The organism is Nocardioides sp. Root1257, from assembly GCF_001425175.1.
GTDB lineage: Bacteria > Actinomycetota > Actinomycetes > Propionibacteriales > Nocardioidaceae > Nocardioides.
Genome location: NZ_LMDV01000013.1, coordinates 57672 through 112655, shown reverse-complemented (window position 1 = coordinate 112655; position 54984 = coordinate 57672). Strand labels below are relative to the sequence as shown.

General features: G+C 71.8%; 63 protein-coding genes (1 of these 63 cut by a window edge). 31 read left to right on the top strand and 32 right to left on the bottom strand.

The window, feature by feature from the left end; translation table 11 throughout:
- Positions 1–193 precede the first annotated feature (193 nt).
- Positions 194–907, bottom strand: a complete 714-nt coding sequence (locus ASC77_RS23595; protein WP_056158942.1) for a response regulator transcription factor — start codon at positions 905–907, stop codon at positions 194–196.
- Positions 908–1151: 244 nt separating this feature from the next.
- Between ASC77_RS23595 and ASC77_RS23590 the strand changes: the two genes are divergently transcribed.
- A complete protein-coding gene (locus ASC77_RS23590) occupies positions 1152–3329 on the top strand; it encodes a glutamine synthetase III (RefSeq protein WP_056158939.1) in 2178 nt (725 codons plus the stop codon).
- Positions 3330–3395: 66 nt separating this feature from the next.
- Here the strand turns inward: ASC77_RS23590 and ASC77_RS23585 are convergent, their stop codons facing one another.
- Positions 3396–4667: a hypothetical protein gene (locus ASC77_RS23585; RefSeq protein ID WP_056158935.1), complete on the bottom strand. Its 1272-nt coding sequence runs from the start codon at positions 4665–4667 to the stop codon at positions 3396–3398.
- A gap of 99 nt (positions 4668–4766) precedes the next feature.
- On the opposite strand from ASC77_RS23585, the gene ASC77_RS23580 reads away from it, so the two are divergent.
- The gene (locus tag ASC77_RS23580; RefSeq protein ID WP_056158932.1) at positions 4767–5132 is read left to right on the top strand and encodes a hypothetical protein; all 366 of its coding nucleotides are present in this window, start codon (positions 4767–4769) and stop codon (positions 5130–5132) included.
- Between the two features lie 10 nt (positions 5133–5142).
- Here ASC77_RS23580 and ASC77_RS23575 read toward each other — a convergent pair whose 3' ends face one another.
- Genes ASC77_RS23575 through ASC77_RS23545 form a run of 7 tightly spaced genes read right to left on the bottom strand, consistent with a single transcriptional unit; the run spans position 5143 to position 12599 of the window.
- Positions 5143–6612, bottom strand: a complete 1470-nt coding sequence (locus ASC77_RS23575; protein WP_056158929.1) for a glycosyltransferase family 39 protein — start codon at positions 6610–6612, stop codon at positions 5143–5145.
- Complete coding sequence (locus tag ASC77_RS23570) at positions 6609–7301, bottom strand: polysaccharide deacetylase family protein (RefSeq protein WP_056158928.1); 693 nt, start codon at positions 7299–7301, stop codon at positions 6609–6611. Before ASC77_RS23570 ends, ASC77_RS23575 begins: the two co-directional genes overlap by 4 nt.
- Positions 7298–8863, bottom strand: coding sequence for a GtrA family protein (locus tag ASC77_RS23565; RefSeq protein WP_082575275.1), 1566 nt, complete (start codon positions 8861–8863; stop codon positions 7298–7300). The genes ASC77_RS23570 and ASC77_RS23565 overlap by 4 nt, the downstream gene beginning before the upstream one ends.
- Positions 8853–9626 (bottom strand): polyprenol monophosphomannose synthase, encoded by a 774-nt coding sequence (locus ASC77_RS23560; protein ID WP_056158925.1) that lies wholly within the window; start codon positions 9624–9626, stop codon positions 8853–8855. Before ASC77_RS23560 ends, ASC77_RS23565 begins: the two co-directional genes overlap by 11 nt.
- On the bottom strand, positions 9623–10438 hold the full coding sequence (locus ASC77_RS23555; RefSeq protein ID WP_056158921.1) for a PIG-L deacetylase family protein: 816 nt from the start codon (positions 10436–10438) through the stop codon (positions 9623–9625). Before ASC77_RS23555 ends, ASC77_RS23560 begins: the two co-directional genes overlap by 4 nt.
- Positions 10435–11574, bottom strand: coding sequence for a glycosyltransferase family 4 protein (locus ASC77_RS23550; protein WP_056158919.1), 1140 nt, complete (start codon positions 11572–11574; stop codon positions 10435–10437). Before ASC77_RS23550 ends, ASC77_RS23555 begins: the two co-directional genes overlap by 4 nt.
- Complete coding sequence (locus tag ASC77_RS23545; protein WP_235547933.1) at positions 11574–12599, bottom strand: lysylphosphatidylglycerol synthase domain-containing protein; 1026 nt, start codon at positions 12597–12599, stop codon at positions 11574–11576. The genes ASC77_RS23550 and ASC77_RS23545 overlap by 1 nt, the downstream gene beginning before the upstream one ends.
- A 100-nt stretch (positions 12600–12699) precedes the next feature.
- On the opposite strand from ASC77_RS23545, the gene ASC77_RS23540 reads away from it, so the two are divergent.
- From ASC77_RS23540 to ASC77_RS23530, 3 genes are read left to right on the top strand one after another with little or no spacing between them, the layout of a single operon-like run.
- Positions 12700–13737, top strand: coding sequence for a phosphatase PAP2 family protein (locus tag ASC77_RS23540; RefSeq protein ID WP_056158912.1), 1038 nt, complete (start codon positions 12700–12702; stop codon positions 13735–13737).
- On the top strand, positions 13734–14393 hold the full coding sequence (locus tag ASC77_RS23535; RefSeq protein ID WP_235547921.1) for a response regulator transcription factor: 660 nt from the start codon (positions 13734–13736) through the stop codon (positions 14391–14393). The genes ASC77_RS23540 and ASC77_RS23535 overlap by 4 nt, the downstream gene beginning before the upstream one ends.
- On the top strand, positions 14390–15703 hold the full coding sequence (locus ASC77_RS23530; RefSeq protein ID WP_056158907.1) for a sensor histidine kinase: 1314 nt from the start codon (positions 14390–14392) through the stop codon (positions 15701–15703). Before ASC77_RS23535 ends, ASC77_RS23530 begins: the two co-directional genes overlap by 4 nt.
- Here ASC77_RS23530 and ASC77_RS23525 read toward each other — a convergent pair.
- Genes ASC77_RS23525 through ASC77_RS23515 form a run of 3 tightly spaced genes read right to left on the bottom strand, consistent with a single transcriptional unit; the run spans position 15666 to position 18415 of the window.
- Positions 15666–16334 carry a DedA family protein gene (locus ASC77_RS23525; RefSeq protein WP_156391259.1) on the bottom strand — a complete coding sequence of 223 codons (669 nt, stop codon included), beginning with the start codon at positions 16332–16334 and terminating at the stop codon, positions 15666–15668. The two genes, ASC77_RS23530 and ASC77_RS23525, sit on opposite strands and share 38 nt — an antisense overlap.
- 48 nt (positions 16335–16382) lie before the next feature.
- The gene (locus ASC77_RS23520; RefSeq protein ID WP_056793522.1) at positions 16383–17732 is read right to left on the bottom strand and encodes a sensor histidine kinase; all 1350 of its coding nucleotides are present in this window, start codon (positions 17730–17732) and stop codon (positions 16383–16385) included.
- A gap of 5 nt (positions 17733–17737) precedes the next feature.
- On the bottom strand, positions 17738–18415 hold the full coding sequence (locus ASC77_RS23515; protein ID WP_056158900.1) for a response regulator transcription factor: 678 nt from the start codon (positions 18413–18415) through the stop codon (positions 17738–17740).
- Between the two features lie 109 nt (positions 18416–18524).
- Between ASC77_RS23515 and ASC77_RS23510 the strand changes: the two genes are divergently transcribed.
- The 3 genes from ASC77_RS23510 (at position 18525) to ASC77_RS23500 (ending at position 20561) form a co-directional block, all read left to right on the top strand.
- Positions 18525–18827 carry a hypothetical protein gene (locus ASC77_RS23510; protein ID WP_056158897.1) on the top strand — a complete coding sequence of 101 codons (303 nt, stop codon included), beginning with the start codon at positions 18525–18527 and terminating at the stop codon, positions 18825–18827.
- An 85-nt stretch (positions 18828–18912) separates the two neighbouring features.
- Complete coding sequence (locus tag ASC77_RS23505) at positions 18913–19734, top strand: hypothetical protein (protein ID WP_056158894.1); 822 nt, start codon at positions 18913–18915, stop codon at positions 19732–19734.
- Entirely contained in the window at positions 19734–20561 is an 828-nt protein-coding gene (locus ASC77_RS23500) for an undecaprenyl-diphosphate phosphatase (RefSeq protein WP_200945128.1), read from the top strand. The genes ASC77_RS23505 and ASC77_RS23500 overlap by 1 nt, the downstream gene beginning before the upstream one ends.
- On the opposite strand, the gene ASC77_RS23495 is transcribed toward ASC77_RS23500, so the two are convergent.
- Positions 20539–21915, bottom strand: coding sequence for an ATP-binding protein (locus tag ASC77_RS23495; RefSeq protein WP_056158888.1), 1377 nt, complete (start codon positions 21913–21915; stop codon positions 20539–20541). The genes ASC77_RS23500 and ASC77_RS23495 overlap by 23 nt on opposite strands.
- Positions 21912–22601: a response regulator transcription factor gene (locus ASC77_RS23490; RefSeq protein WP_056158887.1), complete on the bottom strand. Its 690-nt coding sequence runs from the start codon at positions 22599–22601 to the stop codon at positions 21912–21914. The genes ASC77_RS23495 and ASC77_RS23490 overlap by 4 nt, the downstream gene beginning before the upstream one ends.
- Before the next feature lie 141 nt (positions 22602–22742).
- On the opposite strand from ASC77_RS23490, the gene ASC77_RS23485 reads away from it, so the two are divergent.
- On the top strand, positions 22743–23057 hold the full coding sequence (locus tag ASC77_RS23485; RefSeq protein ID WP_056158884.1) for a PepSY domain-containing protein: 315 nt from the start codon (positions 22743–22745) through the stop codon (positions 23055–23057).
- Positions 23058–23084: 27 nt separating this feature from the next.
- Here the strand turns inward: ASC77_RS23485 and ASC77_RS23480 are convergent, their stop codons facing one another.
- Both ASC77_RS23480 and ASC77_RS23475 read right to left on the bottom strand, forming a co-directional pair.
- Positions 23085–23510, bottom strand: a complete 426-nt coding sequence (locus ASC77_RS23480) for a pyridoxamine 5'-phosphate oxidase family protein (RefSeq protein ID WP_056158881.1) — start codon at positions 23508–23510, stop codon at positions 23085–23087.
- An 81-nt stretch (positions 23511–23591) separates the two neighbouring features.
- Positions 23592–24062 carry a heme-degrading domain-containing protein gene (locus ASC77_RS23475; RefSeq protein WP_056158878.1) on the bottom strand — a complete coding sequence of 157 codons (471 nt, stop codon included), beginning with the start codon at positions 24060–24062 and terminating at the stop codon, positions 23592–23594.
- A gap of 54 nt (positions 24063–24116) precedes the next feature.
- On the opposite strand from ASC77_RS23475, the gene ASC77_RS23470 reads away from it, so the two are divergent.
- The 6 genes from ASC77_RS23470 to ASC77_RS23445 all read left to right on the top strand — a co-directional run bounded on the left by ASC77_RS23470 (position 24117) and on the right by ASC77_RS23445 (position 30068).
- A complete protein-coding gene (locus tag ASC77_RS23470; RefSeq protein WP_056158873.1) occupies positions 24117–24389 on the top strand; it encodes a Rho termination factor N-terminal domain-containing protein in 273 nt (90 codons plus the stop codon).
- Positions 24390–24392: 3 nt separating this feature from the next.
- A complete protein-coding gene (locus ASC77_RS23465; RefSeq protein WP_056158870.1) occupies positions 24393–24860 on the top strand; it encodes a DUF6328 family protein in 468 nt (155 codons plus the stop codon).
- Positions 24857–25540 (top strand): hypothetical protein, encoded by a 684-nt coding sequence (locus tag ASC77_RS23460; protein WP_056158866.1) that lies wholly within the window; start codon positions 24857–24859, stop codon positions 25538–25540. The genes ASC77_RS23465 and ASC77_RS23460 overlap by 4 nt, the downstream gene beginning before the upstream one ends.
- Positions 25541–25616: 76 nt before the next feature.
- Positions 25617–27209 (top strand): catalase, encoded by a 1593-nt coding sequence (locus tag ASC77_RS23455; RefSeq protein ID WP_082575274.1) that lies wholly within the window; start codon positions 25617–25619, stop codon positions 27207–27209.
- Positions 27210–27213: 4 nt separating this feature from the next.
- A complete protein-coding gene (locus tag ASC77_RS23450) occupies positions 27214–28347 on the top strand; it encodes a glutamate--cysteine ligase (protein ID WP_056159190.1) in 1134 nt (377 codons plus the stop codon).
- A complete protein-coding gene (locus ASC77_RS23445; protein ID WP_056158865.1) occupies positions 28344–30068 on the top strand; it encodes a thiamine pyrophosphate-dependent enzyme in 1725 nt (574 codons plus the stop codon). The genes ASC77_RS23450 and ASC77_RS23445 overlap by 4 nt, the downstream gene beginning before the upstream one ends.
- 12 nt (positions 30069–30080) lie before the next feature.
- Here the strand turns inward: ASC77_RS23445 and ASC77_RS23440 are convergent, their stop codons facing one another.
- Genes ASC77_RS23440 through ASC77_RS23430 form a run of 3 tightly spaced genes read right to left on the bottom strand, consistent with a single transcriptional unit; the run spans position 30081 to position 30987 of the window.
- On the bottom strand, positions 30081–30386 hold the full coding sequence (locus ASC77_RS23440) for a DUF4235 domain-containing protein (protein WP_056158862.1): 306 nt from the start codon (positions 30384–30386) through the stop codon (positions 30081–30083).
- Positions 30383–30628 (bottom strand): DUF3618 domain-containing protein, encoded by a 246-nt coding sequence (locus ASC77_RS23435; RefSeq protein ID WP_056158858.1) that lies wholly within the window; start codon positions 30626–30628, stop codon positions 30383–30385. Before ASC77_RS23435 ends, ASC77_RS23440 begins: the two co-directional genes overlap by 4 nt.
- On the bottom strand, positions 30625–30987 hold the full coding sequence (locus tag ASC77_RS23430) for a phage holin family protein (protein WP_235547920.1): 363 nt from the start codon (positions 30985–30987) through the stop codon (positions 30625–30627). Before ASC77_RS23430 ends, ASC77_RS23435 begins: the two co-directional genes overlap by 4 nt.
- Positions 30988–31115: 128 nt before the next feature.
- On the opposite strand from ASC77_RS23430, the gene ASC77_RS23425 reads away from it, so the two are divergent.
- Positions 31116–31739, top strand: coding sequence for a methyltransferase (locus ASC77_RS23425; RefSeq protein ID WP_056158853.1), 624 nt, complete (start codon positions 31116–31118; stop codon positions 31737–31739).
- A gap of 5 nt (positions 31740–31744) precedes the next feature.
- Here ASC77_RS23425 and ASC77_RS23420 read toward each other — a convergent pair whose 3' ends face one another.
- The 9 genes from ASC77_RS23420 to ASC77_RS23380 all read right to left on the bottom strand — a co-directional run bounded on the left by ASC77_RS23420 (position 31745) and on the right by ASC77_RS23380 (position 37816).
- A complete protein-coding gene (locus ASC77_RS23420) occupies positions 31745–31954 on the bottom strand; it encodes a CDGSH iron-sulfur domain-containing protein (protein ID WP_056158850.1) in 210 nt (69 codons plus the stop codon).
- Positions 31951–32913 carry an iron-containing redox enzyme family protein gene (locus ASC77_RS23415; protein ID WP_056158846.1) on the bottom strand — a complete coding sequence of 321 codons (963 nt, stop codon included), beginning with the start codon at positions 32911–32913 and terminating at the stop codon, positions 31951–31953. Before ASC77_RS23415 ends, ASC77_RS23420 begins: the two co-directional genes overlap by 4 nt.
- Before the next feature lie 61 nt (positions 32914–32974).
- Positions 32975–33631, bottom strand: coding sequence for an HAD family hydrolase (locus tag ASC77_RS23410; protein WP_056158843.1), 657 nt, complete (start codon positions 33629–33631; stop codon positions 32975–32977).
- Complete coding sequence (locus tag ASC77_RS23405) at positions 33628–34623, bottom strand: LLM class F420-dependent oxidoreductase (RefSeq protein ID WP_056158839.1); 996 nt, start codon at positions 34621–34623, stop codon at positions 33628–33630. The genes ASC77_RS23410 and ASC77_RS23405 overlap by 4 nt, the downstream gene beginning before the upstream one ends.
- 47 nt (positions 34624–34670) lie before the next feature.
- Positions 34671–34937 carry a hypothetical protein gene (locus tag ASC77_RS23400; protein ID WP_156391258.1) on the bottom strand — a complete coding sequence of 89 codons (267 nt, stop codon included), beginning with the start codon at positions 34935–34937 and terminating at the stop codon, positions 34671–34673.
- 96 nt (positions 34938–35033) lie between these two features.
- Complete coding sequence (locus tag ASC77_RS23395; RefSeq protein WP_056158833.1) at positions 35034–35312, bottom strand: STAS domain-containing protein; 279 nt, start codon at positions 35310–35312, stop codon at positions 35034–35036.
- Positions 35313–35349: 37 nt separating this feature from the next.
- On the bottom strand, positions 35350–36630 hold the full coding sequence (locus ASC77_RS23390; RefSeq protein ID WP_056158831.1) for a cation:proton antiporter: 1281 nt from the start codon (positions 36628–36630) through the stop codon (positions 35350–35352).
- Positions 36627–37079 carry an SRPBCC family protein gene (locus tag ASC77_RS23385; protein WP_056158829.1) on the bottom strand — a complete coding sequence of 151 codons (453 nt, stop codon included), beginning with the start codon at positions 37077–37079 and terminating at the stop codon, positions 36627–36629. The genes ASC77_RS23390 and ASC77_RS23385 overlap by 4 nt, the downstream gene beginning before the upstream one ends.
- Positions 37080–37129: 50 nt before the next feature.
- Entirely contained in the window at positions 37130–37816 is a 687-nt protein-coding gene (locus tag ASC77_RS23380) for a response regulator transcription factor (protein WP_056158826.1), read from the bottom strand.
- Between the two features lie 107 nt (positions 37817–37923).
- Between ASC77_RS23380 and ASC77_RS23375 the strand changes: the two genes are divergently transcribed.
- Genes ASC77_RS23375 through ASC77_RS23365 form a run of 3 tightly spaced genes read left to right on the top strand, consistent with a single transcriptional unit; the run spans position 37924 to position 41151 of the window.
- On the top strand, positions 37924–38682 hold the full coding sequence (locus ASC77_RS23375; RefSeq protein WP_056158823.1) for a sigma-70 family RNA polymerase sigma factor: 759 nt from the start codon (positions 37924–37926) through the stop codon (positions 38680–38682).
- Positions 38683–38736: 54 nt separating this feature from the next.
- Positions 38737–38958: a DUF2188 domain-containing protein gene (locus ASC77_RS23370; protein ID WP_056158820.1), complete on the top strand. Its 222-nt coding sequence runs from the start codon at positions 38737–38739 to the stop codon at positions 38956–38958.
- Positions 38959–38997: 39 nt separating this feature from the next.
- Positions 38998–41151, top strand: coding sequence for a DUF4394 domain-containing protein (locus ASC77_RS23365; protein ID WP_056158817.1), 2154 nt, complete (start codon positions 38998–39000; stop codon positions 41149–41151).
- 27 nt (positions 41152–41178) lie between these two features.
- Here ASC77_RS23365 and ASC77_RS23360 read toward each other — a convergent pair whose 3' ends face one another.
- Positions 41179–41997 (bottom strand): SDR family NAD(P)-dependent oxidoreductase, encoded by an 819-nt coding sequence (locus tag ASC77_RS23360; protein WP_056158815.1) that lies wholly within the window; start codon positions 41995–41997, stop codon positions 41179–41181.
- Positions 41998–42139: 142 nt separating this feature from the next.
- Between ASC77_RS23360 and ASC77_RS23355 the strand changes: the two genes are divergently transcribed.
- From ASC77_RS23355 to ASC77_RS23310, 10 genes are all read left to right on the top strand, one after another.
- Entirely contained in the window at positions 42140–42715 is a 576-nt protein-coding gene (locus ASC77_RS23355; protein ID WP_056158813.1) for a TetR/AcrR family transcriptional regulator, read from the top strand.
- Positions 42716–42718: 3 nt separating this feature from the next.
- Positions 42719–43939 (top strand): cytochrome P450, encoded by a 1221-nt coding sequence (locus ASC77_RS23350; protein WP_056158810.1) that lies wholly within the window; start codon positions 42719–42721, stop codon positions 43937–43939.
- On the top strand, positions 43939–44715 hold the full coding sequence (locus tag ASC77_RS23345; RefSeq protein ID WP_056158806.1) for an SDR family oxidoreductase: 777 nt from the start codon (positions 43939–43941) through the stop codon (positions 44713–44715). Before ASC77_RS23350 ends, ASC77_RS23345 begins: the two co-directional genes overlap by 1 nt.
- A complete protein-coding gene (locus ASC77_RS23340) occupies positions 44712–46046 on the top strand; it encodes a cytochrome P450 (RefSeq protein WP_056158804.1) in 1335 nt (444 codons plus the stop codon). Before ASC77_RS23345 ends, ASC77_RS23340 begins: the two co-directional genes overlap by 4 nt.
- 67 nt (positions 46047–46113) lie before the next feature.
- Complete coding sequence (locus ASC77_RS23335; RefSeq protein WP_056158801.1) at positions 46114–46317, top strand: ferredoxin; 204 nt, start codon at positions 46114–46116, stop codon at positions 46315–46317.
- A 2-nt stretch (positions 46318–46319) separates the two neighbouring features.
- Positions 46320–46940: a hypothetical protein gene (locus ASC77_RS23330; RefSeq protein WP_082575285.1), complete on the top strand. Its 621-nt coding sequence runs from the start codon at positions 46320–46322 to the stop codon at positions 46938–46940.
- Positions 46937–48397, top strand: coding sequence for an aldehyde dehydrogenase (locus ASC77_RS23325; RefSeq protein WP_056158795.1), 1461 nt, complete (start codon positions 46937–46939; stop codon positions 48395–48397). The genes ASC77_RS23330 and ASC77_RS23325 overlap by 4 nt, the downstream gene beginning before the upstream one ends.
- Positions 48398–48502: 105 nt before the next feature.
- Positions 48503–49237 (top strand): SDR family oxidoreductase, encoded by a 735-nt coding sequence (locus tag ASC77_RS23320; RefSeq protein ID WP_056158793.1) that lies wholly within the window; start codon positions 48503–48505, stop codon positions 49235–49237.
- The gene (locus tag ASC77_RS23315; protein WP_235547917.1) at positions 49230–50072 is read left to right on the top strand and encodes an NAD(P)-dependent oxidoreductase; all 843 of its coding nucleotides are present in this window, start codon (positions 49230–49232) and stop codon (positions 50070–50072) included. Before ASC77_RS23320 ends, ASC77_RS23315 begins: the two co-directional genes overlap by 8 nt.
- Complete coding sequence (locus ASC77_RS23310; protein WP_235547915.1) at positions 50065–50448, top strand: carboxymuconolactone decarboxylase family protein; 384 nt, start codon at positions 50065–50067, stop codon at positions 50446–50448. The genes ASC77_RS23315 and ASC77_RS23310 overlap by 8 nt, the downstream gene beginning before the upstream one ends.
- 6 nt (positions 50449–50454) lie before the next feature.
- On the opposite strand, the gene ASC77_RS23305 is transcribed toward ASC77_RS23310, so the two are convergent.
- Positions 50455–51138, bottom strand: coding sequence for a 4'-phosphopantetheinyl transferase family protein (locus ASC77_RS23305; RefSeq protein WP_056158790.1), 684 nt, complete (start codon positions 51136–51138; stop codon positions 50455–50457).
- Positions 51139–51226: 88 nt separating this feature from the next.
- Complete coding sequence (locus tag ASC77_RS23300; RefSeq protein WP_200945117.1) at positions 51227–52807, bottom strand: Na+/H+ antiporter; 1581 nt, start codon at positions 52805–52807, stop codon at positions 51227–51229.
- A gap of 61 nt (positions 52808–52868) precedes the next feature.
- Between ASC77_RS23300 and ASC77_RS23295 the strand changes: the two genes are divergently transcribed.
- Positions 52869–53102, top strand: a complete 234-nt coding sequence (locus tag ASC77_RS23295; protein ID WP_056158787.1) for a DUF2630 family protein — start codon at positions 52869–52871, stop codon at positions 53100–53102.
- A gap of 168 nt (positions 53103–53270) precedes the next feature.
- Here ASC77_RS23295 and glnA read toward each other — a convergent pair whose 3' ends face one another.
- Positions 53271–54689 (bottom strand): type I glutamate--ammonia ligase, encoded by a 1419-nt coding sequence (gene glnA / locus ASC77_RS23290; RefSeq protein ID WP_056158784.1) that lies wholly within the window; start codon positions 54687–54689, stop codon positions 53271–53273.
- A 188-nt stretch (positions 54690–54877) separates the two neighbouring features.
- Between glnA and ASC77_RS23285 the strand changes: the two genes are divergently transcribed.
- Positions 54878–54984: the 5' end (the start) of an RDD family protein gene (locus ASC77_RS23285; RefSeq protein WP_235547913.1), read on the top strand. It continues 307 nt past the right edge of the window; only the first 107 of its 414 coding nucleotides appear in the window; its start codon is at positions 54878–54880; its stop codon lies off the right edge, out of view.

Below are 54984 nucleotides of genomic sequence, written 5' to 3'. Positions count from 1 at the left end.
CCCGCAGATCCGCCCCCCGGCGTGTCGGTCCCGGGCACACGGGCTGTCACCTGTCGGCCGATCCCTGCGCGGCACGCCGCGGGTCGGCGGCGCGTCGTGCGGGTCTTGGCTGACAGGTGTGCGGGTTTTGGCGGTCAGCCGGTGAAACCCGCAGATCCGCCCCCGGCGCGCCGCGCGGCGGCGCGGGTGGCCCTCAGACCTGGCGGACCGGCTCCTCCATGCGGTAGCCGACGCCCCGCACGGTCCGGATGTAGCGGGAGCCGCCGAGCTTGCGGCGCAGGTTGCCGACGTGCACCTCGACGACGTGGGTGTCGCCGATCCACGGGGTGCCCCAGACGGACTTGAGCAGCTCCTCGCGGGTCACCACCTTGGTCGGGCCGCGCATCAGCTCGGTGAGCAGGTCGAACTCGGTGCGGGTGAGCAGCAGCTCGTCGCCGTCGCGGAAGACCCGCCGGGCGGAGATGTCGACGCGCAGGCCGCCGTACACGAGGACCTCGGAGGGGGTGCCGTCGGCGGGGACGCTCGGGCGCGGGCGGCGGAACATCGCGTTCACCCGGGCCTGGAGCTCGCGCAGGCTGAACGGCTTGGACATGAAGTCGTCGGCGCCGGTCTCGAGGCCGAGCAGGCGGTCGATCTCGTCGGCGCGGGCGGTGACCATGATGATGTAGGCGTCGGTCGTCTCGCGGATCTGGCGGCACACCTCGATGCCGTCGATGCCCGGCAGCCCGAGGTCCAGGGTCACCAGGTCCGGGTTGACGGTGCGCACGGCCTCGACGCCACCGGGGCCGGTGTCGACGGCGGTGACCTCCATGCCGAGGTCGGTGAGCGTGTGGGTGATCAGCTCACGGATGTCGCCGTCGTCCTCGACCACGACGGCGCGCCGGACCGGCTGCGGAACTCCCTCCATGGGGACGGATGATGCCACGAACGTGCCCGTTATCGTTCCGTGATCGGCCAGTGACCTTCTCGTTGCCTGCGCCGGAGCGCCCGCCTGTCGGTCGGGGAGACCGTAGCGGCCGTGGGTTACGGGCGTGTGTCGGGAGATCGGGCGTCCGCCGTCACGGCGCCGAAACAGCCCGGACACGTGGCGCCCGTACGTTCGCGACCACCAGCCGTGGGGAGCGGCGTACGACGCAGGGAGCCCGAGTCACATGAGCGCGAACAAGGTCCGTCTGCAGGCGATCACCGACGTGGAGTCCTACGTCCCGCCCGCGATCAGCTTCGACCCCGGCGAGGAGCCGGGCGAGATCTTCGGCCAGAACGTCTTCAGCCTGAGCGTCATGCAGAAGCGGCTGCCGAAGTCCGTCTACAAGTCGGTGCTCGGGACCATCGCCAAGTCGACCCCGCTCGACCCCGACGTCGCGGACGCGGTCGCGTCGGCGATGAAGGACTGGGCGCTCGAGAAGGGCGCGACCCACTACGCGCACGTCTTCTACCCGCTCACCGGGCTGACCGCGGAGAAGCACGACAGCTTCCTCGACCCGGTCGGCGACGGTACGGCGCTGGCGTCGTTCTCGGGCAGGACGCTGGTGCAGGGCGAGCCGGATGCGTCGTCCTTCCCGAACGGCGGCCTGCGCAACACCTTCGAGGCACGCGGCTACACGGGCTGGGACGTGATGAGCCCGGCGTACGTGCTCGAGAACCCGAACGGCAACACGCTGTGCATCCCGACGGTCTTCATCTCGATGACCGGCGAGGCCCTCGACCACAAGACGCCGGTACTGCGCTCGCAGCAGGCGATGGCCGCGCACGCCGAGCGGGTGCTCAAGCTCTTCGGCCACGACGACGTCGAGCGGATCGTGTCCTACTGCGGCCCGGAGCAGGAGTACTTCCTGGTCGACAGCCACTTCTTCCTCGCGCGCCCCGACCTGCTCAACGCCGGCCGGACCCTCTTCGGCGCGAAGCCGCCGAAGGGCCAGGAGTTCGACGACCACTACTTCGGCGCCATCCCCGAGCGCGTCCTCGGCTTCATGATGGACACCGAGCGGGAGCTCTTCAAGCTCGGCATCCCGGCCAAGACGCGGCACAACGAGGTGGCTCCCGGCCAGTTCGAGATCGCGCCGATGTTCGAGCGGGCCAACGAGGCCTCGGACCACCAGCAGCTGCTGATGACGACCTTCCGCGCGGTCGCCAAGAAGCACGGCATGGAGTGCCTCTTCCACGAGAAGCCCTTCGCCGGCGTCAACGGCTCGGGCAAGCACGTGAACTTCTCGGTGGGCAACTCCGAGCTCGGCAGCCTCCTCGTCCCCGGCGACACCCCGCACGACAACGCGCAGTTCCTCGTCTTCTGCGCGGCGGTCATCCGGGCGGTCCACAAGTACGGCGGCCTGCTGCGGGTCTCGGTCGCGTCGGCGTCCAACGACCACCGGCTCGGCGCCAACGAGGCGCCCCCGGCGATCATCTCGATCTTCCTCGGCGACCAGCTGGCCGACGTGTTCGACCAGATCGCCAAGGGCGGGGCCACGCACTCCAAGGAGCGCGGCACCCTGATGATCGGCGTCGACACGCTGCCGAACCTCACCCAGGACCCGGGCGACCGCAACCGGACGAGCCCGTTCGCGTTCACCGGCAACCGGTTCGAGTTCCGCGCCCCGGGCTCGCTCCAGACCGTCGCCGCGCCGATGGTCGTGATCAACACGATCATGGCCGAGGCCCTCGACTACTGCGCCACGTCGCTCGAGACCGCGGTCGCGGACGGCACCGACTTCAACGAGGCGGTCCAGGCGCTGCTGACGACGATCATCGGCGACCACGGCGCCGTGATCTTCAACGGCAACGGCTACTCCGAGGAGTGGCCGGTCGAGGCCGAGCAGCGCGGCCTGAAGAACCTGCGGACGACGGTCGACGCCCTGCCGGAGCTGATCTCCGAGGAGGCGATCGAGCTGTTCTCGACGTACGGCGTGTTCAGCGAACGCGAGATGCAGAGCCGCTACGAGGTCGGGATCGAGCACTACTGCCTGACCGTCGGCGTCGAGGCGAACCTGACGCTCGAGATGGGCACCACGATCATCCTGCCGGCAGCGCTCCGCTACCAGACCGAGCTCGCCACGAACGTCGCCGCCCTCACGGCCGCCGGCGTCGAGGCCGACGTCGCGACCCTGCGCGCGGTGTCGGCCCCGATCGCGGACCTCCGGACCGGGCTGGCCGACCTGGCGGCGGCGATCCACTCGCTGCACGAGCTCGGCGGCCTGGACGAGGCGACGTTCGCCCGCGACAACGTGCTCCCCGCGATGGCGGCGGTCCGCGAGGCGGCCGACACCCTCGAGGGCCTGGTCGCAGACGACCTGTGGTCGCTGCCGACCTACCAGGAGATGCTCTACATCCTCTGAGGGACCACCGGCTCGGCCCCCTCGGCACTTCCCGCCGAGGGGGCCGATCCGGTCAGCCCAGCGTCGTCAGCCCAGCGTCGCCAGGAGGTCGTTGATCGACTGCTCCTCCTGGGTGGGGTCGGGGTTGGCCGCCCGGACCGCCGACAGGACCGGGTCGATCTGCTGGTCGACGTACGTCCACGCCTGGCAGTCCTTGCCCTGGAGCGAGTCCTGGTCCTGGTCCCACGCGGTCTCCAGGTCGGTGACCCGGCTGGAGGCTCCGGCCGCGTCCCCCGACTTCACGAGGGCGAGCGTGTCGGTGGCGATCGTCTTGTAGCCGCTGACCGAGTCCGCGGGGAAGTGGGCCGCGACGTGCTGGGTGGCCTGGGTCTGGTTCAGGGGCGAACCCGAGCAGCTCGGCGCACTTCCTTCCTCGGCCGCCAGGGCACTGGTGTGCGGCTGCTGGTTGGCCCACGCCAGGAGACCGAGGGTCGCGACACCCACGGCGACGAGCACGCCGAGCAGGGCCCGCTGTCGCTCGGGTCGTGCGTAGTGCCCGGTCTGCCTGACCTCGTGGTCCTCGATGACGTCGGCGCGGGAGATGGTGAGGTAGATGACGGTGCCCAGGATCGCCGCCAGGAAGACGATGCTCGTGGCCAGCGTGCCGAGCCCCAGGCCCTTCTCGCTCGACGGGGTGGCCAGCCAGTCGCCGATGTTGGCGCCGAGCGGTCGGGTCAGGATGTAGGCGAGCCAGAACGTCAGAACCTCGTTGGCGCCCAAGCGCCACACGAGCGTGACGATGCCGATCAGGGTGAGCGGGAGCAGCACCGACTTGCCGGGACCCCAGCCCGTGAGCTCCAGGGTCCAGTCCCCGGCTGCGGTGCCGAGCGCGAAGGTGACGAGCACCGCGAGCCAGTAGAACGCCTCGCGAGGCGTCGTCACGATCGAGTGGATCGAGAGCGTCCGCTCGCGCGCCCACCAGACGCCGAACACCACCGCCAGGAGGGCGGCGAAGACCGTGGTGCTGAACCAGAGGGGGACACCCAGCTGGTCGGTGAGGATGTCGGTGTAGAGCGTGCCGGTGACGCTCACGACCACGACGGTGAGCCAGTACGGGAACGGCACGTACCGGTTGAGCCGCATCTGGACGACGAGCACGACCGCGAAGATCCCGGTGAACAGGATCGCCGTGTTCACGAGGCCGACGCCGAGCGTCATGTTGATCCAGTCGGCGAAGCTCTCGCCGACCGTCGTGCAGAGGATCTTGATCACCCAGAACCAGATGGTGACTTCGGGGACCTTGTTGAGCATCCGGCGCGCGACGTCGCCTCGTTCGGCTGTGGTGGAGTACTGGGTCATGGCGGCACGTTCGCGTGCCGACCCTGCCATCAACCTGATCACCTGCCGGTCCCGATGCAGTCAGGTGCGGTTCAGGTTCTCGCGCCTAGCGTCCCCGAGATGATCCCGGCGTACGAGTCGACCGCGTTGCTCGCGGTCATGGCCGCGCTGGTCGCCGAGCGCGGGGTCGGTGTCCGCCTCGGGATGGCCGCCGACGGTCTCGTCGCGGCGGTGGGTGCGCTGACGTACGTCGAGGAGGTCCACCTCCCGGCCGTGGCCGCGGCCGGCTGGTTGGCGGCCGCAGCAGTCGCCGGTGACCAGGTCGCCCGACTCGCGGGCCAGTCGCCGCAGCGCGACCCGTTCGGCCTCCTGGTGCGCGCCCATGGTGCAGGGACGTTCGCGCTCGCCTCACTCGTCAGTGACGTGGTGTGGATCGCCGGGCTGGTCGTGGCCGGGCGGGTGCTCGCCGCCGTCCTGCTGCGCTGATCGGTCCGCGTCACCTCAGGTGGTAGACGTGGTAGTCGCCGGCGACCTCGACCAGCCGGTACTCCTGGTCGAAGGCCGGCTGCGCCGTGCGGGCGTCGACGCCCCACGTCGCGAGTGACGTGCCGTTGACGACCGCCCACGTCGGCGCGTGCGGCCCGGTGATGACGTGGGTGAACTCGCGCAGCCGTGGGTCGAGCACCCGGACCGGGAGGCTCCAGAGCTGCGGGTAGGGGCTGCTCAGTCCGGCGGCCTCGAGGATGGCGGGGTTGCCGAACCCGACCACGCCGGTGTCACCGGGTGCCTTGTGCGCAGCGAGGTAGCGCGCGACCGCGACGTCGGAGGGCACCGTCCCGTCGTGGACGGCGACGCCGGCCGTCGAGACGATCCCGACGACGGCGGCGTACGCGAGCGCGACGACGGCCCAGCGCGCTCGGGCCGGTCGATGGGCGGCGAGGGCGCTCGCGGCGAGCACGAGCCCCGGGACCAGGCCCACCAGGTAGTGGAGCCAGTAGCTGCCCCCGAAGGCGATGCCGACGGTCTCCCACGCGAGGAGCGCGGTGGCGAGCAGGCGCACGTCGGGGTGTGCGGCGGTCCGGCGTCGTCCGGGCAGGAAGGCGAGCACGACCAGGACGAGGGCGCCGCTGGCGAGGAACGAGAGCAGGAGCGTCATCGCGCGACCCGGCGTCGCCGAGTTGGCCTGCGCGGAGATGACGGCGGCGGCGTCGGCGCGGAAGACGACGACCGCGTCCCAGAGTGCCAAGGGCCCGGTGCCGCGGGACGCCGCCCACGCCAGGACGACGCCGAACAGGCCGCCGGCGCCGAGCCCGAACGAGGCGATCGCGTCAAGGGCCTCCCCGGTCCGCCGGCGGGTGAGCAGCCACACGAAGAGGGTGGCCGCCAGGACGAACCCGTCGAGCATGCTCTGCTTCACCAACGGCGCCGCCATGGCGGTCGCCCCCGCGAGCAGCCACCACCTGCCGCGTGACCGGTGCACCGCGAGCAGGGAGCAGAGCACGCTGGCCAGCACGAACGGGACGGCGAGCAGCTCGCCGTCGACCTCGCTCGTGCCGAAGAGCGGTGTCGTCATGAAGACGCCGGCGGTGGCGGCGACCAGCACCGGTGCGCGGCGTACGCCGGGCGCGACGAGCTCTCCGATCCTGCCGGCGAGCAGCACCGAAGCGACGACGGCCAGCAGGCCGATCAGCCGGAGGGCGAGCAGCCCGCCGCCGAGGTCGGCCAGGCGGAAGATGCCGATCAGGAGCGGCGGCCGGTCGACCCAGTAGTCGCCGTAGAGCGAGGTGCCGGGGGACCACTGCGACGCGACGAGCAGGAACCCGCCCTCGTCGGAGGACAGCGGGCGGGCGAGGTTCGGCAGCCACATCAGCGCCGCGACGGCGGCGACGACCGCGACCGTGCCCCGTCGCTCGAGCAGCCCCCTGGGTGCGGGCGGGCGGACCGGCCGCGGCAGCAGGGAGGTCATGGGGACACCAGGGCGAGGTCCAGGCCGTGCGCGCGGAGCGGGCCGATGTCGGCCCCGGTCGCGGCCCAGCGGGTCAGGAGCAGCTCGCTCGCAGCGAGCGTGCGCCGCCACGAGTCCGGCGCCGAGGTCCGGTCCGTGTCGTGGAGCAGCAGCGTCCCGCCCGGTCGCAGCGTCCGGCCGACGGTGGTGACGATGCGACTCGGGGTGGCCCGGCGTTCCCAGTCCCGACCCCAGGCCGACCAGAGCACGGTGCGCAACCCGGTGTCCCGTGCCGCCGCGAGCGCCGCCGGGCTGAGGACGCCGTACGGCGGGCGGTACCAGCGGACGGGCGTGCCGGTGAGGTCTCCCAGGATCCCGGCGGTCCGCCGCACGCCCTCGCGCAGCACGTCAGGACGCTCGCGCAGCACGCACCGGTGGTCCCAGCCGTGGACCGCGAGCTCGTGGCCGGCTGCGGCCATCTCGCGGACCAGTGCCGGGTGCTGCACGGCGTGCTCGCCGAGGACGAAGAAGGTGGCGCGCTGGCCGGTCCGGTCCAGCAGGCGCAGGAACGCCGGCGTCGAGACCGGGTCCGGCCCGTCGTCGTACGTCAGCGCGACGTGAGGAGTGGGGCCGATGCCGGCGAGCCCGGGCCGGACGCGACGACGCAACGACCCGACGCCGGCCACGAGCACGTCGACCGCGGAGCTCATCCGGCCACCGCCACGGGAGCGCCCGAGAGTGCGTCGACGAGGTCGGGTGCCGCGGTGACCGGCAGGGCCGGAGCGCCACCGGCCAGCACGGCGCGGGCGAGCAGCAGGGGCAGGGCCTCCGGGTCGCGTGCCCACGGGGCGAGACCGGACGCCTCCAGGGCGGCGGCGTTGGTCTCGCCGTGGCCCGGGAGGCAGCGGTAGCTGAGCAGGGGTACGCCGGCGGCGAGCGACTCCAGGGTGGTGAACCCCCCGGCGTTCTGCACGACGCAGCTGCTGGCGCGCAGCAGGTCGGGCATGTCGCTGCGCCAGCCGAGCGGGACGATGCCGGGGTGGGCGTCCAGCCGTCGCCGCAGCGACTCGTTGTGTCCGCAGACGACGACGGGCACGGCCAGCCCGGTGGCGGCGATGTCGAGCGCGGACCGCTCGAGGTCGCCGACGCCCTCGGAGCCGCCGACCACGAGCGCGATGTCGGCGTCGACCGGGAGCCCGAGCCGGGACCGCAGGTCGGCGGCGTTCTCGGACGACCGGCGCAGGCACGACTCCGGCAGCAGCGGCTGGATGACGGTGGTCCGGCCGCCCAGGTGTCGTGCCTGCGCGGCCGTGACCTCGTGCAGGGCCAGGTGCAGGTCGATGTGGGGATGCACCCACAGCGGGTGCACCGATGCGTCGGTGAGATAGGTGACCGCTGGGACGGACAGGCGTCCGGTCGCGCGGAGCCGGCCGAGTGCCTGGCTCGCGAAGGGATGGGTGGAGATCACGAGATCGGCCCCGGCGACGCTCTCGAGCATCCGCGTGCCGGGGATCGCGAGCAGGCGGGCCGCGAGCCGGTGTGGCCAGGTGCCCGGCTCGAGCCGGCGCAGCATCGCTCCCCACGACCCGGGCGCGATCCGCAGCTGCAGGAAGTACGCCGACCGGAGCAGCCGGCCGAGCCCGAGGGGGAAGAGGTCGACGACGTCCGAGGTGCGGACGTGGTGGCCGGCGGTCGACAGGCGCTCGGCGATCTCACGGGCGGCGGCGTCGTGGCCCGCCCCGTAGCTGCCGCTGACGACGTGGACGCGCTGCGGCTCGTCCCAGGCGAGCAACGGCGGGGCGACGGGCACCGGGATCGCTCGTGGCTCGGGCGCGGCGGTGAAGACGAAGCGCCGGTAGGACCAGTAGCGGAAGGCGGTGCCGAGGCCGAGACCGATGATGTTGGCCGAGATGTTGTCGGCGAGCGGGCTCGTGAAGCCGAGGACGTCGTGGCTGAGGACGAGCGTCGCGACGGCGATGCCGAGCCCGATCAGGTTGAGGACGACGAAGGTGATCACCTCGCGGCGGGTGTCGCTCGAGCGTTCCCGCCAGGTCAGCAGCCGGTTGCCGAGGTAGGTGACGACCATGGCCACGCAGACGGCGAGCACCTTCGAGACCGCCGGGTCGAGGCTGCCGGTCAGGGGTTGCCCGCGCAGCCAGTTGAAGGCGAGGACGTCGACGACGTACCCGGCGCCGCCGACGGCGAGGAAGGTCAGGACCTCGCGGCTCGGGAGCAGTCGTCGGGCGCGGCTCGACCTGGCGTCAGACGGCACTGCCGGCCCCGACCGGGCGGGCGGGGCCGACCGCGCCCGCGATCTCGCGGGCCCGCCACTGCAGGACGCGGACCAGGGCCTCGACGGCGACCCGCCGTGACATCTTGGAGGCGCCGGCGCGGCGCTCCGTGAAGGTGATCGGCACCTCGAGGACCCGGGCGTCGGCCCGCTCGGCGCGCCAGGTGCTCTCGATCTGGAAGCAGTAGCCGCTCGACTCCGAGTCGAGCACGCCGAGGTCGAGCAGGGCGGCGGTGCGCCACGCTCGGAAGCCGGCGGTGGCGTCCCGGGTGCGCAGCCCGAGCACCAGGCGGGCGTAGCGGTTGGCGCCCGTCGAGAGGAGCCGTCGCCCCGACGTCCACCCGGCGGTCGAGCCCCCGAAGACGTAGCGGGACCCGATCACCAGGTCGTGCCGGAAGAGTGCGAGCACCATGGTCGTGATCCGGTCGACGGGGTGCGAGCCGTCGGCGTCGACCTGCACGACCGCGTCGTACCCGCGCTCGACGGCCCACGCGAACCCGGCCCGGTACGCCGACCCGAGTCCGTCCTTGGTCTCCCGCGACAGCAGGTGCACCCGGCGCCCGAACGCCGGGTGCCGCCGGACCAGCATCCCGGTGCCGTCGGGGCTGCTGTCGTCGACGACGAGGACGTCGGCGTCGATCTCGGTGGTCGCGGCGAGCGCCTGGTCGAGGAAGGCCTCGATGGTCTCCGCCTCGTCATAGGTGGGGACGACGACGAGGCAGCGTCGCGCGGGAGTGGTGGTCATGGTGCGAGAGTGGCGCCGGGAACCTGCCAGGCACCTGACCGTCGGAGGCTGGCGAAGATGTCGTCGACCAGGTGCTCGCCGGGCCGTCGCCCGACCTCGCGGAACCATTCGCGGCCGAGGACCCGCCGGGCCAGCGGCTTCGGGAGGCGGAGCAGGAGGGCGAGCGTGCGGGGCCCTCCGCCGGCCTGCGACGCGTGGGCCCGGAGGGCGGCGAGCTTGGCGTCCAGGTGGGCCCGTACGTCGACCTGGTGGGTGAGGTCGGCACGTGCGGTGAACGCGCGGCTCGTGTCGGGCAGCTCCGGCACCGGCACCACGCGAGACAGCTGCCGGAGGGTCCGCACCACCCGGTCGATCAGGCCGCGGTCGAGGGTCGCCTCCAGCACGACCGGGGTACGCGCCAGCTCGGCTGCGCGCCGCCCGACCCGGTGCACCTGCACGTGGTCCGGGTGGCCGTACCCGCCGGCCGCGTCGTACGTCGTCAGGACGTCGGCCCGCTCCGCTCGCAGGATGTCCGCCACCCGGTTCGCGGCCTCGTCGAGGTCCACCTCGCCGAACCGCGAGTCGCGGTAGCCGAGCACCTCGACCCGGGCGATGCCGAGCGCCGCCGCGGACGCCGCCAGCTCGCGGGTGCGGCGCTCGGCGAGGTCGGCCAGCTCGAGCGGCGAGGCCAGGCCGGCCTCGCCGGCGGTCGCCACGACCAGGACCACCCGATGTCCCTCCGCCGCGGCGCGGGCGAGGGTGCCGCCGGTCAGCAGCGCCTCGTCGTCGGGATGCGCGTGGAAGGAGACCACGGTGAAGCGGGCGCCGGTCATGCCGCGCTCACCCGAGGCAGGCCGCGGACGGGTGTCCTCGCCGTGGCGGTCGCCTCGGCGTACAGCTCATGGGTGCGACGGCGGGCCTCGACCCAGTCGTGCCGCGGGGGCACGGTCGCGTTGTGCTGCGCGATCCGCTCGCGCAGCGACACGTCGGTGAGCAGTCGGGCGATGTGGGTGGCGAGCATGCCGTCGGTGGCGCCCAGGAGTCCCTCGCGCTCGTGCTGGACGAACTCGGTGACGCCGCTCAGCGAGCTGGCGACGACAGGCAGACCGGCGGTGCGAGCCTCGAGGGCGGCGATGCCGAACGACTCGAGCTCGGCCGGTGCGACGAAGACGGAGGCGTCGGCGAGCACCCTGCCGATCTCCGTGCGGTCGAGGCGGCCGGGCAGCTCGACCCAGTCGTCCATCCGGTGCCGTCGCAGGAGGCGCTCCAGGGCGGGTCGCTGGGGGCCGTCGCCGACGACCACCGCCCGCAGCGGCACCTCGGCCGGCACCCGTCGGCGTACGTCGAGCAGGATCCGTGCCAGCGGCAGCGTGCGCTTGGTGCGCGTCATCCGCATGACGCTCACGACCGTCGGGACGGCGGGTGCGACCGGCACCCGACCCGGCCGCCAGGACGCCGGGTCGACGGCGTTGGGCAGCACGTGCACCGGCGTGCCGGGGCCGAGCATCCTCCGCAGGGGCGCGGCCGCGGGCTCGCTCACCGCCGACCAGGCCAGCGGCCAGGAGCCGAGCCGGAGCAGGGCGTGCGCCGTTGCTGGCAGCGGACCGAGTCGCGACCACATCGAGTGGACCGTCACCAGTGTCGCGAAGCCGAGCCACGAGGCACGCCGGGCCGCGGTCGACGCGAACGGCGACAGCACCGAGACGTGCACGTGGACGACGTCGGGGGCCAGGTCCTCGAGCAGTCGACGCAGGTCCGCGTCGGCGCGGACCAGGCCGCCCAGGGGGCCGGTGGTGGCATGGACGCGGTGCACCCACGGCTCGTCGACGACGTCGGACGCCGCCGGTGTCGTCGTGATGACGTGCGGGTCGTGGCCCTCCGCGCGCTGGTGCTGGACCAGGTCGCGCAGGTGGATCTCGATCCCGCCGAGACGCGGGAGGTAGCAGTCGCTGACGTGGACGATCCGCATCACGCCACCGCCTCGACGGGTCCGGGCACGGCTCGGCGTCGCAGCCAGAGCCACACCGCCAGCCCGACACCTCCGACCGGGATCTCCAGGCCGTAGGTGAGCGCGCGGTAGAGCAGCACGCCCGCGACAACGCTCGCCGGCGCGCCGCCGAGACCGATCAGGGCTCCGGTGAGGCCGACCTCGACGACCCCGGCCCCGCCCGGGGTCAGACCGGCCAGCGTCAGCAGCCGCTCGACGGCGAACCCCGCCAGCACGGCCGCCGGCGCCAGCGCGGCGCCGGTGACGGCGAGGCAGGCCCAGAGCAGGGCGAAGAGCAGCGCCGTGTAGAGCACCATGCCGAGGCTCAGCCGCATCCACCGAGCCCGTACGACCGCGCTGCAGGTCGCCTGGAGATCGACCAGCGCGGCGCGCAGGCGGACCCGGCGCGAGGAGCGCACCACCCGCAGCACGCCGTGCGCCGCGCGCTCGAGGAGCCCGCCGACGAGCCCCGCGACGGACGGCCCGGAGAGCACCGCGACGATCGCCGCGCACCCGACGGCGAGGCCGACGGCGGCGAGCACGGCGGGGCCCAGGACGGGTCCGATCGAGACCCCGGTGGCGAGGGCGATCACGGGGACGACGGTCAAGGGGAGCGCGAGCTTGGCGAGCACGTCCCAGACGTTGGTGATCACCGTGAAGGCGGCGAACTGGTCGACGCCGTACCCCCACTGCCTGGCCATCCGCCCGTTCAGCGCGATGCCGGCGGCGCCGCCGAGCGGCAGCACGTTGGCGACCGCGCTGCCGGTCAGGCTCAGCGTCAGCGCCCGGCGGTGGGTCAGCGTCGGCAGGGCGGCGGTCAGCGTGATCGTGTGGGACAGCAGTCCCAGCGCCCACAGGCCGACCAGCCCCGCGAGCTCCAGCGCAGGGATGGCGGAGACCACGGTCCAGGCACTCGCCCAGGGGACGCCGGTCGCCAGGGGGAGCACCACGGTCAGCAGGGCGAGCGCCAGGCAGACGCCGAGCACCCAGCGTCCGGTCGTCGTCATGGTCACGCGCCCAGGGTCGGGCGCACTTCCTGAACGCCACCTGACTGTCTGGCACGTCCTGGTCAGGCGGGCTGCAGGTCCGTGGCACGAACCTCTGCCCGTGCCCGCCTCCCTGCCGCCCGTCCCGCGCTGGCTCCTGCGCATGTGGGCGATCGCGCTCGTCTTCGCCGCGGTGACGCTCTGGCGCTCCTCCGTGGTCGACATCCCGGTCCGCGATCCTGGCGGAGAGATCTTCCGGGTCCGGATCGCGATCACGGCCGGGACGTTCGCGGCGCTCGCTCTCCTGGACGCCGTACGACGGGTGCCGCGGGGGGACCGTCGGACCGGCCCGGTGCTCGAGACGCTGCGGCGTCGCTGGCCCGCTCGGCGTCTGATCGTCGCGGCGGCCGCGCTGCTGGCCTACCACGTCGTCTACGCGAGCTATCACAACCTGAAGAGCTGGGACGTCCTCAACGCACCCCGGGACCACGCGCTGACCCGTGTCGACCAGGCGCTCTTCCTTGGCCACTCACCGGCGGTGCTGCTGCACTCGGTGCTCGGTGAGCACTGGTCGGCGTACGTCCTGGTGGTGGTCTACGAGTCGTTCCCGACGCTGGTGTCGGTCGCGTTCGTCGCCGCCGTCGTCGGGGTCGACCGCCTGCGTGACGGTGCCGTCTTCCTCGCGTCGGCGATGTGGGTGTGGATCCTCGGCGTGGCCACCTATTACCTGGTCCCGTCGCTCGGTCCCTTCGACGACCGGCCCCAGGACTTCGCCGGCCTGCCGCACACGATCGTCACCACCACGCAGGCCACCTACATGGAGCAGCGCGCCCACCTGCTCGCGGACCCGTCGGCCCACGACGCGTTCGCCCAGGTGTCGGCGTTCGCCAGCCTGCACATCGGGGTCACGACCGTGATCGTGCTGATGGCGGTCTACTACCGGCTGCGGCGGACCGCCGTCGTGCTCGCCGGATACCTCGCACTCACCGTGCTCGCGACGATCTACCTCGGCTGGCACTTCGTCGTCGACGACGTCGCCGGGCTGGCGATCGGGATCGCGGCGGTCGGCCTCGGGATCCTCACGATCTACCCGACCCGCCGCTCCCGCCAGGGCGTTCAGGCTGTTGGCAGGTTGTCGGGTCGAGAATGGGCCGCATGATCATCGGAGTGTGTGAGGACGACCCGGCCATCCGCCGGCTCCTCGCCGAGGCGCTGCGGTTCGCGGGCCACGAGACGGTGATGGCGCACGACGGGGGAGAGGCCCTGCGGCTGTTCGGTGCCGACAGCGGCATCGACGTCATGGTCGTCGACATCGGGCTGCCCGACTCCGACGGTCGCGACGTCTGCCAGGCGCTGCGCTCCGCCGGGCAGAACGCGCCCGTCCTCTTCCTCACCGCGCTCGGTGCGACCCACGACCGGCTGGCCGGCTTCGGTGCGGGCGGTGACGACTACGTCGCCAAGCCGTTCGAGCTCAAGGAGCTGATCGCCCGGCTCGAGGCGTTGGGCCGACGCGGCCGGCCGCCGCTGTCCACGACCGCGGGCCTCGACCTCGACCCGGCCCGCCACGCGGCGCGGACGCCGTCGGGCGAGGTGCTGCTGACGCCGACCGAGTTCCGGATGCTGGCCGCCATCACGTCCCGGCCCGACGAGGTGGTGCGGCGGCGTACCGTGATCGCGGCAGCCTGGCCGGAAGGAGCCGTCGTGGCCGAGAACACCGTGGACTCCTTCATGCGCCGGATCCGGACCAAGCTCGAGTCGATCGGCTCGCCGGTCTCGATCGAGACGGTGCGCGGCGTCGGGTTCCGCATCCGGTGAGGTGGCCCCGGCCGCCGCGGTCGTTCCGCCGGCAGATCGTCGTGCTGACCGCGGGCATCACGGCGGTCGCGATGCTGCTCCTCACCCTGGTCGTCCAGCTGGTGCTCGCCCGGATCACCAACAGCGACGTCGACCGCGTCCTGCAGGACCGGGCCGACGCCGTGATCAGCTCCGCCTCCACCGGTCCCGACGGCGAGCTGGTCGTCCCGAGCACCCAGCTGGACGCCGGCGTCGCGGTGTACGACGACCAGGGCACCCTGGTCGCGGGCGACCCGCCCGACAGCCTCAGCGAGCACTACGGAGACCTGTCGACGGTCGACACCAAGACCGTCGAGACCCATGCGGAGCACGGGCGCATCCTGGCCGACCCGTTCACGGCGACCGGCGGCGCGTCCGGCGTCGTCATCGTGACCGAGCGGCTGGAGCCGTACGAGGAGGCGGAGCGGCTCGCCCTGATCGTCACCCTGGTGACCGGTCTGCTGACGACGGTCGCGGCCGCCGCGATCGCTGCGTGGACCACCCGGCGCGCGCTGCGTCCCGTAGCGGTGATGGCCGAGACCGCTGCCGAGTGGAGCGAGCACGACCTCAGTCGCCGCTTCGACCTCGGCGAGCCGGACAACGAGCTCAGTGCGCTGGCCGCGACGCTCGACCAGCTCCTCGAGAAGGTCGCCTCCGCGATCCGGTCCGAGCAGCGGTTGACCTCCGAGCTCGCCCACGAGCTCCGGACGCCGCTGACCACCATCCAGGGCATGGCCGACCTGATCCTGCTGCGCGACATCCTGCCTGCGGAGGCGCAGCGCGACGTCGAGGAGATCTCGGCCGCCAGCCAGCGGATGTCGGCGACCATCACCGCGCTGCTGGAGCTTGCCCGCAACGAGGCGCAGATCGTGACGGCGTCGCACTGCTCGCTGACCGAGGTGCTCCGCGACGTAGCCGAGCACGCCGGCCCGAGCGAGGTGACGCTCGGCGTCGACGTGGCGGAGGCGCGGCTCGGACTGCCGCACGCGCTCGCCGTCCGCGCGCTCAGCCCGGTCGTCGAGAACGCCTTGCGGTTCGCGCGCACGCGTGTGGACATCACCGCCAGCCAGACGCCCGGCGCGATCGAGATCTACGTCGACGACGACGGGCCGGGTGTGGCCCGCGACGAGGCGGAGCGAATCTTCGAGCCGGGGCGTACGTCGGCCTCCGGGTCGGGAGCGGGTCTCGGACTCGCCATCGCCCGCCGGATCGCGCGCACGGTCGGCGGCGACGTCGCCGTGGCGCCTGACGACGTCAGCAGCCGGTTCGTGATCCGACTGCCTCGCGGCTGACCTCGGAGGTCGTGCCGCCCGAGCGTCCCGCACGGGCGCGGTGCCGCAGACCAGCGACGACGACCGGCACGACCGAGACGGCGACGACGGCCAGGACGATGAGCTCCACGTGGTCCGCCACGAACGGCACGCCGCCGAGGAAGTAGCCGGCCGTCAGCACGCCGACGCCCCAGGTGAGGGCGCCGATGAGGTTGTAGACGAGGAACCGGCGGTACGGCATCCGTCCGACGCCGGCGACCACCGGCGCGAAGGTGCGCACGACCGGCACGAAGCGGGCCAGCACGACGGCCTTGGAGCCGTGCCGGGCGAAGAACGCCTGGGCCCGGTCGGCGTGCGCCTGGGAGAAGAGCCGCGACTCGGGGCGGTTGAAGACGCGCGGACCGCCGCGCCGCCCGATGAGGTAGCCGACCTGGTCACCCACGAACGCGGCCACGAGGACGCCGAGCGCCACGACCCCGAACGGCAGTCCGAGCACGCCGGCCGAGGTCAGCACCCCGACCGTGAAGAGCAGCGAGTCGCCCGGCAGGAAGAAGCCGAGCAGGAGGCCGGTCTCGGCGAAGACGATCGCCATCACGACGAGCAGGGCGGCGGGGCCGAGGCCGGTCAGGAACGGCGTCAGGGACGGGATCACGTCGTGACCGTAGGAACCGCGACCTGCCAGGGACCTGACTGCGCGGGCTCAGGCGTCGGGTGACACCCGGGGCAGGTCGATCACGAACTCCGCGCCCGGGCTGCCGGTGTCGTCGAGCCGGATCGCGCCGCCGTGCTCCTGCACCAGCAGCCGGGTGATGGCCAGCCCGAGACCGGTCCCGCCGTCGTCGCGGGCTCGCGCCTCGTCGAGGCGCACGAACCGGTCGAAGATCCGCTCCCGGTCCGCGGCCGGCACGCCGTCGCCGTCGTCGCGGACCCGGAGGTGCGCCGTCGTACCGGTGGAGGTCAGGGTGACCTCCAGCAGGGTGTGGGTGTGTCGCTCGGCGTTGTCGAGCAGGTTGCGGGTGGCGCGCGCCAGGGCGTCCGGGTTGCCGAGGACGAGCACGTCGGGCGCGACGTCGCAGGTGACGGCGACGCGGCGGGCCCGCCCGGCCTCCGCGCGCACGACCTCGCTCAGGTCGAGCAGCTCGTACGACGGCGGCGCGGTCGACCCCGACCGGGCGAGCAGGAGCAGGTCGGCGACCAGCCGCTCCAGGCGTGCGGTCTCGGAGAGCACGTCGGCGGACACCGCGGGCCAGTCGGCCCGGTCGCCGGCGGCGTCCGCGACCTCGTGCAGGGTGCGGATGGTGGCGACCGGGCTGCGCAGCTCGTGCGAGGCGTCGGCCACGAAGCGCCGTTGCGCGTCGGCGGACCTCTCGAGGCGGGCCAGCATCTCGTTGAGGGTCACGGACAGCCGCTCGACCTCGTCACCCGTCGTCGGGACCGGGAGCCGCGCGGACAGGTCCGCGGCCGTGACCTCGGCGGCCTGGGCACGCAGCGACTCGACCGGGCGCAGCGCGCGGCCGACCAGGACGTAGGTCAGGAGCGCGACGAGCAGCACCAGCAGCGGGTCGCCGACCGCCAGCAGCCCGATCGTCGACCGGGTGGCGTTGTCGACCGTCTCCAGGCTCTGCGCCGCCAGGACCGACCGTCCGTCGCTGGCCGGCGCGACGACCACCAGGTAGCGGTCCTCCTCACCGTCGAGACCGGAGAGCACGTGCCGGGTCGGCTCGGTGACCCCCGCGGCGTCCACCAGCGCTGGCTCACCCTCGAGCGAGTGGCTCGCGGCGAGCACCGTGCCGTCCGCGTCGAGGACCTGGATCAGCACCGACTCGCCGCCCGCCGGGGTCTGGACGGCCGAGTCAGGTGCGGCGCCGTCCGCCATCGCCGCGGCCACGGTCTCGGCCTGGTCCTGCGCGACGACGGCCACGCCGTCGATCAGCTGGTGGCGCTGGTGGACGACGCCCGCGACGGACACGATCAGCAGGGCCACCGCCACGGCGACGGAGGCGGCGATCGCCGTCCGCATCCGGACCGACACGCTGCGCCCGCGCGACATCCGGCTCACCCGCCGTCGCTCGCGAGCCGGTAGCCGGAGCCGCGGACCGTCTGGATCGAGGAGCGGTCGAACGGGACGTCGACCTTGCGGCGCAGGTAGCGGATGTAGACCTCCACCAGGTTGTCGGCACCGTCGTGATGGACGTCCCAGACCGCCTGGAGGATGTCCAGCTTCGAGACGACCAGGCCCTTGTGCCGCATCAGGAAGTGCAGCAGCCCGAACTCACGTGGGGTCAGCGACAGCTCGACCTCCCCGCGACCCACGACCCTGGTCGCCGGATCGAGGTGCAGGTCGCCGGCCGTCAGGATCGGGGGCCGCTCCACGACGCCGCGTCGGATCAGGGCGCGCAGCCGCGCGACCAGGACCGCGAACGAGAACGGCTTCACCATGTAGTCGTCCGCCCCCAGGTCGAAGGCGTCGACCTGGTCGTAGTCGCCGTCCTTGGCGCTGAGCATCAGGACCGGCGTCCAGACGTTGGCCTCGCGCATCTTCTTGCACACGTCGTAGCCGTTCAGCCCGGGCAGCATGATGTCGAGCACCACCACGTCGTACGACGTGGACAGGGCGCTCGCCAGCCCGGACCGACCGTCGTGCTCGACGTCGGTGAGCAGCCCCTCGGCGGTCAGGCCGCGCGCCAGGGCGCGCGCCAGCGTTCGCTCGTCCTCCACCAGCAGCACCCGCACGCGCCCAGGGTGACGCATCCACCTGACAGCGCTCTCAGGTTCTCTCAGCGGGCTCACAGCGGCTCCGGTCGACAGTGGTGGTGTCACATCAGATCCCACAGGAGGAACCATGAAGAACCTCAGGCGCAACGCGGCCCTGGTCGCCGCAATCGCGGTCATCGGTGCCGTCGGCATCGGCGGCGTGATGACGGCGACCGCCGACTCGCCGCGCGGCTCCGGACACTCGCAGACCGAGAAGTCGGACGGCGACGGCGAGGTCGACGACGCGACCGAGGTCGGCGAGGTCGACGGCGCCGGGGAGGCCGAGACGAACGACGACGCCACCGACACCGGTCCGGACGCCAACCCGAACGAGCCCGGTCACCAGGACGCCAGCGACGCCGGCGACGGTGACGGCGAGACGGCCGACTGACCCGGCGGGCGGATGGCCGCCCGCCGAGCCGGACGTCGCGGCAGCAGTCAGGTTGCGTGCAGGAAGTGGTCCCTAGCGTGCGGCCGTGACCTCGACACCCGACGCGCTCGACGCGCCCGTGCCCACCCGCTCCCGCCGCTCGCGCCTCGAGCCCGTCGCCGCCAAGGTCCCGGAGATCACGGCCCTCTTCTGGGTCATCAAGGTGCTGACCACCGGCATGGGCGAGGCCGCCTCCGACGGTCTCGGTGAGACCAGCCTCGTGCTGGGCGGGATCATCGGGGTCGGCGGCTTCTTCCTCGCGCTGTGGCTGCAGCTGCGCAGCGACCGCTACCACGCCCCGACGTACTGGTTCTGCGTCTCGATGGTGGCGGTCTTCGGCACGATCGTCGCCGACGTCCTGCACGTCGCGACCGGTCTGTCGTACTACGTCACCTCGGCGTTCTACGCGGCCGCGGTCGCCGTCCTCTTCACGTGGTGGCACCGGTCCGAGGGGACGCTGTCGATCCACCACATCGACACCCGCCGCCGCGAACGCTTCTACTGGGCCACCGTCCTGGCGACCTTCGCCCTCGGCACCGCCGTCGGCGACCTCGTCGGCCTGACGATGCACCTCGGCTTCTTCGCGGCCGGCCTCCTCTTCCTCGCCGCGATGATGGTGCCTCTGGTCGCCTGGAGGCTGGGGGTCAACGCCACCCTGTGCTTCTGGACGGCGTACGTGCTGACCCGGCCGCTCGGCGCCTCGTTCGCCGACTGGATCGGCAAGGACCACGACATCGGTGGCGGGCTCGGTTTCGGTGACCTGCGCCTGACCGCGATCCTCGTGCTGGCGATCGCCGCCCTCGTCGCCTACGCGCACCGCTCGGGCCACGACATCCAGCGGCCGATCCCCGTGGATGCCGACGCGTGATCGACCTCTGGCAGGCCGTCGTCCTCGGCGTCGTCGAAGGTCTCACGGAGTTCCTCCCGGTCAGCTCGACCGGCCACCTCAAGATCGTGGAGGGTCTGCTCGGCATCGACGTGGCCGACGACAGCGTCGTCGGGTTCACGGCGGTCATCCAGATGGGTGCCATCGCCGCGGTGCTCGTCTACTTCGCCCGGGACATCGCCCGGCTCGCGACGGCGTGGGTGCGCGGGCTCGCCAGCCGCGAACGGCGGACCGACCCCGACTACCACTTCGCCTGGTGGATCGTCTGGGCCACGATCCCGGTCGTCATCGTCGGACTGCTCGCCAAGCCACTCATCGACGGCCCGCTCGCCTCGCTCTGGGTGGTCGCCGCCGCGCTGGTCGCGGGCAGCGCGTTCATGTGGGCGGCCGACCGGATCGGCTCGCACGCGCGGCCGGAGTCCGAGATCACAGTCGTCGACGCCGTCGTCGTCGGTGCGGCGCAGGTCCTGGCGCTGCTCTTCCCCGGCTTCTCGCGATCGGGTGCGACGATCTCGACCGGGCTGATCCGCGGCCTCGACCGGGTGGCCGCCACGCGACTCTCGTTCTTCCTCTCGATCCCGGCGCTCACGGGTGCGGGGATCTACGAGCTCAAGGACGCGGTCGGTGGGGGAGTCGGCGTCGGATCCGTGGTGGTCGGGACGGTCGTCTCGTTCGTCGTCGCCTACGCGACGATCGCCTGGCTGCTGCGCTACGTCTCGCGGCACAGCTTCGACCTGTTCGTCTTCTACCGCCTCGGCGTCGCAGCGCTGCTCGTCGTGCTGCTCGTCACCGGGGCGGTCGCGGCCTGAGTGGTGCTGCCCCCGGCCGCGAGGTCGGCAGCAGCACCCGCAGGTGCGCACCGGCGGGGGAGTCCACCAGATCGACCCGCCCTCCGGCGCGCTCCGCCAGGCTGCGCGCGATCGCGAGACCGAGCCCGCTGCCCGAGTCGTGGGGGCGGGCAGCCTCGACCCGGTGGAAGCGGTCGAAGACCCGGTCGCGGTGCTCGGCCGGCACGCCCGGACCGTCGTCGACGACGTCGAGCCTGGCCCACCCTCCGTCGACGCCGACCGCCAGGCAGACCCGCGACGACGCGTGGGCGACCCCGTTGTCGAGGAGGTTGCGCACGATCCGGCGTACGTCGTCGGCGCTCGCGTACGCCGGCGCCCCCGAGACCTCCGTGGTGTCGATGCTGACACGTGCCCCGAGCCGGCTGCGCACGGCCTCCTCGAGCACCAGCTCGTCGAGGTCGAGCAGCGTGGACCGCGGCACCGCACCGTCGTCGACCGATGCGAGCACGAGGAGGTCCTGGACCAGCCGCTCCATCGTCTCGGCGGACGCCAGGACCTCCGACCCGAGCCGCTGGACGTCGGCCTGCTCCGGCTGGAGCAGCGCGAGCTCCACGGCGACGCGCTGGGCGGCCAGCGGGCTCTGGAGGTCGTGGGAGACGTCGGCGATGAAGTCGCGCTGCCGCCGGGCGGCGGCATCGAGCCGCTCCAGCATCGCGTTCATGGTCGCGGCGAGTCGTCCGACCTCGTCGTCGACCCCGTCGCCGGCGACGCGGCTGTCGAGGTTCTCGGCCGAGATCCGGTCGACCTCCGCGCGGATCCGGTCCAGCCGGCCGAGCGCGCGGCCGAGGAGGAGCCAGATGACCAGCGCGAGTGCCGCGACGACGCACGGGACCCCGATCCACAGCGAGCGTCGCAGCGCGGCCGACGCCTCCGTCACCGACTCGAGGCTGTTGCCGACGTAGACGGTCACCGGGCCCTCCGGGCTCGGGCCGGAGGCGTACCAGAAGCGGTAGGTCTCCATCTCGGCGTCGTCCGGTGCCCGGAAGGTGCTGGTCCGTGGCGACGCACCTGCCTCGAGGTCGGCGACTGCCGGGCGGCCGTCGATGTTCGGGGACGCGGCCACCACCTCGCCGTCGGACCCGACGACCTGGGCGACCCCGTTGTCGTCCACGTTGCGCAGCTCGCTGGGGAGGTCGCCGGTGCGAGCGAGGTCGAGCAGGTCGACGACCCGCGACCGGGACAGCTGGTCGCTGGCGTCGGTCAGGCGGCTCTCGAGCGTCGAGACGAGCAGCACCGCACCGACCGCGAGGAGCACGGTCGCCACCACGGTGCCGAGGAGGGTCGCCCGTGCCCGCAGGCTCAGCCGCCCGGTCACGGCACCGGCTCGCGGGCGTCGTCGACGAGCCGGTAGCCGACGAGGCGGACGGTCTGGAGCGAGCGGCGTCCGAACGGCTCGTCGACGCGTTGTCGGAGCTGCCGGACGTACACCTCGACGATGTTCGGGTGGCCGTCGTACGCGAAGTCCCAGACGTGGCCCAGGATCGTCGCCTTCGACAGCACCTCACCCTCGTGTCGCATCAGGAACTCCAGGAGCGAGAACTGCCGCGGCGTCAGCTCCACCGGTACGTCGCCGCGCCAGGCCTGGTGCGTCGCCGGGTCCAGACGCAGGTCACCGACCTCGAGCACGACGGGCCGCTCCCGGCCGGCGCGGCGCATCAGCGCGCGGAGCCGAGCGGTGAGCACCATGAACGAGAAGGGCTTGGCCAGGAAGTCGTCGGCCCCGGCGTCGAGCGCACGGGCCTCCTGCTCGGGACCGCTCCGGGCGGTGAGCATCAGGATCGGTGTCCAGTCGCCCGCCTCCCGCAGCCGCGAGCACAGCTGGTCGCCCGCCAGGCCGGGCAGCATCACGTCGACGACCATCGCGTCGTACGCGTTCTCGGTCGCGAACCACTCACCCTCGGTCCCGTCGAGGGCGACGTCGACCGCGTGGCCCTCGGCCTCGAGCCCGCGACGCAGGCCCGACGCGAGCTGCTTGTCATCCTCCACGACCAGGATCCGCACCCCGCCAGCGTCGCACCCACCTGCTGAACGCCCGCTGAAGGCCGGCTGAAGGCGTGAGGGTGGCGCCCTCCTCCGGTCTTCAGGCTGGCTTCAGCACCGGAGGCCGAAGGTGGTGACGACAGCCGACGAAAGGAGAGCACGATGCGCAAGCGAACGATCATCGCTGCCGCGGGACTCGCGGCCGTGGCCGCCACCACCGCCGGAGGGGTCGCGGTCGCGACCGGGGGCGAGGACGACGGGCCGGCGAGCCACAACTTCACCCAGGAGCAGGCCGACGCCGCCACGAAGGCGGCCCTGGAGGCCACCGGCGGCGGCCAGGCCAACAGCGTCGAGACCGACAGCGAGAACGGTGCGACGTACGAGGTCGAGGTGACCAAGCCCGACGGCACGACCGTCGACGTACGCCTCGACGGCAGCTACCACGTCGTCGTCATCGAAGGCGACGGCGGCGAGTAGGTCCCTCGCCGGCTGACGGGTCTCCCGTCAGCTGGCGAGCAGCCGACGTCCGGTGATCTCCCGCCGGTCGACGACGACGTGCAGGGCATGGGAGCCGGCCGGCCAGGTCTCGAAGCCGGGCCAGGTGCGGGGGATCCGCGTGGCGTCGTACACGAGGTGCGCGGTGCCGCGGACCAGCACGCTCCACCCGGAGCGGGTGAACTCGTCGATACCGTCGACCTGGAAGCTCACGGGCAGGTCGTCGACCTCGCGCGCGAGCGACGAGTGCGCGGTCGTGCGGAACCAGATCTCGCCGTCGTCGAGCACGAAGTTGACCGGCAGGACGGTCGGGCCCTGCGGACCGTTCCAGGCGATCCGCCCGACGAGCTGTGTCGCCAGCAGCCGGTCGCACTCGTCGGTGCTGAGCTCGACGAGGCCACCGTCCGTCCACGATGAGGCACCCATGCTGTCCATGGGTCGATCGTCCGTCCGATCGTCCTGCGCCGGAAGGTACGTCGGTCCCCAGGCGGCAGGGACGAAAGACCCTCGGCGAGGTCAGCCGGCCGCGATGCGCTGCTCGAGGACCTCGACGACCAGCCGGTGGTCGTCGAGCTGCGGGAGCCCGGAGACGGCGACCGTGCCGATGCACCCGGTGCCCCGGAGCAGGATCGGGAAGGCGCCGCCGTGGGCGGCGTACACGGTCGGGTCCAGGAGCGAGTGGGTCTCGAACGACTTGCCCGCGACGCGGAACTGCTCGCCGATCCGGAGCGACGAGCACCCGTAGCGGTCCACGACCGCGCACTTGCGCTCGAGCCAGCCGTCGTTGTCGGCGGACGCCCCGGAGAGTGCGGCGTGGAAGAGGCGCTGGCCGTTGCGACGCACGGAGATGGCGACCGGCAGCTCCCGGTCGCGCGCCGTCTCGCGGAGGGCGAGGCCGAGCTGCCACGCGTCGTCGGTGCTGAAGGCGTCGAACACGAGGCGTTGCTCCTGGGCGATGAGCTCGTCGAGCAGGGCGCGGTCGGTCATGACGACACCGTAGCGAGAGGCATCGGGACGGGCCCGGGCGGGAACAAGGAGGGCATGCCTGCCACGAGGAAGCCCGGCCCCAGCGTCAAGGACGACCACCTCTACGAGGCGCTCCGCGACGAGGGCAACAGCAAGGAGAAGTCCGCGCGGATCGCCAACGCCACGGCCAACACGTCCCGGTCCGCCGTCGGGAAGAGGGGCGGCTCATCGCCGTCGTACGACGACTGGTCGGTCGCGGACCTCCGCAGGCGTGCCGCCGAGCTCGAGATCGAGGGGCGCTCGTCGATGCGGAAGTCCGAGCTGGTCCGCGCCCTGCGGGACCACTGACCGGTGGACGGCCGCGACGAGACCGAGGAGGAGCGCCTCGATCGCAAGTTCGACGACCTGTTGCAGGAGCTGCGGGTCATGCAGACGGGCGCGCAGCTGACGGCGGGCTTCCTGCTGACGCTGCCGTTCCAGAAGAGGTTCGAGGACCTCGACGACTTCCAGCTCACGACGTACCTGGTCCTGGTCGTCCTCGCCGCCGCCACGACCCTGCTCCTGCTGACGCCCGTCGTGATCCATCGCCGGCTCTCGGGTGAGCACGTCAAGGGACTCGTCCTCGCGGCGGCCAGCCGCCTGGTCGCCGCCGCGATGACGACCCTGTCCCTGATGATCGTCGGGATCATCTTCTTCACCTTCGACATGGTGATCGACCGGGCGGCCGCGCTGGTCGCCGGCGTGGGGATGGGCGCCCTCGTCGCCGGGCTGCTCCTCGGGGTGCCCACCTACCTCTCGCGAGCCGGCGAACGGGCATGACGTCGCGAACCGCGGGCGGCGAGAACCGGCTGCCGCCGGGCGCCGCCGTGGTCGTCGCGATCGTGGTCTACGCCCTGCTACCGAGCTCGGTGCTGCTGACCAACCGGCTCATCATCCCGGTGGTGGAGGTGCTCCTGCTGGTCGCGCTGGTCGTGACCAACCCGCGCCGGATCACCCGGGAGACCCGGTGGTCGCGGTGGGTGTCGATGGCCCTGGCCTCCGTGGTCATCCTCACCAACCTCGGTTCGCTCGTCCTGCTCGTGACCGAGCTGACCGGGTCGACCCCGAGCGGCAGCAAGCTGCTGGCGGCCGCCATGCAGATCTGGCTGACCAACGTGATCGGCTTCGCACTGCTCTACTGGGAGCTGGACCGCGGCGGCCCGGTCGCACGCCGGAGCGAGAAGCGCACCGAGCTGCCCGACGCGGACTGGCGCTTCTCGCAGGACGAGAACGACGACACCGTCGTCGAGGTGAGCCGGGGCTCCAGCAAGTCCTCGGGCTGGGTGCCGATCTTCGTCGACTACCTCTACCTGTCGCTCACCAACTCCAGCGCGTTCAGTCCCACGGACACGATGCCGTTGACCAGCCGGGCCAAGGTCCTGATGGGCATCCAGGCGACCGCCGCGCTGCTCACGTCGCTGGTGCTGGTCGCCTTCGCCGTGGGGTCTCTCGGGGGTTGAGCACGGCGTTTGCCGGGAGGGGTGAACGGTCACCGTCGAGGTAGTACGACGCCGCACTCGACCAGCAGGAGAGACGATGACCGACGTACCCCAGCCGAACGACGGAACCTCGATCGCGACCGGCCCCTCCGAGGAGGCGCAGATCGGGTCCACCACCGAGACCGGTGCCCCGGCGCCGAGCGACCGCAACTCGCTGACGGTCGGCCCGGACGGCCCGATCGTGCTCCACGACGTGCACTTCCTGAACCAGATGGCGCACTTCAACCGCGAGCGGGTGCCGGAGCGCAACGTGCACGCCAAGGGATCGGGCGCCTTCGGTGACTTCGAGACCACCGAGGACGTCTCGGCGTACACGAAGGCGGCGCTCTTCCAGCCCGGTGCCACGACCGAGATGCTCGCCCGGTTCTCCACCGTCGCCGGCGAGCTCGGCTCGCCCGACACCTGGCGCGACCCGCGGGGCTTCGCGCTGAAGTTCTACACGTCGGAGGGCAACTACGACCTGGTCGGCAACAACACCCCGGTCTTCTTCATCCGCGACACCATGAAGTTCCCGCACTTCATCCGTTCGCAGAAGCGCCGCGGCGGCAACGGGCTGCGCGACAACAACATGCAGTGGGACTTCTGGAGCCTCAACCCGGAGTCGGCGCACCAGGTGACCTACCTGATGGGCGACCGGGGCATCCCGAAGAGCTACCGGCACATGAACGGCTACGGCTCGCACACCTACCTGTGGGTCAACGAGGCCGGCGACAAGCACTGGGTGAAGTACCACTTCCACTCCGACCAGGGCGTCGAGGGCCTCACGGACCAGGACGCCACCCGGATCGCGGGGGAGGACGCCGACTTCCACCGCCGCGACCTCTACGAGCACATCGACGCCGGTGACTTCCCGTCGTGGACGCTGTCGGTCCAGCTGATGCCGTACGACGACGCGAAGACCTACCGGATCAACCCGTTCGACCTCACCAAGATCTGGCCGCACGCCGACTACCCGCTGGTGAAGGTCGGCACGATGACGCTGAACCGCAACCCGGAGAACTTCTTCGCCCAGATCGAGCAGGCGGCCTTCGAGCCGTCGGCGCTCGTGCCGGGCATCGGCTTCTCACCGGACAAGATGCTGCTGGGCCGCGCCTTCGCGTACGCCGACACGCACCGGCACCGGATCGGGCCGAACTACCTCCAGCTCCCCGTCAACCGCCCGAAGGTCGAGCTCAACACCTATACGCAGGACGGCGCGATGGCCTACGAGCACCGCGGTGACGATCCGGTCTACGCGCCGAACTCCTTCGGCCGCGGGTACGCCGACCACGTCGGCGAGGTCGACCCGGGCTGGGAGTCGGACGGGCCGATGGTCCGGCAGGCCTACACGCTGCGCGAGGACGACGACGACTTCTCGCAGGCCGGCACGCTGGTGCGCGAGGTGTGGGACGACGAGATCCGCGCGAACTTCGTGAAGACGGTGGCCGGACACCTGCTCGGCGGCGTCGAGGGCGACGTCCTCGAGCGTGCGTTCCAGTACTGGCGGCTGGTCGACGACGAGACCGGCAAGCAGATCGAGGTGCTGGTCCGCGCCGACGCCGACCTCGGCGCTCCCGGTGCGCAGGATGACGCCGCGAAGGCGGACGCGACCGACCCGGTCGTCGAGTCGGACACCCACGCGAGCACCTGACGTGGTGGGAGTCCGGACCGTCGGGGTCGAGGAGGAGCTGCTGCTCTTCGACCCCGAGAGCCGGGAGGTGGTGCCGGCGGCACCCCGGGTGCTCAAGGAGTTCCGCGAGCACGGGAGCGGCCGGCAGCCGTCGACGACGGCGGCCGACGAGGTCGACCAGGAGCTGTTCCGGCACCAGCTGGAGACGCGCACCGACCCGACGACCGACCTCGACGACGTGCTGGCCCAGCTGACCGCGGCACGTCGTACGGCGGGGGAGGCGGCACGTGCTGCCGGCCTCGCGATCGGCGCCTGCGCGGTCGTCCCGCTCGCGGGGGACCGGTCGGTCGTCACGCCCGGCGACCGCTACCGCGACATGGTCGACACGTACGGCGAGGTCGCGCGCACGGGTGGCACCTGCGGGATGCACGTGCACGTCGCGATCGACTCCGACGAGGAGGGCGTCGCGGTGATCGACCGGATCGCGCCGTGGCTGCCGGTCCTCCTCGCACTCAGCGCCAACTCGCCGTACGTCGACGGCCGCGACAGCGGCTACGCCTCGTGGCGCGCCCAGGTCTGGTCACGGTGGCCGAGTGCCGGACCGACGGAGGCCTTCGGGTCGCTCGAGGGCTATCGCGAGGTCTGTCGCACCATGCTCGAGTCGGGGGCCGCCCGCGACCCCGGAATGCTCTACTTCGACGCCCGTCTGGCCGTCGAGCACCCCACCGTCGAGATCCGGGTCTGCGACGTCTGTGCCGAGCCCGGCCAGGCGGTCGTGATCGCGGCCCTGGCCCGCGCGCTCGTCGAGACGGCGGCCCGCGCATGGGCCGACGGCGTGCCGGCACCCGCGTGGCGCTCGGAGTCGCTGCGGGTGGGGCACTGGCGTGCCGCTCGCTACGCGCTCACGGGCTCGCTCCTGCACCCGGTGCTGGGCGAGCTCCGACCTGCGCGCGAGGTGCTCGACGCCCTGGTCGAGCACGTCGGGGCGGCGCTGGCGGACGCCGGTGACACGGAGCGCGTCCGGCACGGCCTGGCCGAGTCCCTGCACGACGGGGGAGCCGCCCGCCAGCGTGCGGCGTACGAACGGACCGGCGACGTGGCCGGCGTCGTCGACGACCTGATCGCCCGTACCCGACAGTCCTGGGAGGACCACGCATGACCACTGTTGCCGAGCTGCTCGTGGACGCACTCGCCGAGCACGGCGTCACCCAGGTGTGGGGCGTCGTCGGAGACGCGCTCAACCCCGTCACCGACGCGATCCACCACAGCGACCAGGTCACCTGGATGGGGGTGCGTCACGAGGAGGCGGGGGCGTTCGCCGCCGGAGCCCAGGCGCAGCTGACCGGCCGCCTCGGTGTCTGCATGGGCACGGTCGGGCCCGGCTCGATCCACCTCCTCAACGGCCTGTACGACGCCAAGAAGTCGCACGCGCCGGTGCTGGCGATCTGTGGGCAGGTGCCGCGGCCCGAGATCGGGAGCGACTTCTTCCAGGAGGTCGACAACGACGTGCTGTTCGCGGACGTCGCGGTCTTCACGGCCACCGTGAGCAGCCCCGAGCAGCTCCCGGCCCTGGTCGAGCGGGCCGGCAACGCCGCGCTCCAGCAGCGCGGCGTCGCCGTGCTCACGCTGCCGGGCGACGTCGGCGGCCTCGACGTGCCGAAGGGCACGCCGGTCCCGCGCTTCGTCACCGACCAGCCGCCGGTGCCGCCGCTCGCCGCCGCGGTCTCCGAGGCCGCGGCCGCGATCAACGGGGTCGGGAAGGTGACGATGCTGGTCGGTGCGGGAGCACGTCCGGCCCGCGCCGAGGTGCTCGCTGTCGCCGAGCGGCTCTCGGCGCCGATGGTCGTGACCCTCAAGGGCAAGGAGGGCCTGGAGGTCGACAACCCCTTCGAGGTCGGTCAGTCGGGCCTGCTCGGCAACCACGCGAGCGCAGTCGCCTTCGACGGCTGCGACGTGCTGCTGATGGTCGGCACGGACTTCCCGTACAAGGAGTTCTACCCCTCCGGCAAGGTCGTCGTGCAGATCGACGCAGTAGGGGAGAACATCGGCCGACGGCACCCGGTCGACCACGCCGTGGTCGGCGACGCGCGGGTGACGCTCCAGGCGCTGCTGCCGCTGCTCGAGGCGAAGACCGACACCGGCCTGCTCGACAAGGCGCGCTCGTCGTACGACGCGTGGCGCGAGCGACAGCACCACCTCGCCGACCCCGACTACGAGCGCAAGCCCGTCGGTCTGCTGCGACGCAAGGTCGAGAACCCCGGTGACCGGATCCGCCCCGAGCTGCTGGCCTCGGTGCTGGACCGGCAGGCCTCCGACGACGCCGTCTTCACCACCGACACCGGCATGGCGACGACCTGGCTGGCCAGGTTCGTGCGGATGCGTGGGCGCCGTCAGCTGCTCGGCTCCTTCAACCTCGGCTCGATGGCCAACGCGATGCCGCAGGCGCTGGGCGCGCAGGCCCTCGACCGGGACCGACAGGTGATCGCGTTCTGCGGTGACGGTGGGCTCTCGATGCTGCTGGGCGACCTGATCACGGCGGTCACCCACGACCTGCCGGTCAAGCTCGTCGTCTTCGACAACGGCAGCCTCGGCATGGTCAAGCTCGAGATGGAGCAGGCGGGGCTGTCCCCGTATGGCACCCGGCTCGACAACCCCGACTTCGCCGAGGTGGCCCGGGCGATCGGCATGAAGGGGATCCGGGTCGAGGACCCGCACGACGTCGAGGGTGCCGTCCTCGAGGCGCTCACCCACGACGGGCCGGTGCTGCTGGACGTGCTCACCAACCCCGACGAGATCGCGATCCCGCCGAAGCCCACCCTGGAGCAGGGCTGGGGCTTCGCGATCGCGAAGTCGAAGGAGTTCCTCGAGTCCTCGGAGTGAGGGCGAAGTGCCCTAGTCGCCCGGCCACTCACCGGTCCAGCGCTCGAAGACCCGAGCGCCGCCCCGGTTGATCAGGGCCCGGACGACGGAGAAGATCGCGCCCTGCACCAGGGCCGCGAGCAGGATCTTCTGCAGCGGGTACTCCGACTCCAGCGGCTTCGGCGGGTCGTCGGTGCCCGCCGGGTCGACCCGCTTCCAGACCTGCTGGAAGATCTGGCTGGCGATGAGCCCGCCGAGCAGGCTCGCGACCAGCCCCCAGGGGCGGTAGAGGATCTTGGCGGAGCGGCTGGACTGCCGCTCGGCTCTCGCGGTGGTCATCGGTGGTTCCTTCCTCGTACGCCGCGGACGACGGCGAGCGTGACCACGAGCGCCACGGCGCCGCCGACGACCAGGGCCGTCGTGGTGGGGCGTCCTTGCGGGGTCACGAAGCGGTCGCGCACCCGGGTCTTCACGTCGAGCCTGGCGGCCAGCTGGTCGACGGTGTCGGCGAGCTCGGCGCGGGTGCGCTCGATGTCGGCCTCGAGGTCCGCCGCGATCGGGGTCGGGGTCGGGTCGGTCATGTGTCGCTCCTGTGGTGGCGAAGGGTCTCGACGTCTTCCTTGACGCCCTCGACGGCACGGGTGGGGACCGGGGGCACGGCCTTGCTCACGCGGTTCTTGCCGGCGAGCGCGGCGACGCCGGCGGCCGCCAGCACCACAATGGCGACTATCAGGGCGGCGAGCCAGGCGTCGACCGCGAGGGAGAGCGCGAGGATCGCCGTGGCGATCAGCGCGCCGACGCCGTACAGCGCGAGGATGCCGGCGGCGCCGAACATCCCGGCCCCGATGCCGGCCTGCTTCGCCTTGCCGGAGACCTCGACCTGGGCGAGGCGCAGCTCGTCCCTGACGAGCTGCGAGAGCTCCGTCGAGAGCTGGGACACGAGCTCTCCTGTGGAGGGTTGCGTCGGTTGGGTCATGGGGATCCGGTGCCCCGGAGCGCGGCGCGTCATGCGGCACTCACCTGGCCGGGTGAGGTTTGCCGCGGACGCGGCTCGGACACCGATCCGGCGTGACCGCCACCGATCCTCAGCTCGTCGACTTCGGCTCCCTGCGCATCGCCTTCGACGACCGGGTGCTGCGGCCCCGGGCGTGGACGGCGGACCAGTCCCGCTGGGCGGCGGACCTGCTCCCGTCGGCCCCGGTAGGGCCCGTGCTCGAGCTGTGCACCGGGGCCGGCCAGATCGGGCTGCTGGCCGTCGTCGACTCCGACCGGCACCTGGTCTGCGTCGACCTCTCGCCGGTGGCCTGCGCGTTCGCGCGGCGCAACGCGGACGCCGCGGGGATGGCGGACCGGGTCGAGGTGCGGGAGGGGTCGATGGACGCCGTGCTCGGCGACGACGAGCGGTTCGCGCTGGTCGTCGCCGACCCGCCGTGGGTACGCCGCACCGAGGTCGGCCGCTACCCCGAGGACCCGCTGCTCGCGATCGACGGCGGCGACGACGGCCTGGACGTGGCACGGCTCTGCATCGACGTCGCCCGTCGTCACCTGGTCCCCGGCGGCTCTCTGGTGCTGCAGATCGGCACGCTCGACCAGGTCGAGCGGCTCCGTGGCGAGCTCGGTGGCAGCGACCTCGCCGTCGTCGAGGTCCGCGAGTGCGAGCGCGGCGTACTGGTCCGGCTGGACCTCAGCTGAGCCTGTCAGCTGGGCCGCAGCCGCTCGGGCAGCACCTTGTGGGTGCCGTCGCACCAGGGGAGCGACGCCGACCTCTCGCACCGGCACACGGCCGTGACCGGCCGGGTCGTCTCGTGCGGGACGCCGTCCGCGTCCCCCACGACGTGCCGGCCGCGCAGCAGCATCGGCCCGCCGGGGCAGACGATCGTCTCAGGGTGGTCGTACGGGGTGCTCATGCCACGTCCCGCTCGTCGCGGACGCCCCACCGGTCGAGCATCTGGCGGGCGACCCGGTCCTCGAGGTCGAGGCACGTGAACGCGCCGAACCAGGCGTCCTCCGCGAGCTCCGGTGCCTCCTCGAGCACCGCCCCGATGATGGTGCGTACGGCGAGCTGCTCGTGCACGGCGTCCGCCTCGACGTGCTCGGCGTAGTAGCCGACCAGCTCCTGCGGGAACCCGAGCCGCTCCAGTCCCTGCACCATCCGCCGCGAGGGCAGCGAGCTGGTCGCCTCGAACGCGGCGAGGTGCCCGAGGGCCGCCGCCCGGTGCCGGCGGTGCAGGCCGAGCAGGGTCATCGCGTTGTTCTGCTCGAGGATCTCCGTGGACGCGTCGTCGACGTACACGCCGAACGTCGCGTCCAGGCCGCTCGCCTCCATCCCGAGGGCGAAGAGGTGGTGGTGCAGGCGGTTCGGGTCGCCGGCGCCGTACTCGTCGTACTGCAGCTCCATGAGGGCCGCCTTGGCCCGGGCGCCCAGCCGGGGGACCACCCAGGCGGTGGGGTCGGACTCCATCAGGTGGTAGAGCGAGCGCTCCCGCAGCATCTCGAGCACCTGGTCGCGGGTCGCCTCCCGGTGCACGTGCACCGCGAGGGACGCGCCGTCGTGCTCGTCGACCCAGTCGAAGAAGTCGACGACGAAGGAGAGGCCGGTGGGCGCGGTGAACCGGGAGCGAAGACGGCGTTCGAGGTCGTCCTCCAGCAGGGCACGCAGCCGGAGCAGCTGCGGGTCCCACTCCAGCGTGTCGGGCACGCCGGTGATCTCGCGGTAGTGGAGCTGGTGGAGCACCCACAGGCAGAGCGTGCCGTCGTCGACGGAGGCGCCGGAGGTCTCGGCCAGCACGGGCAGGAAGTCGTCGGTGGAGCGCAGGGCGGCGAACAGCGCCTCGCTCAGGGGACCGCGGGGGGTGGGCAGCTCCATGCACCCCGGGTACCCCGGGGGCCGGAGGTCACGCTCACCCTTCGGGGCGATCGGCCTGCCGTCACCGCTCCGTCGCTTGCGTCCAGTCGATCGTGAGGAGGTCGCGGGGGAGCTCCTCCACGCGGAGCGCCCCGGCGTCGAGCAGCTCGGCACGGCCGAAGCCGCCCGATCGCAGCGCGATGCAGCCCAGGTCGGCGCGGGCGGCCGCCTCGACGTCGTACACGGTGTCGCCGACGAAGACCGCGCTCTCGACACCGTCGAGGCGCCGCAGGGTCTCCTCGACCAGGTCGGGCTCGGGCTTGGAGTCGTCGACGTCCTCGGAGGTGACGAGGGTGCTGATCGCCGAGCCGATGTCGAGGAGGTCGACGGCCTCCTGGGCGAACTGCGGGTCCCCGGACGATGCCAGGGCGACCACGAAGCCGTCGTCGGCGAGCCGGCGCACGACGTCTGCGGCGCCCGGGAGCGGTCGCACCTCGGCGCGGAGCTCGAGGTACTCCTCGCGCCACGCGTCGCGGAGGTCGTCGCCGTGGCGGTCCTCGGTCTCGTCGTCCGCGACCTCGGCGACGAGCCGGTCGCCGCCCATGCCGATCGTGCGGTGGATGCGCCACAGCGGGGGCGCCTCGGTGATCCGGGCGAAGGCGCGGTGCCACGCGACGGCGTGGTGGTAGGTCGAGTCGACCAGGGTGCCGTCGATGTCGAACAGGACGGCCCGCGTCACCCTGCCGCTCCAGGGGCCGCCGACCGCAGCTTGTCGAGCAACGGGCCGGCAGCCTCGGACAGGAACCGGTCCTGGCCCTCGTCCCCGATCTGCACGATCGCGATGTCGGTGAAGCCGGCCTTCCAGTACGCCGACACCGCCTCGACGACGGCATCCAGGTCGGGGCCGCACGGGATCGAGTCGGCGACGTCCTCGGGCCGCACGAACTGGGTCGCGCCGGCGAACCCCGCCGGGGTCGGCAGGTCCGCGTTGACGGACCACCCGCCGCCGAACCAGCGGAACTGCTCGTACGCCCGCTTCACGGCGATGTCGCGATCGGGGTCCCAGCAGATCGGGATCTGCCCGATCGCCCTGGCCCCGCTGCCGATCTGCTTCGTGGCGGCGGCGTTCCAGTCCTCGACAAGAGAGGACTCCGGCTCGACGCCGATGAGGTGGTCGCCGAGCGGGGCCAGTGCCGCGATCGCCCGGTCGCCGGCGACGGCGAGCCCGATCTCGACGCCCTCGTCCGGGACGTCCCAGATGCGGGCCGAGTCGACCTGGAAGTACTCGCCGCGGTGGTCGACGAGCTCGCCGGTGTGCAGCGACCGGATGATCTCGACGGCCTCGGCGAGCATGTCCTGGCGGTCCTGGATCGCCGGCCAGCCCTCACCGACGACGTGCTCGTTGAGGTTCTCGCCACTGCCGAGGCCCAGCGTGAAGCGGCCCTCCGCAAGGATCTGCACCGTCGCCGCCTTCTGGGCGACCACCGCCGGGTGGTAGCGCAGCGTCGGGCAGGTCACGTAGGTCATCAGCCCCACCCGCGAGGTCGCCTGCGCCACCGCCCCGAGGGTGGCCCAGGCGTACGGCGCGTGCCCCTGCTCGGTGAGCCAGGGCGAGTAGTGGTCGCTCATCACCTCGAAGTCGAAGCCGAGGTCCTCGGCGGCCACGGCGTACCGCACCAGCTCGCGGGGGCCGCTCTGCTCGGTCATCAGGGTGTAGCCGAAGCTCGTCATGCCGCTCGGGTACCCGAGCGGCGGACCGGCATTCGCCGACGGTCGGGTCAGTCGGCCTTGTCCGAGACCCTGTCCGAGACCTTCTCCGCGACCTTCGAGCCCGCCTCGCTGGCCTTCTCGACGACCATCGCGCCCGCCTCGCCGGCCTTGTCCTTCACGGCCTGCTGGGCCTGGTCGGCCCGACGCTGGACGCGCGGGTCCTGCCACACACCCTGCGCCTTCTGCGCGATCTGCTCGTAGCGCTCACGTCCGGCGCGCGCGCCGAGCACGTAGCCGGCACCGAACCCGACGAGGAACGAGATCTTCCCGGCCATGGTGTCCTCCTCCACTCGGGCGCCCTCCTGACGGGAGCCGTCCTTCCTTCGGTGCCCACCCCGGACCCGGTCATGCAGACCGCCGCGGGGGTCCCGTCATCGGTGGAGCTCTCGGAGGGCGTGGTCGACGTCGCTCGAGCACTTGCGCACGATCGTGACGCGGCAGCCCTCGGCCTCCACGGCTCCCACGCTGTCGGCGAGCACGGAGACGACCTCGGGCGAGATCGACGGCACGCCGGTCAGGTCGATGGTCAGCCGGGCTGCGGACCGGCCGTGGACGTCGACCGCCTCGCGCAGGGCGGTGGAGTCTCGAGCGGTGCACGGTCCGGCGACGCGAAGCCGTCGCAGGCCGCGCTCGAAGGCGATCTCGGCCATGCCTGCTCGGTTTCCCGGACGCCCGACGGCAAACGGGTCAGGTCCGCGACGGTTCGAGACGGGCCATGACCGGGGTCGACAGCACGCCGTGCACCAGCACCGAGGCGACGATGGTGAAGGAGACCGTCGACCACAGCCAGTCCTGGCCGAGCTCGGGCGCCTCGCCGGCGGCGTACGCGAGGTAGTAGAGCGACCCGACGCCACGGACGCCGAAGAACGCCGTCGCCCACTGCTGCGGCCGGGTCAGGCCGCCGACGTCGTCCGGCGAGCGCGCCCAGGGCGCGAGGGCCACGATCCCGGCGAGCGGACGCACCACCAGGATCAGTGCCAGGCCGATCGCGACCCCACGCCAGTCCAGGGCGTCCAGCAGCCCGCGGGTCAGGGCGATGCCCAGGATCAGCAGCACGAAGAGGGTCAGCAGCCGCTCGAGGCGCTCGGCCACCTCGTGCATGGCGGCGTGGTAGTCGTGCGACCGCTCCGCGGAGCGGAAGGTCATCGCGCAGGCGAAGACCGCGAGGAACCCGTAGCCGCCGAGCACCTGGCCCACGCCGTACGACGCGATGAGGGCGGCCAGCGCGAGCAGTGACTCCCCGCGCTCGGCGACGCGGAGCGAGCGGTTGCTCGACCGGAAGGCGAGGTAGGCGAGCGCCCGGCCGACGACGATGCCGGCGACCACGCCGATGACGATCTTGCCGACGAGGTAGTAGCCGACCCAGCTGAGGGCCCAGTGGGACACCGCGCCCTCGGTGGCGAGCAGGATCGCGACGTACACGAACGGGAACGCCAGGCCGTCGTTGAGACCGGCCTCGGAGGTGAGCGTGAACCGGAGCTCGTCCTCCTCGTCCACCTCGAGGTCGCCGGTCTGGGGACCCGCGACCTGGACGTCCGAGGCGAGCACCGGGTCGGTGGGCGCGAGGCAGGCGCCGAGCAGCACTGCGGCAGCGGGCGCGAGACCCGCCGCCCAGCCGAGGAGCGCGACGGTCGCGATCGTGATGGGCATGCCGATCGCCAGCAGCCGCCAGGTCGACGCCCAGCGGCGCCAGCTCGACCGGTTGCGCAGCGACAGCGGGCGGTCGATCGCGAGACCGACGCCCATCAGCGCCACGATCACGACGAGCTCGGTGACGTGCTCGATGGCGGCCCGGTTGTCCTGCGGGTCCAGCGGGAGGTCATCGGGCAGCGATGTCAGCCCGATCAGCATGCCGACCCCGACGAGCACCACCGGTGCCGAGATCGCCCATCGCGAGAGCAGGTCGGGCAGCACGACGGCCAGCAGCAGGCTGACCCCGGCGACGAGGTAGACGAGGTCGGCGGTCAACTGCCGGGGGTCCTGGTGCGCCGCTCGGCGACGTACGCGAGGCGGCGCAGCGTCTCGGTGTTGCGCCAGTGCAGCTGGACCTCCCGGAGGGGCTTGGGCACCAGACGGCCCGGTCCGCTGATCGCGTCCTCCACGATCACGACCCTGGTCCCGGCACCGACCGCGTCCAGGGAGATGGTCACCTCGGCGACGCCGGTCGGACGCGCCTTGGCGTGCAGGGTGAGCGACGACCCCGGGACCACCCCGACCACCTCGGTCTCGTCGTCGAGCAGCAGCGGCCAGGTGCCGACGGAGTGGTGCAGGCGGGCGCCCACGGCCGGCCACTCGTCGTCGACCTCACGCATCCGCGAGGCTCCGACGACCCAGAGCGGGTAGAGCCATCCGTCCGCGAGCACGTCCCAGACGGCGGAGGGCAGCGTGGTGGGGAGGTCTCGGGAGTTCGTGGCCATGGGTCACGGGTACCCGAGGACGGTCGATGCAAGCGTCGCGCAGGCAGGACTCAGCCCGGGTCGAGGAGGTCGCGCGCCTGCCCCGCGACGTCGGCACCCGTGGTCCGGCGGGGCTGCGGTGCCATCCCGTTCCGCATGCCCCACGCGACCGCCTGGGACCGGCGCGAGACGCCGATCTTGCGGTAGATCGCCCGGATGTGGGACTTCACGGTGTTCTTGGAGACGAACGCGCGCGCGGCGATCTCCTCGTTCGACAGGCCCTGGGTGATGAGACCGAGGATCTCCGACTCCCGCGCGGACAGGCCGTCCTGGTCGCCGGGCCAGCGGCCGAACTGGTCGTCCGGATCCGTCGACCCGGTGGACGGCGTGACCACGTCGCCGGCGTGCACCCGCTCGAGGAGGCCGACCAGCGCGTCGGCGCCCACGGCCTTGGAGACGTAGCCGTCGGCACCGAGCCGGAGCGCGCGGTCGACCAGCTGCGGCTCGGTGTTCCAGCTGAAGATCACCACGCGCCGGCTCGAGGACGCACCGAGCGCCTCGAGGTCGATCGAGTCGCCCTGGACCTGGCCGAACGTGTCGTAGAGCAGGATGTCGACGCTGCTGAGCAGGGGCAGCTGGCTGTCGAGCTCGACGACCTCGATCCGGTCGGCGTACGGCGCGAGTGCCGACGCCACGCCGAGCACCACGAGCTCGTAGTCGTTGACGACCGCAACCCGGATCGGCCCCGCAGCAACCATGCCGCGACTCTACCGACGGCACGTACGACGATCCGCCGACCGAAAATCACCCCGGCGGGTGAACGGGACCGTGTTTGTCGCCTCCAGGGGGGCGGAAGGTGAAGGACATGACCCTGGAGCGCCAGACCCAGACCCGCCGTCTCTTCGATGAAGCGCGCGCGGCGGGGCCGGCGGAACACCGCCGGCTCATCGACGAGATCATCGTGATCAACCTGCCCGTCGCCCGCTCGATCGCCGGTCGCTACCGCGGTCGCAGCGTCGCGGTCGAGGACCTCGAGCAGGTCGCCTACCTCGCGCTCGTGCGAGCGGCCAACAAGTTCGAGCCCGCCAAGGCCGAGGACTTCCTGAGCTATGCGGTCCCCACGATCCGTGGCGAGATCCGGCGCTACTTCCGTGACCACGGGTGGATGGTGCGACCACCGCGCCGGGTGCAGGAGGTCCAGTCCCTCATCCAGGGCGTGGATCCCGTGTCCGCCGACGGTCGAGGGACCACGGCCCACGACCTCGCAGGCCGCCTCGGCCTACCGCTGAAGGACGTGAGCGACGCCCTCCAGGCGCAGGGCTGCTTCCGTCCGACGTCGCTGGACGCCCCGACGATGGCCTCCGGAGAGCCGTTGGCCGACCTGCTCGTCGACGACGAGGTGGACGAGCTCGAGGCTGCCGAGGCGCGAGCCCTGATCCGCACCCTGGTCACGGAGCTCAAGCCCCGCGACCGGCTCATCCTCTACCTGCGCTTCTTCGAGGGGCGCACCCAGCAGGAGATCGGCGACGAGCTGGGCGTCACCCAGATGCAGGTGTCTCGGCTGCTGAGCCGGATCCTGGCGGACCTGCGGGTCCGCGCGGGCGCGAGCACCACGGCGGCCTAGCCACTCAACGGCAGAGGCGGCCACAGGGAAGCGGCCACAGGGAGAGGGAGAGCAGTGGGAGCAACGGTCGAGACGTACTGCGAGCAGGGGGAGTGGCGCAACCGCCTGCGTGGGCGGGATCCACTTCCCGGGACCTACCGGGGACAGGAGGCGGCGGTCGAGGTCGGCCGCGCCGAGGCCCGCATCCGCGGCGTCGCCCACGTCATCCGCCGGGAGGACGGCAGCGTCGCGGAGCGAAACCGCTACCCGCGACGGTCCGAGGAGATCCCTGGCTGAACCCGGGACGGCCGGGCCGGCGCGGCTCTACGCTGCGGCATGCGCTCAGTTCCGCTCGCTGCTGCCGGGGCCGTCGCCCTGGCCTCTCTGACCGCCGTCGGCATCACCACGTCGACCGCCCACGCCGCGCCGGCCGACATGGCGTACGCCCTGTCCGGCTCGACCCTCCTGAGCTTCGACCTCGCCGACCCCCAGGACATCGACGGGACGCCGTTGACCGGCCTGACCTCCGGTGAGACGTTGATCGGCCTCGACGTCCGGCCGCAGAACGGCGAGCTCTACGCACTCGGCGTCAACGCGACCGCCAACACCGGCACCGTCTACGTCGTGCACCCGCAGACCGGTTTTGCCGCTGTCGTCGGGACGGCGGGGAGCGTGGCGTTCACGACGGACGGCGTGACGGCCGTCGACCTGCCGGACCCGGCCGTCGTCGGCTACGGCTTCGACGTCAATCCGGCGGTCGACCGCATCCGCGTGGCTGCTGGTGGCCTCACCTTCCGGGCCAACCCCAACGACGGCGCGCCGGTCGACGGCAACAACGGCGGCGGTGCGACCTCCGGGACCAACCCCGACGGGCCGATCAGCGGCGGGACTACGACGATCGACGCGTCGGCGTACACGAACGACGTCGCCAACAACGGCGGAATCACTACGCTCTACACGCTGGACTCCTCCTCCAACTCGCTCTACATCCAGAATCCGCCGAACGCCGGCACCCAGACCTCCGCCACCGCGGTGACGCTGGGTGGCAGCCCGCTCGACTTCTCCGGCATCAGCGGGTTCGACATCCCTTCTGGCGTCAACGCGTCGTCCAGCAACGCAGCGGTCACCAGTGGCAGCGGCTACGCCGCTCTGACTGTCGCCGGCAGCACGTCGCTCTACTCGATCGACCTGGTCTCCGGCGCGGCCACGCTGGTCGGCGCCGTCGGCAACGGCGTGTTCCCCGTTCAGGGCCTGGCGATCCAGCGGGACCCCGACGAGGGGCTCCCGGCCATCGTGCTCGATCAGGCCGGCTCCAACCTGGTCCGGTTCTCGACCGCGACGCCCGGCACCACGACGACCCAGGCGATCGGCACGGGCAGCCTGGTGGCGGGGGAGACGCTGGTCGCGATCGCCTGGAGGCCGCAGACGGGCCAGCTCCTCGCACTCGGGGTCAACGCGAGCGCCGACACCGGCACCCTCTACCGGCTCGACCCGCAGACCGGTGGCCTGACCTCGCTGGGCTCGAGCCTGGTGGCGTGGGCCGGCACCGACCTGCCGAACCCCACCGTGATCGGCTACGGGATGGACGTCAACCCGGCCGTCGACCGGGTGCGGGTCACGGCCGGTAGCGGCCTCAACGGGCGCGTCAACCCTGCCAGCGGGGCGGCCGTCGGGGTCGTCCCGGACTCCGCGACCAGCCAGCCGCTGACCGGTGTCAGCTACACGAACGCCTACGGTGGCGAGCTCACCGGTCGACCCACGACGCTGTACGGCGTCGATCCGGACGCCAACGAGATCGTGGTCGTCAATCCGCCCAACAACGGCACCGCCACTCTGCCGCACCCGGTCACCCTGGGTGGCTCGCCGCTCGACTTCGACGCCTTGCTCGGTTTCGACATCCCCGAGGGAGTCACCGTCGACACCAGCAATGCGGCCGCGACCGGCTCGGCGTACGCCGTGCTGACGGTGAGCGGGACGACCGGGCTCTACACGATCGACCTGGCGACCGGCGCGGCGACGAACGCCGGCCCGCTGCTCACCACGGCGCGCGGGCTCGCTGTCGGCACGGCCGGCGCCGACCGTCCGGTCGTCACGCCGCCGCCCCCGCCGCCAGCCGCCGTGCCCGCGACGCTGACCAAGGTCGGGAAGGCCAAGCAGCAGAAGAAGGTCGTGGACACCGGGCGCGTCCTGACGTGCCCGTCGGGCTTCCTGGCGGCGTCGTGCACCAGCAAGCTCAAGCTGACCGCCACCTACAAGGTCAAGATCAAGGGCAAGACGAAGGTGCGGTCCGCCGTCGTCGGTGCCGCGACGGTGAAGACGACCAAGGGCAAGGCCACCCGGCTCAAGGTCGCCCTCTCGAAGAAGGGCCTGAAGCTGCTCAAGCAGCGCGGCAGGCTCGCCGCCAAGGTCGCGATCGTGGCGTCGATCGGGCCGAAGGCGGCCAGCCGGACCACGACCGTGAAGGTGACACTGCTGAAGAAGAGGCTCTAGCCCGAGCGGCCGGGCGGACCGACTCGACTAGCCGAGCATCTTCTCCATGTTCTTCTTGATGATCCCGATGCCGCGGCTGGGCATGAGCCGGATCATCCGGTCGAGCATCTTGGCGTCGTTGCCGATCCGCACCCGCGGCCGGTTCTTCTCGATCGCCTCGATGATCTGCCGCGCCGCCTCCTGCGGGCTGGTGAGTTTGGCCTCGAGCTCCGCCCGGCGCCTGTCGTCCATGTTCTCGACGCCCTCCGGCATGGCCGCGCCGGAGTTGTCGGTGATGCTGGTCGCGATGCCACCGGGGTGGACCACCGTCACCTGGACGGCGGTGTCCATCAGCTCGGCGTAGAGGCCCTCGGTCAGGAGCCGCACGGCCGCCTTGGACGCGCCGTACGCCGTCTGGCCGGGCACCGGTCCGTAGGCGCCCATCGACGAGACGTTGACGATCGCCGCTGCCGGTCGCTCGAGCAGCAGGGGGAGGAACGCCTTGACGGTGTTGACGGTGCCCCAGAAGTTGACGTCCATGACCCGCTCGATGGCCTCGAACGAGAGCTCGTTGACCGGCTTGAAGTCGTGGATGATGCCGGCGACGTTGACCAGGCCGTCGACCTCCTCGTGGACCGCGACGACCTGCTGCGGAAGCGCCAGGACGGCCGCACGGTCGGTGATGTCGACGACGTGGGTGGTCAGCCGGTCCCCGGCGCCGGCGAGCTCGGCGGTCTCCTGGAGTCCGGCCTCGCTGAGGTCGAGCGCCGCAACCCGGCTACCGCGGGCGAGCAGGCCGCGGACGACCTCGCGACCGATGCCGTTGCCGCCGCCGGTGACGACGAAGATCTTGCTCTCGAGCTGCATGTCAATCCGTTCCTGATCGTCCGTCGGGGTTCGGCTGGTGGCGCAGACGGTACGACCTCGACGCCGACGTAGCCACGGCGTCGCGTCACGAAACATCCGGGAAGTCCTTGCGCCGCGCCGCGCTCTGCTCCATATTGGACACGTGTCCAGCCAAGTGTCCGCCGCCCCGCGGCAAGGTCTCAACGCCCGTCAGGCCGAGACCGCCGAGCGGTTGTTCGCCGCGGGCCACGAGGAGCTGCGGGCGGTCGGCCACGAAGCGCTGACCGTGCGGACCGTCGCCCAGCGGGCGGGCGTCTCGCCGGCCACGGCGTACACCTACCTGGCCTCGAAGAACCACCTCTTCGCCGAGCTCTACCTGCGCTACCTCGTCGCCGACGAGGGCTGGCAGCCGTCCGGCGGATCGCCGCTCGCCCGTCTGCAGTCGGTCACCCGGCACCTCGCCGAGATGCAGGCGGCGGCGCCCGAGCTGGCCGCCGCCGTCACGCCCGCGCTGCTCGGCTCGGACCCCGACGTGGAGCGGCTGCGCCTGCGGATCGGCGCGGAGTTCGTCGACCGGTTCCGGAGCGCTCTCGGCGAGGAGGCGGACCCGGCGGTCGTCGAGACCGTCGCCCTCGCGTTCTCCGGCGCCCTGCTCCAGGCCGGCATGGGCCTGATGACCTACCCCGAGCTGGCCGACCGCCTCGACGCGGTCGTCGCCGTGATCATGAAGGGCAACTGACGGATGAGCGTGCTGCAGAGCAGTCCGACGGTGCTGGACCCGTACGATTACGGGTTCCAGGACGACCCGTACCCGACGTACGCCTGGCTGCGCGAGCACGAGCCGCTCCACCACAACGCGGAGCTCGACCTCTGGGCGCTCACCCGGCACGAGGACATCGCCGACGCGCTGCGCACCGAGGGCACCTACTCCAACTCCTACGGCGTCGCCATCGAGAAGTCGGCCTGGGGGCCTTCTGCCTACAAGGTGATGTCGATCCTCGGCATGGACCCGCCCCGGCAGAAGCGGCTGCGCTCGCTGGTCTCGCGCGGCTTCACCCCGCGGCGCGTCCACGACCTCCTGCCGCGCGTCCAGGAGCTCACGGACCGCTACCTCGCCGAGTGCCTCGAGCGGGGCAGCTTCGACTGGATCGCCGACTTCGCCGGCAAGCTCCCGATGGACGTCATCTCCGAAATGATGGGCGTGCCCGAGGAGGACCGCGCCGAGGTCCGCCGACAGGCCGACATCGTGGTCCACCGCGAGGACGGCGTGTACGACGTTCCTCCGGCGGGAGCCGAGGCGTCGCTCTGGCTGGTGAGCTACTACATGGACATGGTCGCCGAGCGGCGCAGGAAGCCGACCGACGACCTCACCAGCGCCCTGATCGAGGCGGAGATCGACGGGGAGCGGCTGAACGACGACGACGTCATCGCCTTCCTCTTCCTCATGGTGGTCGCCGGCAACGAGACGACGACCAAGCTGCTCGGCCACGCCGCGTTCCACCTGACGCGGCACCCCGACCAGCACGACCTCGTCTTCGGCGGCGCCGGCCGCACCGACCTGGTGGCGCCCTGGGTCGAGGAGACGCTGCGCTACGACACCTCCAGCCAGCTCCTCGCTCGCTACCTGCTGCGCGACGTCGAGCTGCACGGCCGCGTCGCCCCGCAGGGATCGAAGCTGCTGCTGTGCCTGGGATCCGCCAACCGCGACGAGTCGGTGTTCTCCCGGCCCACGGACTTCGACATCACCCGCGACGACGACGAGCTGGCGAAGATCCTGTCCTTCGGCGGCGGGCGGCACTTCTGCCTCGGCGCCAACCTGGCCCGGCTCGAGGCGCGGGTCGCGCTGACGGCGCTCGTCCAGCGGGCTCGCTCGATCGAGGTCGACCACGACGCCTGTCGGCGGGTGCACTCGGTCAACGTCCGCGGCTTCGCCGCCGCGCCGATGACGGTGGTGGCGCGCTGATGGGCAAGTACGCCCAGCCCGACCGGCGTCCTGCGGTCGTCACCGGTGCGTCCGCAGGCATCGGCGCGGCCACCGCGCTCGTCCTCGCTGCCGCCGGCTACCCCGTGGCGCTCGGCGCCCGGCGTACCGACAAGTCCGAGGAGGTCGCCGAGACCATCCGAGCGGCCGGCGGTGAGGCCGTTGTCCACGCGCTCGACATCACCGAGCCCGACTCGGTCCAGGACTTCGTCAAGGCGGTCACCGCCGACCTCGGCGACATCGAGATCCTCGTCAACAACGCCGGTGCCGTCGGGCCCGGCATCGTGCACGAGGTCGAGAGCGAGCGGTTCGCCCGCGAGCTGGACCTCAACATCGTCGGTGCGCACCGGATGGTGCACGCCGTCGTGCCGGGCATGGTCGAGCGCCGTCGCGGCGACGTCGTCTTCGTCTCCAGCGACGTCGCCGTCCGGGCCCGGCCGTTCATGTCGTCGTACGCCGCCGGCAAGTGGGGACTCGAGGGCATGGCGCACGCCATGCAGATGGAGCTCGAGGGCACCGGGGTCCGCGCGTCGATCGTGCGCCCGGGCGGCACCTGGAGCGAGATGGGCAGCGACTGGGATCCCGAGCTCGGCGCGGAGGTCCTCAACCACTGGGTGCACTTCGGGTTCGCCCGGCACCCGCACTTCCTGAAGCCGCAGGCCATCGGCGAGGCGATCTCCACGATCGTGTCGGCGCCGAGGGGCGTGCACCTGAACCTGGTCGAAGTGACCCCTGAGGCACCCCTGGAGGACAAGTGACCAGCCAGATCCCCGAGGTCTCGTACGTCGTCCCCGACGACGGCCACGGACACCTGGCCGAGATGCGGGTCGACCCGGTCGGCCTCTTCCAGCGGGTGTACGACGAGTGCGGCGACATCGGCCGCTTCCGGCTCGCCGACAAGGACGTCGTGCTCGTGTACGGCGCGGAGGCGCAGGAGCAGTTCTTCCGGGCTCCCGACTCGACGCTGGACCAGGCCGCGGCGTACCCCTTCATGACGCCGATCTTCGGCAAGGGCGTGGTCTTCGACGCCTCGCCCGAGGAGCGTCAGCAGATGCTGAAGAACCAGGCGCTGCGCGGCGACATGATGCGCGGGCACGCGTCCACCATCGAGGCCGAGATCAACCGGATGGTCGCCGACTGGGGCGACGAGGGCGAGATCGACCTGCTCGACTGGTTCGCCGAGCTGACGATCTACACGACCTCCGCGTGCCTGATCGGCAAGCCGTTCCGCGAGGAGCTCGACTCCTCGTTCGCCCACCACTACCACGACCTCGAGCGCGGCACCGACGCGCTGGCGTACGTCGATCCCTACCTGGACATCGAGTCCTTCCGGATCCGCGACGCGGCGCGCGAGAAGCTGGTCGAGCTGGTGCAGGGGATCATCGATCGCCGCAAGGAGCGTGGCACCGTCGCCCGTGAGGACCGGGACCTGCTCGACGTCCTGATCTCGATCGACATGACCGCCGACTACATCACCGGGATCTTCATCTCGATGATGTTCGCGGGCCACCACACCTCGTCCGGCACGGCGTCGTGGGCGCTGATCGAGCTGATGCGCAACCCGGGCGTGATGAAGGACGTCGTCGCCGAGCTCGACGACCTGTACGCCGACGGCTCGGAGGTGTCCTTCCAGGCGCTGCGCTCGATCCCGCAGCTGGAGGCGGCGCTGAAGGAGACGCTGCGGCTGCACCCGCCGCTGATCATCCTGATGCGGGTCGTCCAGGAGGAGATCGAGCTCGCCGGGCACGTCATCCCGCCGGGCACCGTCGTCGCGGCCTCGCCGCGGGTCTCGAACCGGATCCCCGAGGACTTCCCGGAGCCGGAGCGCTTCGACCCCACGCGCTACCTCGACGAGCGCCAGGAGGACCTGCAGAACCGGTGGACCTGGATCCCCTTCGGGGCTGGGAAGCACCGCTGCGTGGGCAACGCCTTCGCGATGATGCAGATGAAGGCGATCTTCTCGGTGATCCTGCGCGACTACGAGTTCGAGATGGTCCAGCCGTCGGAGTCCTACCGCGACGACGTGTCGAAGATGGTCATCCAGCTCCAGCAGCCCTGCCGGGTGAAGTACCGCCGGAGGGTCACGTGAGTCCGCGCGGTGGTGGTTTCGAGGCTCGCTCCGCTCGCACCTCGACCACCGACACGGACGGCAGGTCATGAGCTTCCGGGTGGTCGCCGACCTCGGGCTCTGCCAGGGGCACCAGATGTGCCAGGGCGAGGCGCCCGACGTCTTCGGCTTCGACGACGACACCGACCAGGTGACGGTGCTCCAGGAGCACCCCGACGAGTCCGTGCGGTCCGACGTGCAGTCGGCCGTGAAGTACTGCCCGGCCATGGCCTTGGCCATCGAGGAGGAGTGACCGTGTCGCTGACGCGAGCAGAGATCGAGGAGTTCTGGGAGAGCTGGCTCGACATCAACCGCCAGGCCGAGGCCAGTGGCGACTGGCGGGTGATGGCCGAGTGGTACGCCGAGGACGCGACGTACGGCTGGATGTACTCGGTCGACGAGCACTTCATGGCGATGGGACGTGACCAGATCCGCGACTACGCGATCGGCATCGAGATGGACGGTCTCGACGGCTGGCACTACGACTACCAGGTCACGATGATCGACGAGACCAAGAGCATGGTGCTCGGCTTCTGGAAGCAGCGCTCGGGGATCGTCAACGACGAGACCGGCCAGGAGTACGAGATCCTCGGCATCGGCGGCTCGTGGTTCGGCGTCGAGCGCCAGGTCGGTGGGGCCGACGACGGCAAGATCAAGTTCGCCTGGCAGCGCGACTGGTTCGACATGCCGTCCACCGCGCACACGTTCGTCGAGATCATCAAGGCCGACAAGGCTCCTGACACGCTGCTCAAGCGGATGTCCGTCAGCGGCCTCGACGTGCCGGGTCACTACCGCTACCAGGACATCCCCTCCAGCGTCTGGCCGCCGCCGGTCGAGCGCGGCGACTACATCGAGCAGAAGGCGCCCGGCGCATGAACACCCTTCCTCCCGCAGCCCAGCAGCTGATCGACGGCAAGCTCGTCGGTGGCTCCGACGGCACGACGTACCCGATCCTGAACCCGGCGACGGGCGCGGAGATCGGGCAGGCACCGGACGGGACCGCAGCGGACGTCGAGGGGGCGATCGCTGCGGCCCGACGGGCCGTCGACGAGACCGACTGGTCGACGAACACCGAGCTCCGGCTCCGGTGCCTGCGACAGCTGCACCAGGCGCTGCTCGACGACGCCGACGCGTTCAAGGCGCTGACGACCGCCGAGGTCGGGATGCCCACCTTCATGATGGGCGCCGCCGGCTTCGACGTACCGGTGGACGGGCTGAAGTGGGTCACCGACCTGCTCGAGGGCTACGAGTTCGAGAGCGACCTCGGCGTCGCCGCGCCGATGGGCATCTCGAGCCGTCGGACCGTGCGCCGTGAGGCGGTCGGCGTCGTCGCGGCGATCTCGCCGTGGAACGTGCCGACCCAGATCAACCTCGCCAAGGTCGGCCCGGCGCTCGCGGCCGGCTGCACGGTGGTGCTCAAGCCCGCCCCGGACACCCCGTGGCTGGCGGCCGAGCTCGGTCGTCTGGTCGCCGAGCACACCGACATCCCGGCCGGCGTCTTCAACGTCGTCACGCCGCGGTCGAACGAGGTCGCGGCCCTGCTCACCACCGACGCGCGCGTCGACATGGTCTCCTTCACCGGCTCGACCAACGTCGGCCGGGCGATCATGGCGGCCGCCGCGCCGACCCTGAAGAAGGTCTTCCTCGAGCTCGGCGGCAAGTCCGCCGCGATCGTGCTCGACGACGCCGACATCACCTCGGCTGCCGGCGCGACGGCGTTCACCGCGATGATCCACGCCGGCCAGGGCTGCGCGATCACGACCCGACTCGTGGTCCCGCGGGACAAGTACGACGAGGCCGTGCAGGTCGCGGCGGCGACGATGGAGTCCATCGGCGCCAAGGACCCGGCCGACGCAGGTGCCATCTGCGGTCCGGTCATCTCGCAGGTCCAGCGGGACCGGGTCGAGGCCTACCTGAGGCTGGCCGAGGAGGAGGGCGGCACGTTCGCCACCGGCGGCCAGGTCATCGACCAGGACGGGTTCTGGATCCAGCCGACGGTCGTCGCCGGTCTCGACAACACGTCGCGCCTGGCGCAGGAGGAGATCTTCGGCCCGGTGCTCGTCGTCATCCCGCACGACGGCGACGACGACGCCGTGCGGATCGCCAACGACTCGCCGTACGGGCTCTCCGGCTCGGTCGAGTCCGGCTCGCTCGAGCGCGCCAGGGCTGTCGCCGCCCGGATCCGGACCGGCACCATCGCCGTCAACGGCGGCGTCTGGTTCAGCCCGGACGCGCCGTTCGGCGGCTACAAGCAGTCCGGCATCGGCCGCGAGATGGGCGTCGCCGGCTTCGAGGAGTACCTCGAGACCAAGACGCTGGCTTTCCCCGCGTGAGCCTGCGAACGCGGGAAGACCAGACAGCGGGTTGAGCGAGCCCGCGACCGAGGAACGAGGTCGCGACGGCGAGTCGAAACCGAGTGAGCCAAGAGGAGACATGAAGTGACAAGGTTCGAGAACAAGGTCGTCGTCGTCACCGGCGCGGCGCAGGGGATCGGCGAGGCGTACGCCCGCGCGCTCGCGGCCGAGGGTGCGTCGGTCGTGGTGGCGGACCTCAACGCCGAAGCCGGCCAGAAGGTCGCGGCCGACATCGGCGGGCTCTTCGTCCGCTGCGACGTCTCCTCCCACGAGGACGCGGCGTCGCTCGTCGAGGCCACCGTCGCGGCGTACGGCGGGATCGACGGCCTGGTCAACAACGCCGCCATCTACGGCGACATGGCCTTCGACCTGCTGATCAGCGTCGACTGGGACTACTACAAGAAGTTCATGTCGGTGAACATGGACGGCGCCCTCGTGATGACCCGCGCGGTCTACCCGGAGCTCCAGAAGCGCGGCGGCGGCTCGATCGTCAACCAGTCGAGCACGGCGGCGTACCTCTACGCCGGCTTCTACGGTCTCGCCAAGGTCGGCGTCAACGGCCTCACCCAGCAACTCGCCCACGAGCTCGGTGGTCTGAAGATCCGCGTCAACGCGATCGCCCCGGGCCCGACCGACACCGCGGCCACCCGCACCCAGGCCGGCGACGCCGCGAAGGAGCTGGTCAAGGGGCTCGCGCTCAAGCGGATGGGCCAGCCCGAGGACATGGTCGGCGCCTGCCTCTTCCTCCTCTCCGAGGAGTCGGCGTGGGTGACCGGGCAGATCATCGCCGTCGACGGCGGGCAGACCTTCCGTGCCTGACACCAAGGTCGGGTTCGTCGGGCTCGGCAACATCGGCAAGCCGATGGCGCTGCGCCTCGCAGCGGCTGCAGGCATCGAGCTCACCGTGTACGACGTCGCGCCGGACCCGGTCGCCGAGCTGGTGCAGGCCGGCGCCCAGGCGGCCGACAGCGTCGCCGCCCTGGCCGCCGGGGTCGACGTCATCTGCGTGATGGTGCGCGACGACGACCAGGTCCGCGACGTGCTGGGGGAGGTCCTCGGCGTCTCGGGTGACGCGCAGACCGTCGTCATCCACTCGACGGTCGCGCCCGGCACTCCGGCCGAGCTCGCCGACACCGCGGCCCGCCACGGCGTGAAGGTGCTCGACGCGCCGGTCAGTGGTGGCGCGATGGGCGCCGCCGACGGCACGCTCGCGATCATGGTCGGCGGCTCGGACGAGGCGTTCGCGGCCGCGCGCCCCGCTCTCGAGGCGATGGGCTCGCTGGTCACCCACGCCGGCCCGATCGGCTCCGGCACCCGGTTCAAGCTGGCGCGCAACATGATGCACTTCGTGTCGTTCACCGCGGCGACCGAGGCGCAGCGCCTCGCCGAGGCGGCCGGGCTCGACCTGGTGGAGCTCGGCAAGGTCGTGCGGCACACGGACGCGATCACGGGTGGCCCCGGCGCGATCATGCACCGCGCGACCACGGCACCGATCGCCCAGGACGACTTCTGGCACGGTGTCTTCGAGCACGTGCTGGCGCTGGGGGAGAAGGACCTCCGCTTCGCGATCGAGCTGGCGGACGAGCAGGGCGTCGACGTACCGCTCGCGCGGCTGTCACTGGAACGACTCGGAGAGGGGCTTGGCCTTGAGTAAGTTCGACGACCTTCCGGAGAAGCGCCGGATCGGCCTGGAGAAGATGGAGGAGGTCTACGGCTTCGACATGACCGACGGTGCCGGCGACTTCTTCGCCATCACCGCCGACCATCTCTTCGCCGACATCTGGACCCGGCCGGGGCTCTCCGACCGCGACCGGCGCCTGCTGCTGATCGGGCTGCTCGCCGGCAGCGGCGGCCACGACGTGCTGACGATCCAGATCCCCGCGGCGTACGCCGCCGGGGAGCTCGACGACGAGCAGCTGCGCGAGATCGTGATCTTCCTGTGCCACTACGCCGGCTGGCCCAACGGCGCGCGCATCAACTCGATCGTCGAGGACACCATCGCCAAGGCGAGGCGGAAGCAGGAGCGCTGATCCGCGTCAGAGCCAGGCTGCGTCGTCGGAGACGTAGCGGCGGATCGGCGGCAGGGGACCGAGCGGCACCGCGGTCGCGGTCGACACGAGCACGCCCTCGGGGGTCAGCGCGTTGGTCGTCAGCCACCACACCCGACCGTCGACGACGGCGGTGTCGCCGTCGACCGGGACGTCGGACGGGTCGCGGAGGAGTCCGCTGCCCTCGGCCTTGAGCACCGCCTCCTTGCGCGTCCAGGCCTTCAGCAGTGCTGTACGACGGTCGCCCGGTGCGACCTGCTCGAGGGCGGCTCGCTCACGCGCGCTGAGCACGGACGCACCGATCTCGTGGAGCTGGCCGGAGCGGCGGTCCAGCCGCTCGACGTCCACCCCGCACCGCGCCCCGGCGACGAGCGCCACGACGTACCGGTCGCATCGCGACAGCGAGACCTCGGGGCCGCCGACCAGCTCGGGCCGGCCGTGCGCCGTCGACCCGCACTGCGCACAGACCCGCCGCACCTGAAGCGCGTCGCCAGGGCCTGCGGCGTACCGCTCGGCCAGACGACGCAGCAGCCCGCGCGACGTCGCCAATCGGTCTGCCACCGGTGCCGCGCTGGACTCGCACACCTCGATCTCGGGCGAGGACAGCAGGTCCCTGACCGCGGCCCACCGCTCGACCGGGGCGACGAACAGCTCGCTGGCCGAGGGATCCACACGACGGAGCCTAGGGGTCGCCCCACCGGAGGGTGACCCGGCGCAAGAACGAGGAACGGCGTCTGATGCCGAGGGACGTCGAGAACGTTCAGTCGACGAGCGGGTGGCTGCGGGAGATGCGTACCTCGTCGATGTCGAGCCGGGCCTGGACCCGGCGCAGCACGATGTCGTCGATCCGCTGCGCGTCGCGCAGCTCGAGCAGCGCCTCGCGCCGGCGGCCGATGAGGGCGAGCGACAGGCTCGTGTACTGGTCGTCGTGCACGACGACGGGATCGCCGTCGGCACCGGAGGCGGCGATCAGCGTGCGCTGCTTGTCCAGCTCGTGCCGGACCCGGGCGACGGCTGTCGGGCCGGTGCCGAGCTCTGCCGCGGTGGCGTCGACGGCCTCGATGGCGGCGTCCAGGGTGTACTCCTCGGCGAGCTGGACCTCTTCGGCGACGGAGTTGTCGACGGGCAGACGGGCGAACCGCACCACCGCCGGCAGCAGCAGCGCCTGGAGCAGGGTCAGCACGATCACGCCGCAGGTGATCAGCACGATCAGGTCCCGGTCGGGGAACGGCGCACCCGAGTCGACCGTGTGCGGCACGGCCAGGATCGCGGCGAGCGAGACCGCGCCGCGGAACCCGGCCACCGCACTCACCGTGCGCTGACGCGCACCGACCCGTCGCTCTCGCTGCTGTGGGCGGCGGTCGACGAGACGGATCACGTACGGCGTGGTGTACGTCCACGCCCAGCGCACCCCGATCACGACGGAGGTCACGACGAGCGTGTCGACCAGTGCGCTCAGCAGCGAGGTGCTGGTGAGGCCGCGGAAGGCAGACTGCGCCGAGAGCCCGACCAGCACGAACAGCGAGCTGCTCAGCACCGTCGTCGACAACGCCCAGAAGGGGATGACGATCTGGCGGGTGGCCGCCCCCGTGATCCGCGGGGTCACCTGGCTCATGAACAGCCCGCAGGACACGACGGCGAGGACGCCGGACCCGTGGACGACGTCGGCCAGCAGGAACGCCGCGAACGGGGTCACCAGCATCGCGATGCCCTCGAGCATCGGGTCGTCCATCCGACGGCGGACCTGCCAGCTGATCAGCCCGACCAGGCCGCCCGCCAGCACACCCCCGCCGTACGCCAGGACCAGCAGCCAGGTGACGTGCCAGCCGGTGAGGTGCTGCTCGCCGACGGTCACGCCCACGGCGAGGCCGTAGAGCACCAGCGCGGTGCCGTCGTTGACGAGGCTCTCGGCGCGCAGCACGGTCACCGTGCGGCGCGGTAGGTCGCGGGCCAGGACACCGACCGCCGTCGCATCGGTGGGGGCCAGCGCCGCGCCGAGCACCCAGGCCGGTCCCCACGCCAGTCCGAGCGCGTGCGCCACCACCGCGACCGCGGCCGCGGTCGCGACGACCAGGACGGTGCTGGTCAGGACGACGACACGCAGGTTGTTGCGGATCTCGCGCAGCGAGGTGGTCAGGCTCTCCCAGTAGAGCAGCGCCGGCAGGAAGAGCAGGAGCACGACCTCCGGCGGCAGCTGCGCGTGACGCAGGTGCGGCACGAAGCCGACCAGCATGCCGACGAGGACCAGCAGGATCGCGGGCGCGATCGGGTACCGACGCGCCAGTGCCCCGCACGCGACCAGGGCGACCCCCAGCAGCACCACCATCTCGAGTCCGAGCACGGGACCAGTGTGGTCGAATCCGGTGATGGACGGGCGTGCTCCTCGTGATCGAGGATGAGGCATGACCCGCGACGACGAGATCCATCAGCGCATCAGCGCCCTGGTCGAGGAGGAGCACCAGCTCCGTGCCTCCGGCGCCTCGGACGAGCACCGGCGGCGGCTCACCGAGCTCGAGCGACAGCTCGACCAGGCCTGGGACCTCCTCCGGCAGCGTCAGGCGGCTCGGGAGTTCGGCAAGGACGCCTCCGAGGTGACGGAGCGATCCGAGTCCCAGGTCGAGGGCTACATCCAGTAGTTCCGTCCCGCGGGTCGGAACGCGAGAAGGCCCCCGGATCGCTCCGGGGGCCTTCGCGCTGGACGAGAGATCGGTTTCGAGACGCCAATCGCGAGCTCGTGCCTCGCTCGCGCGGCTCCTCAACCTGGCGCCTGGGTCCCAGCCTTCGCAAGCTCAGGCTGGGGGCGCTCAGATGTCGTAGTAGAGCTCGAACTCGTGCGGGTGCGGGCGCAGCTGCACGGGAGCGATCTCGTGGGTGCGCTTGTAGTCGACCCAGGTCTCGATCAGGTCGGGCGTGAAGACGTTGCCCACCGTCAGGAAGTCGTGGTCGGCCTCGAGAGCCTCGAGGACGGCGCCGAGCGAGGTCGGCACCTGGTCGATCTCGGCCATCTCGTCCGGCGGGAGCTCGTAGATGTCCTTGTCGATCGGCGCGGCCGGCTCGATCTTGTTCTTGATGCCGTCGACACCGGCGAGCAGGAGCGCGGAGAACGCGAGGTACGGGTTCGCCGACGGGTCGGGGAAGCGGGTCTCGATGCGCTTGGCCTTCGGGTTCGAGCCGGTGATCGGGATCCGGACCGACGCGGAGCGGTTGCGCGAGGAGTACACCAGCGAGATCGGGGCCTCGAAGCCCGGGACCAGGCGGTGGTAGGAGTTCACCGTCGGGTTGGTGAAGGCCAGCAGCGCCGGGGCGTGCTTGAGGATGCCGCCGATGTACCAGCGGGCCATGTCCGACAGGCCGCCGTACCCGGTCTCGTCGTAGAACAGCGGCTCGCCGCCGGCCCACAGCGACTGGTGCACGTGCATGCCCGAGCCGTTGTCGCCGAAGATCGGCTTCGGCATGAAGGTGACGGACTTGCCGTTGTTCCACGCGGTGTTCTTGATGAGGTACTTGAACTTCATCACGTCGTCCGCGGCCTTGAGCAGCGTGTCGAACTTGTAGTTGATCTCCGCCTGGCCGGCGGTGCCGACCTCGTGGTGGGCGCGCTCGACGAGCAGGCCGGAGGCCTCGAGGTTCTTCACCATCTCGTCGCGCAGGTCGCCGTAGTGGTCGTACGGCGCGACGGGGAAGTAGCCACCCTTGAAGCGGGTCTTGTAGCCGAGGTTGTCGCCCTCCTTGCCCGAGTTCCACCAGCCCTCGATCGAGTCGATGTGGTAGTAGCCCTCGTTGGCAGCGGTGGAGTAGCGGACGCTGTCGAAGATGTAGAACTCGGCCTCGGGCGCGAAGAACGCGGTGTCCGCGATGCCCGTGGTCTCGAGGTAGGCGAGCGCCTTGCGGGCGATGTTGCGCGGGTCGCGCGAGTACGCCTCACCGGTGATCGGGTCGTGGATGAAGAAGCTCAGGTTCAGCGTCTTCGCCGTGCGGAAGGGGTCGACGTACGCCGTCGACGGGTCCGGGAACAGCGCCATGTCGGACTCGTTGATCGCCTGGAAGCCGCGGATCGAGGACCCGTCGAAGGCGAGGCCGGTGTCGAAGACCGACTGGTCGAACGACGAGACCGGCACGGTGAAGTGCTGCTCGATGCCGGGCAGGTCGACGAAGCGCACGTCGACCATCTCGACGCCTTCGTCCTTGATGAACTTGAGCAGCTCGTCGCTGTTCTGGAACATTCGTCCTCCTTGGCCGCGCCGCGAGGCGCCGGCCGACGTGCGTGCGGATCCAGGACCCGGTGCAACGCTGCGCCGGACCAGCCCGAAACTACGTACGGGTCGTTTCTCGACCGTATCGGGTTTGTTTCTCCCGTGTAACAGGTGCCCACCTGCCAAGCCTCGCTGAGCGCCGATCTACGCTGTGCGACGTGCCCGACCCCGCGTCCCTGCCGTACGAGACCGCGTCCTGGGGACGGCGCGTGGTCGCGCTGCTCGTCGACTGGTTCGCCTCGACGCTCGTCGTGGTGTTCTTCAT

Excerpts from the sequence above, each read along its gene's own strand:
- ASC77_RS23595 (WP_056158942.1), bottom strand. The coding sequence starts at position 907 with ATGGAGGGAGTTCCGCAGCCGGTCCGGCGCGCCGTCGTGGTCGAGGAC.
- ASC77_RS23590 (WP_056158939.1), top strand. The coding sequence starts at position 1,152 with ATGAGCGCGAACAAGGTCCGTCTGCAGGCGATCACCGACGTGGAGTCC.
- ASC77_RS23585 (WP_056158935.1), bottom strand. The coding sequence starts at position 4,667 with ATGACCCAGTACTCCACCACAGCCGAACGAGGCGACGTCGCGCGCCGG.
- ASC77_RS23580 (WP_056158932.1), top strand. The coding sequence starts at position 4,767 with ATGATCCCGGCGTACGAGTCGACCGCGTTGCTCGCGGTCATGGCCGCG.
- ASC77_RS23575 (WP_056158929.1), bottom strand. The coding sequence starts at position 6,612 with ATGACCTCCCTGCTGCCGCGGCCGGTCCGCCCGCCCGCACCCAGGGGG.
- ASC77_RS23570 (WP_056158928.1), bottom strand. The coding sequence starts at position 7,301 with ATGAGCTCCGCGGTCGACGTGCTCGTGGCCGGCGTCGGGTCGTTGCGT.
- ASC77_RS23560 (WP_056158925.1), bottom strand. The coding sequence starts at position 9,626 with ATGACCACCACTCCCGCGCGACGCTGCCTCGTCGTCGTCCCCACCTAT.
- ASC77_RS23555 (WP_056158921.1), bottom strand. The coding sequence starts at position 10,438 with ATGACCGGCGCCCGCTTCACCGTGGTCTCCTTCCACGCGCATCCCGAC.
- ASC77_RS23550 (WP_056158919.1), bottom strand. The coding sequence starts at position 11,574 with ATGCGGATCGTCCACGTCAGCGACTGCTACCTCCCGCGTCTCGGCGGG.
- ASC77_RS23545 (WP_235547933.1), bottom strand. The coding sequence starts at position 12,599 with ATGACGACGACCGGACGCTGGGTGCTCGGCGTCTGCCTGGCGCTCGCC.
- ASC77_RS23535 (WP_235547921.1), top strand. The coding sequence starts at position 13,734 with ATGATCATCGGAGTGTGTGAGGACGACCCGGCCATCCGCCGGCTCCTC.
- ASC77_RS23520 (WP_056793522.1), bottom strand. The coding sequence starts at position 17,732 with ATGTCGCGCGGGCGCAGCGTGTCGGTCCGGATGCGGACGGCGATCGCC.
- ASC77_RS23510 (WP_056158897.1), top strand. The coding sequence starts at position 18,525 with ATGAAGAACCTCAGGCGCAACGCGGCCCTGGTCGCCGCAATCGCGGTC.
- ASC77_RS23485 (WP_056158884.1), top strand. The coding sequence starts at position 22,743 with ATGCGCAAGCGAACGATCATCGCTGCCGCGGGACTCGCGGCCGTGGCC.
- ASC77_RS23480 (WP_056158881.1), bottom strand. The coding sequence starts at position 23,510 with ATGGACAGCATGGGTGCCTCATCGTGGACGGACGGTGGCCTCGTCGAG.
- ASC77_RS23475 (WP_056158878.1), bottom strand. The coding sequence starts at position 24,062 with ATGACCGACCGCGCCCTGCTCGACGAGCTCATCGCCCAGGAGCAACGC.
- ASC77_RS23470 (WP_056158873.1), top strand. The coding sequence starts at position 24,117 with ATGCCTGCCACGAGGAAGCCCGGCCCCAGCGTCAAGGACGACCACCTC.
- ASC77_RS23460 (WP_056158866.1), top strand. The coding sequence starts at position 24,857 with ATGACGTCGCGAACCGCGGGCGGCGAGAACCGGCTGCCGCCGGGCGCC.
- ASC77_RS23455 (WP_082575274.1), top strand. The coding sequence starts at position 25,617 with ATGACCGACGTACCCCAGCCGAACGACGGAACCTCGATCGCGACCGGC.
- ASC77_RS23445 (WP_056158865.1), top strand. The coding sequence starts at position 28,344 with ATGACCACTGTTGCCGAGCTGCTCGTGGACGCACTCGCCGAGCACGGC.
- ASC77_RS23440 (WP_056158862.1), bottom strand. The coding sequence starts at position 30,386 with ATGACCACCGCGAGAGCCGAGCGGCAGTCCAGCCGCTCCGCCAAGATC.
- ASC77_RS23435 (WP_056158858.1), bottom strand. The coding sequence starts at position 30,628 with ATGACCGACCCGACCCCGACCCCGATCGCGGCGGACCTCGAGGCCGAC.
- ASC77_RS23420 (WP_056158850.1), bottom strand. The coding sequence starts at position 31,954 with ATGAGCACCCCGTACGACCACCCTGAGACGATCGTCTGCCCCGGCGGG.
- ASC77_RS23415 (WP_056158846.1), bottom strand. The coding sequence starts at position 32,913 with ATGGAGCTGCCCACCCCCCGCGGTCCCCTGAGCGAGGCGCTGTTCGCC.
- ASC77_RS23405 (WP_056158839.1), bottom strand. The coding sequence starts at position 34,623 with ATGACGAGCTTCGGCTACACCCTGATGACCGAGCAGAGCGGCCCCCGC.
- ASC77_RS23400 (WP_156391258.1), bottom strand. The coding sequence starts at position 34,937 with ATGGCCGGGAAGATCTCGTTCCTCGTCGGGTTCGGTGCCGGCTACGTG.
- ASC77_RS23395 (WP_056158833.1), bottom strand. The coding sequence starts at position 35,312 with ATGGCCGAGATCGCCTTCGAGCGCGGCCTGCGACGGCTTCGCGTCGCC.
- ASC77_RS23385 (WP_056158829.1), bottom strand. The coding sequence starts at position 37,079 with ATGGCCACGAACTCCCGAGACCTCCCCACCACGCTGCCCTCCGCCGTC.
- ASC77_RS23380 (WP_056158826.1), bottom strand. The coding sequence starts at position 37,816 with ATGGTTGCTGCGGGGCCGATCCGGGTTGCGGTCGTCAACGACTACGAG.
- ASC77_RS23375 (WP_056158823.1), top strand. The coding sequence starts at position 37,924 with ATGACCCTGGAGCGCCAGACCCAGACCCGCCGTCTCTTCGATGAAGCG.
- ASC77_RS23365 (WP_056158817.1), top strand. The coding sequence starts at position 38,998 with ATGCGCTCAGTTCCGCTCGCTGCTGCCGGGGCCGTCGCCCTGGCCTCT.
- ASC77_RS23360 (WP_056158815.1), bottom strand. The coding sequence starts at position 41,997 with ATGCAGCTCGAGAGCAAGATCTTCGTCGTCACCGGCGGCGGCAACGGC.
- ASC77_RS23350 (WP_056158810.1), top strand. The coding sequence starts at position 42,719 with ATGAGCGTGCTGCAGAGCAGTCCGACGGTGCTGGACCCGTACGATTAC.
- ASC77_RS23345 (WP_056158806.1), top strand. The coding sequence starts at position 43,939 with ATGGGCAAGTACGCCCAGCCCGACCGGCGTCCTGCGGTCGTCACCGGT.
- ASC77_RS23335 (WP_056158801.1), top strand. The coding sequence starts at position 46,114 with ATGAGCTTCCGGGTGGTCGCCGACCTCGGGCTCTGCCAGGGGCACCAG.
- ASC77_RS23325 (WP_056158795.1), top strand. The coding sequence starts at position 46,937 with ATGAACACCCTTCCTCCCGCAGCCCAGCAGCTGATCGACGGCAAGCTC.
- ASC77_RS23295 (WP_056158787.1), top strand. The coding sequence starts at position 52,869 with ATGACCCGCGACGACGAGATCCATCAGCGCATCAGCGCCCTGGTCGAG.
- glnA (WP_056158784.1), bottom strand. The coding sequence starts at position 54,689 with ATGTTCCAGAACAGCGACGAGCTGCTCAAGTTCATCAAGGACGAAGGC.